This is a genomic window from Roseovarius nitratireducens (assembly GCF_002925845.1).
Lineage (GTDB): Bacteria > Pseudomonadota > Alphaproteobacteria > Rhodobacterales > Rhodobacteraceae > Roseovarius > Roseovarius nitratireducens.
Map to the genome: position 1 here is coordinate 1 of NZ_PDNI01000005.1, position 55,847 is coordinate 55,847.

General features: G+C 64.1%; 55 protein-coding genes and 2 tRNA genes (1 of these 57 running past the window's edge). 17 read left to right on the plus strand and 40 right to left on the minus strand.

Annotation, left to right across the window (positions count from 1 at the left end):
• A partial coding sequence (locus tag CRJ03_RS00110; RefSeq protein WP_206018256.1) for a cadherin-like domain-containing protein occupies positions 1–1,979 on the minus strand: 1,979 nt, incomplete at its 3' end.
• A 243-nt stretch (positions 1,980–2,222) separates the two neighbouring features.
• Here CRJ03_RS00110 and CRJ03_RS00115 point away from each other — a divergent pair.
• The gene (locus CRJ03_RS00115) at positions 2,223–4,499 is read left to right on the plus strand and encodes a CHASE2 domain-containing protein (RefSeq protein ID WP_104016895.1); all 2,277 of its coding nucleotides are present in this window, start codon (positions 2,223–2,225) and stop codon (positions 4,497–4,499) included.
• A gap of 27 nt (positions 4,500–4,526) precedes the next feature.
• Here the strand turns inward: CRJ03_RS00115 and CRJ03_RS00120 are convergent, their stop codons facing one another.
• The 8 genes from CRJ03_RS00120 to CRJ03_RS20020 all read right to left on the minus strand — a co-directional run bounded on the left by CRJ03_RS00120 (position 4,527) and on the right by CRJ03_RS20020 (position 11,058).
• Positions 4,527–5,852, minus strand: a complete 1,326-nt coding sequence (locus CRJ03_RS00120; protein ID WP_104016896.1) for an HlyD family type I secretion periplasmic adaptor subunit — start codon at positions 5,850–5,852, stop codon at positions 4,527–4,529.
• A 4-nt stretch (positions 5,853–5,856) separates the two neighbouring features.
• Positions 5,857–8,055 (minus strand): type I secretion system permease/ATPase, encoded by a 2,199-nt coding sequence (locus CRJ03_RS00125; RefSeq protein WP_104016897.1) that lies wholly within the window; start codon positions 8,053–8,055, stop codon positions 5,857–5,859.
• On the minus strand, positions 8,052–9,032 hold the full coding sequence (locus CRJ03_RS00130; RefSeq protein ID WP_104016898.1) for a TolC family protein: 981 nt from the start codon (positions 9,030–9,032) through the stop codon (positions 8,052–8,054). Before CRJ03_RS00130 ends, CRJ03_RS00125 begins: the two co-directional genes overlap by 4 nt.
• A gap of 33 nt (positions 9,033–9,065) precedes the next feature.
• A complete protein-coding gene (locus CRJ03_RS00135) occupies positions 9,066–9,473 on the minus strand; it encodes a TolC family protein (RefSeq protein WP_129590210.1) in 408 nt (135 codons plus the stop codon).
• A 108-nt stretch (positions 9,474–9,581) separates the two neighbouring features.
• Positions 9,582–9,962 (minus strand): DUF3307 domain-containing protein, encoded by a 381-nt coding sequence (locus tag CRJ03_RS00140; RefSeq protein WP_104016900.1) that lies wholly within the window; start codon positions 9,960–9,962, stop codon positions 9,582–9,584.
• Complete coding sequence (locus tag CRJ03_RS00145) at positions 9,959–10,222, minus strand: hypothetical protein (RefSeq protein ID WP_104016901.1); 264 nt, start codon at positions 10,220–10,222, stop codon at positions 9,959–9,961. Before CRJ03_RS00145 ends, CRJ03_RS00140 begins: the two co-directional genes overlap by 4 nt.
• Positions 10,219–10,713 (minus strand): cyclic nucleotide-binding domain-containing protein, encoded by a 495-nt coding sequence (locus CRJ03_RS00150; protein ID WP_104016902.1) that lies wholly within the window; start codon positions 10,711–10,713, stop codon positions 10,219–10,221. The genes CRJ03_RS00145 and CRJ03_RS00150 overlap by 4 nt, the downstream gene beginning before the upstream one ends.
• Before the next feature lie 9 nt (positions 10,714–10,722).
• The gene (locus CRJ03_RS20020) at positions 10,723–11,058 is read right to left on the minus strand and encodes a CBU_0592 family membrane protein (protein ID WP_104016903.1); all 336 of its coding nucleotides are present in this window, start codon (positions 11,056–11,058) and stop codon (positions 10,723–10,725) included.
• Between CRJ03_RS20020 and CRJ03_RS00160 the strand changes: the two genes are divergently transcribed.
• Positions 11,057–11,416, plus strand: a complete 360-nt coding sequence (locus CRJ03_RS00160) for a hypothetical protein (protein ID WP_104016904.1) — start codon at positions 11,057–11,059, stop codon at positions 11,414–11,416. The genes CRJ03_RS20020 and CRJ03_RS00160 overlap by 2 nt on opposite strands.
• Before the next feature lie 80 nt (positions 11,417–11,496).
• On the opposite strand, the gene CRJ03_RS00165 is transcribed toward CRJ03_RS00160, so the two are convergent.
• From CRJ03_RS00165 to CRJ03_RS00180, 4 genes are read right to left on the minus strand one after another with little or no spacing between them, the layout of a single operon-like run.
• On the minus strand, positions 11,497–12,267 hold the full coding sequence (locus tag CRJ03_RS00165; RefSeq protein WP_104016905.1) for an ABC transporter permease: 771 nt from the start codon (positions 12,265–12,267) through the stop codon (positions 11,497–11,499).
• Positions 12,264–12,998, minus strand: a complete 735-nt coding sequence (locus tag CRJ03_RS00170; protein WP_439126610.1) for an ABC transporter permease — start codon at positions 12,996–12,998, stop codon at positions 12,264–12,266. The genes CRJ03_RS00165 and CRJ03_RS00170 overlap by 4 nt, the downstream gene beginning before the upstream one ends.
• A 27-nt stretch (positions 12,999–13,025) precedes the next feature.
• The gene (locus CRJ03_RS00175; RefSeq protein WP_104016907.1) at positions 13,026–13,790 is read right to left on the minus strand and encodes a transporter substrate-binding domain-containing protein; all 765 of its coding nucleotides are present in this window, start codon (positions 13,788–13,790) and stop codon (positions 13,026–13,028) included.
• Between the two features lie 34 nt (positions 13,791–13,824).
• Positions 13,825–14,622, minus strand: a complete 798-nt coding sequence (locus tag CRJ03_RS00180) for an ABC transporter ATP-binding protein (protein ID WP_104016908.1) — start codon at positions 14,620–14,622, stop codon at positions 13,825–13,827.
• Positions 14,623–14,719: 97 nt separating this feature from the next.
• On the opposite strand from CRJ03_RS00180, the gene CRJ03_RS00185 reads away from it, so the two are divergent.
• The 5 genes from CRJ03_RS00185 to CRJ03_RS20030 all read left to right on the plus strand — a co-directional run bounded on the left by CRJ03_RS00185 (position 14,720) and on the right by CRJ03_RS20030 (position 18,970).
• Positions 14,720–15,361 carry a TetR/AcrR family transcriptional regulator gene (locus tag CRJ03_RS00185; protein WP_104016909.1) on the plus strand — a complete coding sequence of 214 codons (642 nt, stop codon included), beginning with the start codon at positions 14,720–14,722 and terminating at the stop codon, positions 15,359–15,361.
• A complete protein-coding gene (locus CRJ03_RS00190) occupies positions 15,358–16,542 on the plus strand; it encodes a pyridoxal phosphate-dependent aminotransferase (protein WP_104016910.1) in 1,185 nt (394 codons plus the stop codon). The genes CRJ03_RS00185 and CRJ03_RS00190 overlap by 4 nt, the downstream gene beginning before the upstream one ends.
• A complete protein-coding gene (locus CRJ03_RS00195; RefSeq protein ID WP_104016911.1) occupies positions 16,539–18,176 on the plus strand; it encodes a 5-guanidino-2-oxopentanoate decarboxylase in 1,638 nt (545 codons plus the stop codon). The genes CRJ03_RS00190 and CRJ03_RS00195 overlap by 4 nt, the downstream gene beginning before the upstream one ends.
• Positions 18,177–18,335: 159 nt before the next feature.
• Positions 18,336–18,494, plus strand: a complete 159-nt coding sequence (locus tag CRJ03_RS20025; protein WP_206018258.1) for a hypothetical protein — start codon at positions 18,336–18,338, stop codon at positions 18,492–18,494.
• Complete coding sequence (locus CRJ03_RS20030) at positions 18,491–18,970, plus strand: hypothetical protein (protein WP_206018260.1); 480 nt, start codon at positions 18,491–18,493, stop codon at positions 18,968–18,970. Before CRJ03_RS20025 ends, CRJ03_RS20030 begins: the two co-directional genes overlap by 4 nt.
• A 53-nt stretch (positions 18,971–19,023) precedes the next feature.
• Here the strand turns inward: CRJ03_RS20030 and CRJ03_RS00205 are convergent.
• From CRJ03_RS00205 to CRJ03_RS00270, 14 genes are all read right to left on the minus strand, one after another.
• Positions 19,024–19,100, minus strand: a tRNA-Arg gene (locus tag CRJ03_RS00205).
• A gap of 48 nt (positions 19,101–19,148) precedes the next feature.
• On the minus strand, positions 19,149–20,369 hold the full coding sequence (locus CRJ03_RS00210; RefSeq protein ID WP_104016912.1) for a cysteine desulfurase: 1,221 nt from the start codon (positions 20,367–20,369) through the stop codon (positions 19,149–19,151).
• 1 nt (position 20,370) lies between these two features.
• Positions 20,371–20,967 (minus strand): YIP1 family protein, encoded by a 597-nt coding sequence (locus tag CRJ03_RS00215; protein WP_206018262.1) that lies wholly within the window; start codon positions 20,965–20,967, stop codon positions 20,371–20,373.
• The gene (locus tag CRJ03_RS00220) at positions 20,967–21,449 is read right to left on the minus strand and encodes a YIP1 family protein (RefSeq protein WP_104016914.1); all 483 of its coding nucleotides are present in this window, start codon (positions 21,447–21,449) and stop codon (positions 20,967–20,969) included. Before CRJ03_RS00220 ends, CRJ03_RS00215 begins: the two co-directional genes overlap by 1 nt.
• Positions 21,449–22,735 carry a Fe-S cluster assembly protein SufD gene (gene sufD, locus CRJ03_RS00225; protein WP_104016962.1) on the minus strand — a complete coding sequence of 429 codons (1,287 nt, stop codon included), beginning with the start codon at positions 22,733–22,735 and terminating at the stop codon, positions 21,449–21,451. The genes CRJ03_RS00220 and sufD overlap by 1 nt, the downstream gene beginning before the upstream one ends.
• 2 nt (positions 22,736–22,737) lie before the next feature.
• The gene (sufC, locus tag CRJ03_RS00230) at positions 22,738–23,493 is read right to left on the minus strand and encodes a Fe-S cluster assembly ATPase SufC (RefSeq protein WP_104016915.1); all 756 of its coding nucleotides are present in this window, start codon (positions 23,491–23,493) and stop codon (positions 22,738–22,740) included.
• A 29-nt stretch (positions 23,494–23,522) separates the two neighbouring features.
• Entirely contained in the window at positions 23,523–24,125 is a 603-nt protein-coding gene (locus CRJ03_RS00235; RefSeq protein ID WP_104016916.1) for a hypothetical protein, read from the minus strand.
• Positions 24,126–24,140: 15 nt separating this feature from the next.
• Positions 24,141–25,664, minus strand: coding sequence for a Fe-S cluster assembly protein SufB (sufB, locus tag CRJ03_RS00240; protein WP_104016917.1), 1,524 nt, complete (start codon positions 25,662–25,664; stop codon positions 24,141–24,143).
• Between the two features lie 19 nt (positions 25,665–25,683).
• On the minus strand, positions 25,684–26,727 hold the full coding sequence (locus CRJ03_RS00245; RefSeq protein ID WP_104016918.1) for a cysteine desulfurase family protein: 1,044 nt from the start codon (positions 26,725–26,727) through the stop codon (positions 25,684–25,686).
• 59 nt (positions 26,728–26,786) lie between these two features.
• On the minus strand, positions 26,787–28,181 hold the full coding sequence (gene lpdA / locus CRJ03_RS00250; RefSeq protein WP_104016919.1) for a dihydrolipoyl dehydrogenase: 1,395 nt from the start codon (positions 28,179–28,181) through the stop codon (positions 26,787–26,789).
• A gap of 114 nt (positions 28,182–28,295) precedes the next feature.
• Complete coding sequence (locus CRJ03_RS00255; protein ID WP_104016920.1) at positions 28,296–28,874, minus strand: DUF924 family protein; 579 nt, start codon at positions 28,872–28,874, stop codon at positions 28,296–28,298.
• 93 nt (positions 28,875–28,967) lie between these two features.
• Complete coding sequence (locus CRJ03_RS00260; RefSeq protein WP_104016921.1) at positions 28,968–30,233, minus strand: MFS transporter; 1,266 nt, start codon at positions 30,231–30,233, stop codon at positions 28,968–28,970.
• Positions 30,234–30,300: 67 nt separating this feature from the next.
• Entirely contained in the window at positions 30,301–31,380 is a 1,080-nt protein-coding gene (gene queA / locus CRJ03_RS00265; protein WP_104016922.1) for a tRNA preQ1(34) S-adenosylmethionine ribosyltransferase-isomerase QueA, read from the minus strand.
• Positions 31,377–34,775 carry a YhdP family protein gene (locus CRJ03_RS00270; protein ID WP_240611503.1) on the minus strand — a complete coding sequence of 1,133 codons (3,399 nt, stop codon included), beginning with the start codon at positions 34,773–34,775 and terminating at the stop codon, positions 31,377–31,379. The genes queA and CRJ03_RS00270 overlap by 4 nt, the downstream gene beginning before the upstream one ends.
• Before the next feature lie 111 nt (positions 34,776–34,886).
• On the opposite strand from CRJ03_RS00270, the gene CRJ03_RS00275 reads away from it, so the two are divergent.
• From CRJ03_RS00275 to CRJ03_RS00290, 4 genes are all read left to right on the plus strand, one after another.
• Positions 34,887–35,348 carry a peroxiredoxin gene (locus tag CRJ03_RS00275; protein ID WP_104016923.1) on the plus strand — a complete coding sequence of 154 codons (462 nt, stop codon included), beginning with the start codon at positions 34,887–34,889 and terminating at the stop codon, positions 35,346–35,348.
• A gap of 20 nt (positions 35,349–35,368) precedes the next feature.
• The gene (locus CRJ03_RS00280) at positions 35,369–36,172 is read left to right on the plus strand and encodes a ferritin-like domain-containing protein (protein WP_104016924.1); all 804 of its coding nucleotides are present in this window, start codon (positions 35,369–35,371) and stop codon (positions 36,170–36,172) included.
• A 144-nt stretch (positions 36,173–36,316) separates the two neighbouring features.
• Complete coding sequence (locus tag CRJ03_RS00285; protein WP_206018264.1) at positions 36,317–37,636, plus strand: M23 family metallopeptidase; 1,320 nt, start codon at positions 36,317–36,319, stop codon at positions 37,634–37,636.
• Positions 37,626–38,213 carry a bactofilin family protein gene (locus tag CRJ03_RS00290; protein ID WP_104016925.1) on the plus strand — a complete coding sequence of 196 codons (588 nt, stop codon included), beginning with the start codon at positions 37,626–37,628 and terminating at the stop codon, positions 38,211–38,213. The genes CRJ03_RS00285 and CRJ03_RS00290 overlap by 11 nt, the downstream gene beginning before the upstream one ends.
• Before the next feature lie 76 nt (positions 38,214–38,289).
• On the opposite strand, the gene CRJ03_RS00295 is transcribed toward CRJ03_RS00290, so the two are convergent.
• The 3 genes from CRJ03_RS00295 to CRJ03_RS00305 all read right to left on the minus strand — a co-directional run bounded on the left by CRJ03_RS00295 (position 38,290) and on the right by CRJ03_RS00305 (position 42,426).
• A complete protein-coding gene (locus CRJ03_RS00295; protein ID WP_104016926.1) occupies positions 38,290–38,874 on the minus strand; it encodes an HNH endonuclease in 585 nt (194 codons plus the stop codon).
• Positions 38,875–39,032: 158 nt separating this feature from the next.
• The gene (locus CRJ03_RS00300; protein WP_104016927.1) at positions 39,033–40,853 is read right to left on the minus strand and encodes an ABCB family ABC transporter ATP-binding protein/permease; all 1,821 of its coding nucleotides are present in this window, start codon (positions 40,851–40,853) and stop codon (positions 39,033–39,035) included.
• Between the two features lie 70 nt (positions 40,854–40,923).
• Positions 40,924–42,426: a LysM peptidoglycan-binding domain-containing protein gene (locus CRJ03_RS00305; protein ID WP_165375194.1), complete on the minus strand. Its 1,503-nt coding sequence runs from the start codon at positions 42,424–42,426 to the stop codon at positions 40,924–40,926.
• Between the two features lie 101 nt (positions 42,427–42,527).
• On the opposite strand from CRJ03_RS00305, the gene CRJ03_RS00310 reads away from it, so the two are divergent.
• Complete coding sequence (locus CRJ03_RS00310) at positions 42,528–43,079, plus strand: LOG family protein (protein WP_104016929.1); 552 nt, start codon at positions 42,528–42,530, stop codon at positions 43,077–43,079.
• On the opposite strand, the gene rarD is transcribed toward CRJ03_RS00310, so the two are convergent.
• The 7 genes from rarD to CRJ03_RS00345 form a co-directional block, all read right to left on the minus strand.
• A complete protein-coding gene (gene rarD / locus CRJ03_RS00315) occupies positions 43,040–43,936 on the minus strand; it encodes an EamA family transporter RarD (RefSeq protein ID WP_104016930.1) in 897 nt (298 codons plus the stop codon). The two genes, CRJ03_RS00310 and rarD, sit on opposite strands and share 40 nt — an antisense overlap.
• 99 nt (positions 43,937–44,035) lie before the next feature.
• A complete protein-coding gene (locus CRJ03_RS00320) occupies positions 44,036–44,491 on the minus strand; it encodes a host attachment family protein (protein WP_104016931.1) in 456 nt (151 codons plus the stop codon).
• 145 nt (positions 44,492–44,636) lie between these two features.
• Positions 44,637–45,236: a superoxide dismutase gene (locus CRJ03_RS00325; RefSeq protein WP_104016932.1), complete on the minus strand. Its 600-nt coding sequence runs from the start codon at positions 45,234–45,236 to the stop codon at positions 44,637–44,639.
• Between the two features lie 110 nt (positions 45,237–45,346).
• Complete coding sequence (locus CRJ03_RS00330; protein WP_104016933.1) at positions 45,347–45,916, minus strand: sarcosine oxidase subunit gamma; 570 nt, start codon at positions 45,914–45,916, stop codon at positions 45,347–45,349.
• Positions 45,909–48,917 (minus strand): sarcosine oxidase subunit alpha family protein, encoded by a 3,009-nt coding sequence (locus CRJ03_RS00335; RefSeq protein ID WP_104016934.1) that lies wholly within the window; start codon positions 48,915–48,917, stop codon positions 45,909–45,911. The genes CRJ03_RS00330 and CRJ03_RS00335 overlap by 8 nt, the downstream gene beginning before the upstream one ends.
• A gap of 61 nt (positions 48,918–48,978) precedes the next feature.
• Positions 48,979–49,308: a sarcosine oxidase subunit delta gene (locus tag CRJ03_RS00340; RefSeq protein WP_104016935.1), complete on the minus strand. Its 330-nt coding sequence runs from the start codon at positions 49,306–49,308 to the stop codon at positions 48,979–48,981.
• Positions 49,309–49,321: 13 nt separating this feature from the next.
• Positions 49,322–50,566: a sarcosine oxidase subunit beta family protein gene (locus CRJ03_RS00345; protein WP_104016936.1), complete on the minus strand. Its 1,245-nt coding sequence runs from the start codon at positions 50,564–50,566 to the stop codon at positions 49,322–49,324.
• Positions 50,567–50,778: 212 nt separating this feature from the next.
• Here CRJ03_RS00345 and ccmI point away from each other — a divergent pair, with 212 nt between their 5' ends.
• From ccmI to CRJ03_RS00360, 3 genes are read left to right on the plus strand one after another with little or no spacing between them, the layout of a single operon-like run.
• Positions 50,779–52,011, plus strand: coding sequence for a c-type cytochrome biogenesis protein CcmI (ccmI, locus tag CRJ03_RS00350; protein ID WP_104016937.1), 1,233 nt, complete (start codon positions 50,779–50,781; stop codon positions 52,009–52,011).
• Positions 52,008–52,493, plus strand: coding sequence for a Holliday junction resolvase RuvX (gene ruvX, locus CRJ03_RS00355; RefSeq protein ID WP_104016938.1), 486 nt, complete (start codon positions 52,008–52,010; stop codon positions 52,491–52,493). Before ccmI ends, ruvX begins: the two co-directional genes overlap by 4 nt.
• Positions 52,483–52,719, plus strand: a complete 237-nt coding sequence (locus tag CRJ03_RS00360; protein WP_206018265.1) for a DUF1289 domain-containing protein — start codon at positions 52,483–52,485, stop codon at positions 52,717–52,719. Before ruvX ends, CRJ03_RS00360 begins: the two co-directional genes overlap by 11 nt.
• Before the next feature lie 18 nt (positions 52,720–52,737).
• On the opposite strand, the gene CRJ03_RS00365 is transcribed toward CRJ03_RS00360, so the two are convergent.
• Positions 52,738–52,805, minus strand: a tRNA-Arg gene (locus CRJ03_RS00365).
• Between the two features lie 413 nt (positions 52,806–53,218).
• Here CRJ03_RS00365 and CRJ03_RS20035 point away from each other — a divergent pair.
• Both CRJ03_RS20035 and CRJ03_RS20040 read left to right on the plus strand, forming a co-directional pair.
• Entirely contained in the window at positions 53,219–53,680 is a 462-nt protein-coding gene (locus tag CRJ03_RS20035; protein WP_206018266.1) for a phage integrase central domain-containing protein, read from the plus strand.
• Entirely contained in the window at positions 53,614–54,276 is a 663-nt protein-coding gene (locus CRJ03_RS20040; RefSeq protein WP_206018267.1) for a site-specific integrase, read from the plus strand. Before CRJ03_RS20035 ends, CRJ03_RS20040 begins: the two co-directional genes overlap by 67 nt.
• 292 nt (positions 54,277–54,568) lie before the next feature.
• On the opposite strand, the gene CRJ03_RS00375 is transcribed toward CRJ03_RS20040, so the two are convergent.
• Together CRJ03_RS00375 and CRJ03_RS00380 are read right to left on the minus strand one after the other, a co-directional pair.
• Complete coding sequence (locus tag CRJ03_RS00375; RefSeq protein WP_104016966.1) at positions 54,569–55,297, minus strand: amino acid ABC transporter ATP-binding protein; 729 nt, start codon at positions 55,295–55,297, stop codon at positions 54,569–54,571.
• A gap of 79 nt (positions 55,298–55,376) precedes the next feature.
• Positions 55,377–55,847 carry the 3' portion of an amino acid ABC transporter permease gene (locus tag CRJ03_RS00380; protein ID WP_104016939.1) on the minus strand. It continues 210 nt past the right edge of the window, so 471 of the gene's 681 nt are visible here — the last part of the coding sequence; the start codon falls outside the window, past its right edge; its stop codon occupies positions 55,377–55,379.

Genomic DNA, 55,847 nt, shown 5'->3' on the forward strand with positions numbered 1-55,847 from the left:
GCGCCATGCGCGTCCGTTGCCGTGACCCGGATCGTCACGTCGCGCGTCGCGCCCGCCGCAAGGTCCTGGAAATCGGCACCGGGATCGAAGCTGAGCGTGCTGCCCGCAATCGTGGCGCTGCCCTCGGCGGGTACCCCGGTGACAGCGTAGCTGAGCGTCGTGCCGTCGTCGTCGCTGTCAACGTCCGCCCCGAGCGCCGCAAGGTCGAGCGTGACCACAGGCCCGTCCTCGACCGCCGCCGTACCCGCCGCCGCAAGCACCGGCGCGTCGTTGGTGCCCGTCACGGTAATCGAGAGAGTGCCAGTATCGCTTAGCTCGCCGGACGTGGCGACGTAGTCGAGGGTGACGACGCGCTGCTCTCCCGAGGCAATATCCTGGTAGGCTTGATCGGCGGCGTCCAGGCTGTAACCGCCAGCCGAGGTAAGGGTCAGCCCGGCGGGCAGCGGGCTCGCGGCATCCGCAGGTGCGTAAGTGATGTCGCCGACGGGGTTGTCGATATCCGTGGCGGCAAGGACACCGGAAATGGTGGTTCCCTCGTCCCCGGCATTCGTTGCGTCGGGGGCCACGGGCGCGTCATCGACCGGCGTCACGTCGATCGTCACGGTCGCGGTTGTCGTGCCGCCTCGTCCGTCCGACACGATATATGTGAAACTGTCCGTGCCGTTGAAGTTCTCGTTTGGAGTGTAGGTGAACTCACCCGTTTCAAGCAGAACCACAAGGCCGTTTTCGGTGCCTGTCTGGAGCGAGAAGGTGACCGGATCACCATCCGGATCAATAGCGGCGAGGGTGCCGTCTAGCCGCGTGTCCTCGGGCACGTCGAAACCAGCATCCTCGGGCACGGGCGCATCGTTGCCGTCAAGCTTTGTTGGATCCGGGCCAATATCCGGACTGGGCGTGGCACCTTCCGGATCCTGGCCTCCGGTATCGTCGCCACCGCCGCCACTTTCATCCCCGTCATCCCCGAGATCTGCCTCGGTGCCCGTTTCGGAATCGTTGTCGCCGGCACCCGAACGGTTGCTGCTGCTGTCGAGTTCAACAAGGCTCTGCCCCGCTTCCAGCCGCGCAAGAGCAGTGGCATAGGCGGTCGCAGCATCGGCAAGGATTATGGAATCCTCCGCCAAATCGTCGGCCGTACGCTCGACCTCGTACGCCTCATCACCCACGGGCACGACCCACTTGGTATCTGTCGTGGTGATCGTGGTGATCTCGTTCCCGTCGAGATCGGTGATGACGATCTCGCCCAGTCCGCCATCGGGATCGGTGTTGAGCGACACCGCGACGGTGGTGACGCCCTGCACGGTCTGGATGTCCACGAGTACGGTGGTCCCGCGGATGCCCATGGTGGCCGATGGAGTTGTCACCTCCATGTCGCCAGTCTTGGCGACCTGCCCCGCGATGAAGACAAAACTGCCTTCGACAAGGCTGAACGCCGCAGAGTTTTGCTCGGAATCCGCAGCGTAGACAAGCTCGTCCAGCACCATCCGCGAGCCCGAGGCGAGAGTGAATATCGTGCCATCCACAAAGGTGATCGATACCTTGCCGCCGGTCTCAGTGATCACGACGTCGTTCTGATATACCTTGGTGCCGATTTGCAGATCGACGAGTGTGCCATCCGCGCGTTGCGCACGGGCGGTGCCCTCGAGCGTTTCGACCTGCCCGATGGGATCGCCCCTCGGGGACGAGCCGACCTGTGCGTACTGACCAGAGGCTTCTGGCCCTGCCAAGCGTTCCACTACCGGGCCACGAAGGGTGGCGCCGTCGGGAGTTTTCAGGTCGGCGGGGGCAGTGTGCGCGAAATAGTCGATAATCCGGATAGTCGGCGCGCCCGGATTTTCCAACAACAGGTCCGGCCCGTCGCGAGCGAAGTCCGCGGAAAACAAAAGGGCGGCATCATCCACCACGACAGTCTCGCCGCCGACACTCCGAAGGAGAACGGATGGCCCCTCCTGAGGCCCGTCAATCGAGCCCGCGACTTTCATTAATCACCTGTTTTAAAGGTTAAACTAATTTAAGTTATAGATGAGTTTCGGATTCGCACAAGTGCGCAGGCACCCAAAGACCTACCAAAGCACGTAAATGGCCGAATTGACCATCGGCAACATCGTGGCCGGCGCCTGCACCGAACATACGGGTAACTTTGCTGAGTACTTGTGCAATTCGCGTCATGTGGATTTCAGCGGAGATTTGCAGGTTGACGCGAACAGCACGGCTGTCTTTGGTACATGGCGAAGCAGCGCCCACCCGGCGCGGCACAGGGGATGGGAAGGGGAGAGGCGATGCTGGGCGCCATGCTGCGCCGGATCGGACCGGGGCGCCTCGCCGGGGCGGCTCTTCTGGCGGTGATCCTGGTGTTGCGGGTCGCGGATCCGCCGACAGTATCGGGGTTGCGCAATGCGGCGTTCGATTTCTATCAGCAGGTCAAGCCGCGCGATCCCAGTCCGGTGCCAGTGACGATCCTCGACATCGACGATCCCAGTATCGAGGAATTCGGGCAATGGCCGTGGCCCCGCAACCGGGTAGCCGAGATGGTGAGCAAGACCGCGGCCGCTGGCGCGGTGGCGATTGCCTTCGATATCGTCTTTGCCGAACCGGACCGTTTGTCGCCTGACGAGGTGGCGCGCGATAATCCGGCACTGCCAGAAGAGGTGCGCGCACGGCTTCGGACCTTGCCGGACAATGACGCGCTGCTGGCCCACGCGATGCGGCAGACGCGGGTGGTTCTTGGCCAGACCAGCGTGCGCAGCGCCCGGTCGAACCGCACGGACAAGGTCGAGATGCGCGCGGTACCGCACGCGATCATGGGTGCCGATCCGACACCCTTCCTGCCAAGGTTTCCGGACGTGGTGCGTAATCTCGACATCCTTGAAGAAGCGGCGGCGGGGCGTGGGGTGTTCAGCGTGCGGCCCGACCCCGATGGCATCTATCGGCGTGTGCCCATGGTGATGCTGGTGCAGGACACTCTCCGACTGGGCCTGTCGCCGGAACTGTTGCGGGTGGCAACGGGGGATAACGCGTTCGCCCTGCGCAGCAACGAGGCGGGGATCGACGGCGTAGTGCTGGGCGGCAAGATGATCCGGACCGGACCGGATGGCAGCGTATGGACCTATCTCACGCCGAGCCTGCCAGGGCGCTACGTTTCGGCCGGTGACGTTCTGGCCGACCGGGTGGCGCCGGGGCGGCTGGCCGGTCAACTGGTGCTGGTGGGCACCTCGGCCATCGGATTGGAGGATTTCCGGCCCACGCCCCTGGGCGTGCCAATGGCGGGGGTGGAGATCCACGCGCAGCTTCTTGAGAATATCCTGACGGACACTTTGCTGAACCGGCCCAACTATGCCGTGGCGGTGGAGCTGATGACGGTTCTGGTCCTGTCGGCATTGGTGATCGTGCTGGTGCCGGTGATCGGTGCACGCCTGATCATCGCGCTGGCAGTGGTGCTTCTGGGCGGGTATTCGGGGCTATCCTACTACCTGTTCCAGGAGATGCGGATCTTGCTGGACCCAACATGGCCAGTTCTGGGCACGGTGCTGACACTGATGCTGATGTCGAGCGCCAACTATCTCCGAGAAGAACGCCAGAAGCAGCAGATCCGCGGCGCCTTTGGGCAGTACGTCTCGCCCGATCTGGTCGCGAGGCTGCAGGAAAACCCCGAGGCGTTAACCCTTGGCGGCGAGCGGCGCGAACTTACGGTGCTGTTCTCAGATGTGCGTGGCTTCACCACGCTGGCCGAGGGATACCGGGATGATCCACCGGGGCTTACGGCGCTGATGAACAGCTTTCTCACCGTGCTGTCGCGGGCCATCTTGCGCGAGGGCGGAACGATCGACAAGTTCATGGGCGATGCCGTTATGGCGTTCTGGAACGCGCCGCTGGACGCGCCGGACCATGCCGCCGCCGCCTGCCGCGCTGCGCTGGCGATGCACGCGGACGTGGCAACACTCAATGCCGAGCGCGCGCGCGCGGCGGTCGAAGCGGACGACAAGGCGTTGCCCATCAACGTGGGCATTGGTCTCAATACCGGGGATTGCGTGGTCGGCAACATGGGCAGCGACACGCGGTTCGACTACACCGCACTGGGCGACGCGGTAAACCTTGCCTCGCGGCTCGAGGGACAATCCAAGACTTACGGGCTGGGCATCATCCTCGGGTCGGCGACGGCACGGGCGGTCGAGGGCCGGTTCGCGATGATCGAACTCAACCTGCTGCGGGTGAAGGGCAAGATGGAACCAGAGCGGATCTTCGGCCTCCTGGGGGACGAGGTGATGCGCGGGAGGTCCGAGTTTGCCGAGTTGGAGGCGACCAACGCCGAGATGCGCGCAGCCTATTCAGCGCAGAAATGGAACGTCGCAGAGGCCGCGCTGGACCGTCTGGAGGCGGCGGGTAAGCCGCTGGACCTGGAACTCTCGGGCTACGCCGCGCTGTATCGTCAGCGCCTCGAAACGCTGCGCGTGGCCCCACCGGGCGAGGGCTGGAACGGGGTGCATGTGGCCACCGACAAGTAAGCGCACCGAGGCGCAAGCGCCGGGCGATCAACGTTCGCGTAAAGCCTCGGACCGGGCGCGCATCAGCGGGCGCGCCAGGTAGTCCAGCACGGTCTTGCGACCGGTCAGGATATCGACCTGCGCCACCATGCCGGGGCTGATCGGCAGGGTCGTGCCATCTTCTGCCTCGAGCTCGCTCCGCCGGGTGCGGACCATGACGCGAAAGAACTCGGTTCCCTCGCCGTCCTCGACGGTGTCGGCACCGATGCGCTGCACCGTGCCGTCGAGCGCGCCGTAGACTAGATAATCATAGGCAGTGATCTTGACCGAGGCGGAATCGCCGGGACGGATGAAGGCCACGTCGCGGGGGCGAATACGAGCCTCGATCAGCAATTGGTCATCGCGGGGGACGATTTCTATCAGGGGGCCGCCGGGCTGCACGACCGCGCCAATGGTGGTGACGTGGACGGTGTTGACCGTGCCGTTGACCGGTGCCCGCAGGCTGGTGCGCGATACCTTTTCGGTCGCGGCGCGCAGCGCCTCGCGCAGTACCGCAAGGTCGCCGTTGATCCTGGCCAGCCGTTCGCGCGCCGTCAGCACGTAGCCGGTGCGCGCCAAACGGATCTGGCTTTCGGCCTCGTTGATGGCGGCGCGAATGCCGGGCAGGCGCGCGCGGGACACGGCAAGCTCGCCTTCCAGTTCGGCCATGCGGCTTCGCAGGCGCAAGAGCTCGATCCGGGGGACTGCGCCGCTGTCCACGAGGCCGCTGGTCAGGTCAATCTCCTCGGTCAACGGCGCGATCTGCGCCTCCAGCTTGACTACGGCTGCCTCCAATTCGCGCAAGCCCGACCGGCGCTGCGCGAGCTTGTCGCGAAGCACCGACAGCTCGCTCTCCAGCTGCGCACGGCGGGACAGGAACACCTCGCGTTCGGCCGAGACGGCGCCTGGCGCGCGCTCGGCCAGGCCGTCGGGAAAGGCAAGGGTTTCGCCGCCCTGCGCCTCGGCGCCTGCGCGCGCGGCCTCGGCCAGAAGCGCCGCCTCGCGTTCGCGCAGTTCACCGCGTTCGGCACCAGCGGATGTGTCGTCGATGCGCATCAGCACGTCCCCCTCCTGAACAAGGTCGCCTTCGCGAACCTCGATCGCCGAGACGATGCCCCCCTCGAGGCTCTGGACGACCTGAAGCTGGCGGGTCGGCACCACGCGCCCGGTGCCGCGCGTTACCTCTTCGATCTCGTAGAACGCAGCCCACACGAGAAAGGCGGCGATGCCGCCGGCGATCAGCAAGAGCAAAAGCCACGGCCCCCGTCCGCGACCGCGCGGGCGGTCGGCGGTGGCGTCGTTCACGAAATCCTCTTCCGTCCTTGGCCCGAACATCTGGTCACTCCGCCGCGCGGCGGGCCGCGGCCTGCTTCAGTTGCGCGACCACCGTATCACGTGTCCCGTCGAGGATCTTGCGACCGCGGTCGATCACGAGCCAGCGGCTTGCCAGATCCGCAAGCGCCGGGCGGTGGGTGCACAGCACCAGAGTCGTGCCCCCGGTGTTCAGTTCGCGCAGGCGCGCCACCACTTCGGCCTCCATGTCGCGGTCCATCGCGTTCGTGGGCTCGTCTAGGAACAGAAGTTTCGGCCGCCGCAGCAGCAGCCGCGCCAGGGCAAGCCCCTGCCGCTGCCCGCCGGAAAGCTGCGCGCCCCTTTCACCGATGAAGCGGTCAAGCCCCTCGGGATCATCCTTGACGAAGCGATCCATCGCGGCCAGGTGCAGCGCCGCCTCTATCTCGTCCTCGGTGGCGTGGGGTCTGCCGATCACCAGGTTCTCCCGCAGGGTGCCGGTGAAAAGCTCGGGTTCCTGCGGCATGTAACCGACCCCGGCGCGCAGTTCGGCCGGGTCGTACTGCCCTGCCCCGCGCCCATCGATCAGGAGCGTGCCGCTGTCGGGGGTCAGCAATCCGCAGAGCAGCTTACCCAGCGTGCTCTTGCCCGACCCGACGCGGCCCAGAAGCGCGACGCACTCCCCCGGCGCGATGTCCAGCGTGACGGATTGCGGCGCATCCATGCCGGCGCCGGGATAACGGTAGGTGACCTCCGTGAGGGTGGCGGCGCCTTTGGTCACTCGGGCGCTGCTGCTGACGGCAGGACTGCGTTCGGGCGTGACCTTCATGAATTGTGACAGGGCGCTCATCGCCCTGAGCGCGTAGTGCGCGCGGAATATCGTCTGGGCGATGGTCCCCAGCGGGGCAAGCGCGCGGCCTGCGAGGATGTTAGCCGCAATGAGCGCGCCGATGGTTATCCGGCCCTCGGCCACGAGATAAACACCCCAAACGATGATCGCCACGCTGACCCCCTGCTGGATCATCTGGGTGCCAGATGCGGCGAAGCTCGACCAGAAGCGGCTGCGCCCGCTGATCCGCGCCGTGGCGGCGCTAGCGCGATCCCATTCGCGCTGCATGACCGGTTCGGCGTTGAGGGTTTTGATGGTTTCCAGCCCCATGAGCGATTCCACCAACACCGCCTGTCGACGACCGGCCAATGCCTGTGCGGCACCCGCCGCGCGCCCCATCGGAAGCTGCGCGACGATGGCGAGAACCAGCACGATCGGCACCGCCACCAGAGGCACAATCGCCAACGGCCCCACAAGGACGTAGAGAACGAAGATGAAGAGCCCGATGAACAGCAGGTCGATCAGCGACACGAAGCTGGCGGAGCCAAAGAATTCGCGCACCGCCTCGAAGTCGCGGATATGGCTCGCCAGCCCGGCCGCACCGCCGGGCCGGTCGGCCACCCGCAGGCTGAGCGCGTGCGAAAAGAGCGTGGCGGCGATGCCGGTATCCAGCCGTCGACCGACGGTTTCCAGCACCCCGGTTCTTAGGCTGCGCAGGGCCAGATCCAGCCCGATGGCCAGCGCCACCCCGATCGCCAGCGTCCAAAGGGTTACGTAGGCGAGGTTTGGGATCACCTTGTCGTAGACGTTCATCACGAATATCGGCAGCGCGAGCCCCAGCATGTTTATCAACATCGCCGCGATGACAACCTGAAACCAGCCGGAGCGGTTCTCGCGCATAGGCCCCCAAAACCAGTGCCGGGGCCGGTCCTGCGCCTTGGCTTCGAGCTGCCGGTCAACCAGGTCGTCGCGCACCGAGGCGAGCATGATCTCACGCTGAACACGCCGGGCAAGCTGTCGCAGTGGGACTTCGCGGTCAGTGGCGTCGCGACCCGGTTCAAGAACGCGCGCGTTGCGCCGATCGAGCGAAAAACCCAGAAGGATGAGAGGACCGCCAGCGCGGTCGAACAGAACACAGGGCAACACCGCCGGGTCGATCTGGCGGAGCTTGCGCAGCACGAGGCGCGATTTCAGGCCGACCGCGGCCAAGGCCCGGGCAAGGGTTTCGGGATCACGCCCGTCGAACCCGGCGGGCATGCGGGCACGCACCGCCTCCGGACTCCAGGGTCGGCCATGATGGCGGGCCAGCCATGCGGCGGTTTCCAATCCCGGCATCGTGTCACTGTCGGAGTCCGCTCCATCCTCCCCCGTGTGCCGCTCGGGTGCCCCGGCGGAGGCCGACCCGACAGCTGGTGTCATTTCAGGGACCTGATCTCTGTCTTAAAGATCGCCGTGGCCCGCGGGGCATTTTGCGCGCGGGCAGTAAAGTCAGGTTCAAGCGGGACATCTGCCGGTTCGACACCGAAATGCATGGCCAGGCGGCTTTGCGACGCGAGCATCCGGTACTGGTTGAAGGTGAAACCCGCCTCCGCGCTCACATTCTCGAACGCCACATTGAAGAATGTCCGTTCCGCATCCAGCACGTCGAGCAGGCTGCGGGTACCGGCGCGGAATTGATCCCGGTATTGTTCCGAAGTGTTGCGCGCAGCCGAAACACGCCTGTCCAGAAGCACGGTACGTTCGATGCTCGTATGGTAGGCGTTCCAGCTTCGCTCGGCCATCTCGCGAACCTCGCGCACCACCTTCTGGCGCTCGGCTTCGGCCTGCAACGTGCGCTGCTGCAGGGCACGGCGGCGCGCGTCCCGCCCCCCGGCGAAGAGCTCCCAATCCAGCCGCACGCCTACGAAGGCATCCGATTCAGAACCGGATGTACCCGCGATGTTTCGCCCCGTGCGCACACCCGCCTGAAGCGTGACCTGTGGCTTCTCGTCGGCGGTGGTGATACCGTTCTGGAAGCGGGCCTGCGCTATATTCTGGCCGGACTCCATCAATCGAAAACTGTTACGCAGGCTGCGCAATACCATCTCGCTCTTGGTCATCGGCAAATTCGCGACGGCCGGCACGGGCTGTGTGCCGCGAGGATCGTGACCGATCACCGCGCGGTAACGCGCACGCGCATCGGCCACCGCGCGTTCCACATCGAGCCGTGACAGCTGGGCCGCCAGCAGACGTTCCTGAACTTCGAACCGGGCACTGACCGGTAGCTTGTCACCGTCGACCAGATCATCGACCTGCCGCGCAATTTCCTGGTGGCGCGCGATGTTGCGGGTTGCCACATCCAGAAGCCGGGCGTGCCTGACCACGTCGATATAGGCCTCCACAGCGTTGAGCGCCATCGTCTCGGACGCATCGAGCAGGCCGAAAATCGCCTAGTCTAGCCGCGAGGCGTTGCGGTAGACAAGGTTGGCGCGGCGGTAGCCGTCGAACAGTTTCAGCTCAGCCGTGAGGCCGATTTCGCGATTGAATTTGGTGTCACGGTTATCGACGGGGCCAAGCCGGTCGAGATCGTCGTATTGTTCTGCACCAGCCTCGCCGCGAAGCAACAGCCGCGGCTGATACTCGCCGTGCAATTGCAGCAGTTCCAGGGCCGACGCCTTCACATCGGCATTCGCGGCGCGTCCGGTGGGGTTGGTCGTGACCGCGGCGCGGACCGCCTCACGCAGGCTCTCCGCAGTCGCGGGGAGCGCCAGGCCGATAAGCAGCCCAAACGACGTGGCGATCGCTGATGTCAAACCTGTCGTCGGTCGGAACCGGCAAGCCAATTTTGTCAGCGCCATTAATAATTCCCCAAGAAAAGTTAATACAAACAGATTCAGAAAGTGTAGTTCAAAGTCAACCAAAACACAGGTTGGCTACCCGGAAGAAATGGAAACCGGGTGCAATTATCACACAATACCCAACGCCAGCCAAACGATTGCCACGTAAGTCACCTGGTGGGCGAACTGATCGAGTCCAGTGAGGCCCCAGTAGCCCTTTTCCTGCGGGCTCCAGCCCGACCACCTCAATAGTCGGTCCTTGGTCCAGTCTATGTGATAGTGGAGAACAAACTCGACCGCCGCGAGACCAACCACCGTAAGGACAGTCATCGGCGTCCAGATCAGCACCGGCACCGTCAGCAGGCTGTGCAGCCCGGCATGGGCAATACCGCCCAGATGCCCGTAAGTGCCCTTGTTGCGCACCATCCAGCCCGTCTGCCAGACAAAATCCGCAAGCAGGTGCTTGACCTGGAAAAGCAGCATCAGGATCAGGAGCGTGGCAGGTGTCATGTCTGGTCTTCCAGAAGCTTGTTGGCGCGATCGAGCCTCTCGGCCAGTGTCTCAGCGACGATCCGATGCAGTGTCACGGCGAGGTCGGGCACCTTGTCCTCGATTTCGCGCATCCGGGTTTCGCTTGCGCGATACACGACCGCTTCGGTTTCCGCAATCACGTCGATGGTAGGTGGAAGACCTGCATAGCTTGCGATCACGGCCACGGGCGCCTCGGTGCGCAGGACGCGCGGGGAGAGCCAGCCAAATCCGACGTTCATTCCGCAGCGGGTTTTCGCTTCATCTTCGTGTTGGCCTCGATCAACTTGCTCTTGATCGCGGCATTGAGATGTTGATCGAGTGAGGCGCGGAATTCCTCGTCCGAGCGGATCATGCGGCGCAGGATCTCTCCGGAGACGGAGAAGACGCGCGAAGGAGCCTCGATCCTGACGGTTGCCGAGGCGGGGCCTGGTTCCATCACGTTCATCTCGCCGATAAATCCCTCGCGAATCTCGGCGATCTTGCCCTCATTGAAATACACGCCGGCCAAGCCGTCACTCAGAAAGTGAAGATGCGAGACCGCTTCGCCCTCGGTCGTCAAGTCCACTCCGGGCTGCGCATCGCGCCACACGCCGGCATTGAGCAGCCGCCGCGACATCGGTTTCGGCATCCGCGCCAACCCCCGTTTGACGAGCTGTGCCTCCTCGTCGTTGAACCGCAGACGATGGTGTATCAGAAAAACCCGTGTTATGCCCACGACGCTGATCACCACCCAGCAACCCTAAATGATCGCAGAGGCTAGGTTGAACTCGGCCGACAGGCTGATCAGCACGAAAATCGCCGCAATCATGTTGAGCAACGCGTAGCGATATCCGCTGCCACGTATCAGGCCGAGCTGCAGACAAATATACGCGCCGAGATATACGGAGACGCCAGCATATCCGGCCCAGTCATACACGCTTGTAGTGAAAAACATCGTCACCCGCGTTCTCCCCAAGACGATGCTTTCGCGCAACCGGCGAACGAGGTTGCGAACTCTGAATGCCACAGGGCCGCTATTGTGACAAGTTGGTTGAGAGATGTGACGAGTACCGGTCTGGAGCGCGCCGGTCAGCATGCTGGAGCGAAGAGTTTGCGGAGTCCATTGGGCGGGCTGGGCCGACTATCTCAAACAACGCGGATTCGAGCGCCGCAAAGGCCCGGGGCAGACCTTCGAATTTTATGTGCAAGCCCCGCAGGCGGCACTCGATGGCCGGGGTCTGATCCTCGGTTGGTGTTCGCTCATGTCGGCGCTGGTTGGCGATGATAAACTGGCCGCTTGGCCGAACGGAAAGATCGACTTCAAGACATCATATTTTGTCACGCTGGCGCGCATCCATTCAAGCGCATCCGCGTTTTTTGCCGAATGGTTGCTAAACTCGGGATCATTCCTGAACGGCCGGACCGATGAGGGCACGCGACCACTGCGCCGATAGCCGCAGCTTCGGGTCGTCGATTGGACCGGCCAGGTCGTTCAAGGCGAAGATCCCGGCCTTCAACGGCAAAACCTCCGATTTTACGTCGGTATCTTCCTCTCCAGGCGCCGAAATGCCAAGGCAATCAGCCCGGCAATGATCATATACACAACGGCAAGCAAAAGAAGCGGTTCGTAGACAATGAACGTGTCCGCGCGCACCCGGGAGGACACAGAATAGATTTCCACCACGGTGATGGTCGCAACCAACGGGGTCGCCTTGAGCTGCAGGATCGTTTCGCCGCCGAGTGTGGGCAAGACGTTGCGCACAGCCTGCGGCAACCAGACCCGGCGAAAAATGGTAAAACGAGGCATGCCGAAGGATTTCGCCGTCTCCAACTGGCCTTTGGACACGCCGGAAAAGGCGCCGCGCATCACTTCGCCTTCATAGCCCGCATAGGAAAACGTAAGTGCAAGTATCGCGTAGGGCCAAGCCTGACGCAGATATGGCCAAAGTTCAGACGAGCGAATCCAGGGATATTCAGGAAACAAAGAGCCAAGCCCATAATACAGCAACCAGATTTGCAACAGCAGGGGCGTGCCGCGAATTACCGTGCAGAAAACCCGTGCGGGGATGCCCAAGTACCATGGGCCGACCGCTTGCGCCAAACCCAGTGGCACTGCCAGCAGGAAGCCAAGCACCGTAGAGACGACCAGAATCCAGATCGTAGCCCACAGACCTTGCAGCGCCAGGGGGGCATATTTCGGAATCCAGTCCCAACGCAGCGACAGCGCGCACCACACGATCAGCGCCGCAAAGACCAGCATCAACACGATGCGATGCGGCTGGAACAGTGCCCTGAGGCCGGTCATCGTGTGCCCCCTCGTAGCGAAGGCTGGCCGCGGCGCGCCCATTTTTCGATCCGGCCAAAGACCACGCCCGAGAACAGCGTGACCATCAGATAAAGCGCCCCGGCCGCCAGGAAGAACGTGAAATAGGCTCGCGTGCTGCTGGCGGCCTGTCTGGTTTCCAGGGTGAGTTCGCTGAACCCAACAACGGCCAGCAGCGCCGTATCCTTGGTTGCGATCAGCCAGAGATTGGCAAGACCCGGTACTGCAAAACTCATCATCGCCGGAATGGTAACCCTGCGCATGGTCATCCAGGCAGGCATTCCATAAGACTTGGCGGCCTCGATCTGGCCCGCTGGAACCGCCTGAATGGCGCCACGCAAAACCTCGGTCGCATAGGCGCCCTGGACGACACCAAGCACCCAGATGCCGGCAACAACACCACTGATTTCGACCCGGCCACCGCCGATGGCGGAGGAGATCTTGTTCGCGATGTCTGTGCCGACGTAGTAGAGGATAAGGATCAGCACAAGTTCGGGAACAGCGCGTATCACGGTGGTATAGATGGCGAGAAGATCGCGCGTGACCTTCCCGCCATAGAGTTTGCCCGAAGCCCCGAACAACCCGATCACCACGCCAAGCCCAAATGCGCCAAGCGCGATCTGAAGCGAATTGGCCAGCCCGCGCAGGAGATTGTAACCCCATCCGGGCGGCCTGAGCGACAGCAATTCTGCGCTTGTGCTCAAGCCGAGCATTTCGAGTAGTTCGGCCACGGAACCGCCTTAATAGATGCTGGTGGTGAAGTATTTGGCGGTAATCTCTTCGTGGGTGCCGTCCGCCAGGATCGCAGCGATACCAGCGTTCAGGGCTTCAAGCAGCTCTGTATCACCCTTGCGCACGCCGGCGCCAATCCCAAGCCCCAGAATGGCCGGATCATCCATGACCGCGCCTTTGATCTCGCAGCAGCTGCCCGCATCGGAATCGACGAAATCGGCCATTGCAATGCTGTCAGCCTGAATGGCGTCGATGCGGCCCGCAATCATATCCTGATTTGCTTCGTCCTGCGTCTGATAAACGCGCAATTCCGAATCCGAGAAATATGCCTGCGCATAGCTCTGGTGGATGGTCGAAGCCTGGACGCCGACGATCTTGCCTGCCAGCGCCTCCGGGTCTGCACCAAGCTCCATGGATTTGTCGGCAACGATCACCCCGGGGGTTTTGTAATAGGGATCGCTGAAATCAATGGTATTCATGCGCTCTTCGGTGATCGACATCGAAGCCATGATCGCATCAATCTGCTTGCCGGTCAGTGACGGGATGATGCCATCCCAGGCCACCGGGGTGATGACACAATCAAGCTCTGCGGCGGCACAGACAGCATTGATCACTTCGATCTCCCAGCCAACCCAATTGCCCGAACTGTCTGGCGAGGCAAAGGGCGGATAGGGCTCGGCGGCCACACCAATTTTCACGTCTTCGGCTGCGACCGCACCGGTGAGAAACGCCGACGCCACCAAACCGATGGCAAAGAAATTCGTCAGATTCATGATAGACTCCCTGTTGGATGTATTGGATTCTTGGTCAGGCGACCGAACTCAGAAATTGTTTCAGTCGGTCGGACTGGGGGTTGCCAAAGACCTCGGCAGGCGGGCCCTGCTCTTCGATACGGCCTTGGTAGAGATACACGACGTGGTTGGCGACCTCGCGTGCAAACTTCATCTCATGGGTGACCAGCAGCATGGTGCGGCCTTCGGCTGCCAGGTCGCGGATCACGGTCAGCACCTCGCCGACCAACTCGGGATCGAGCGCTGAGGTTGGCTCGTCAAACAGCATTGCCGAAGGATCGACGGCGAGCGCGCGGGCGATGGCGGCGCGCTGCTGCTGGCCGCCGGAAAGATGTGCGGGAAAGGTGTCGGCCTTGTCGTCGAGGCCGACGCGTTCCAAAAGTGCGTGGGCGCGGTCGATTGCGTCGGCCTTGGGCACCTTGAGCACATGCACCGGAACTTCGATCACGTTTTCCAACAAGGTGCGGTGTGTCCAGAGATTGAACTGTTGAAACACCATGGAAAGCCGGGTGCGGATGCGTTCGATCTGACGGCGGTCGGCAGCACTGCCGTCCGGCCGCGTTGCCACCTCTTCGCCACCGATCACAATCTTGCCGGAGCTCGGCGTTTCAAGGAAGTTGATGCATCGCAGCATGGTGGATTTGCCGGATCCGGACCCGCCGATCACCGCCACGACATCGCCTTTGTTTGCCAAAAGCGACACGCCCTTCAGGACTTCGAGAGAATCGAAGTACTTGTGCAGATCCTCGACACGGATCGCCTCTTCAAGAGCTGCTACGTCCGGCACAAATGATAACGCATTGTTTGAGTACATTCTCTTTGTGGAACCCCGATTTTTGGCTTGTAGTAAGCCGCGCCTCAAGTAATTATGCAAGTGTATAATTTCTGTCGGGCAAAAAAAGGGAGCCGGCATGGACAGAGAGCGCCGAAAGTTCGAACGCAAACCTGCCGAGGCGCGAAAAGAGGCGCTTATACTCGCGACGCTCGATTTAGTGGCGGAAAATGGCGTGCGCGGCGCGACGGTTCGCGGAATCGCCAAACAGGCGGACGTGACGCAAGGGTTGGTCCGGCACTATTTCAGCACCAAAGAAGAGCTGATCTCGGCCGCGTACGAGTATCATATGAACGCCCTGACAGATCAGACCGCAGCCTCGGCCAAGGATGGAAAGGCCCGGTCGCGACTGGCGCGCTTCATCTCTGCAACGCTGACGCCGCCGGTTGTCGATGCGCGGTCGGTCGCACTTTGGGCGGCGTTTCTGAACAAGGTTCGGCACGACGCTGGTATGAGAGCGATCCACGAGCGCACCTATGTGTATTTCAGGGATCACCTGGAAGAGTTGATCAAAGCCGCGCTGGATGAGGCCGGCCAGTCCAGCAAGTCGGAAAAGCTGCGCTATCTGGCGATTGCCGGCAACGCGGTCATCGACGGCCTGTGGTTGGAGGGTGGCGCATTGCCAGACGCCTTTTCCTCTGGCGAACTTGCACAAATCGGCCTGCGATCAGTCGGTGCCATCATAGAAATCCCATTGGAAGCAGAGGCGGAACAGCCATGAGAGTGACGACGATAACGGAGCGCTTGGCGGGGCTGGGCGGGGCGAAGTGGGAAGTGCATATGAAGGCCCGTGATCTGGTGCGGGCGGGGGCAGATATTGTCGAAATGACGATCGGAGAACCCGACGTCCCGGCACCGGAAGCGCTGATTAAAACGACGATATCCTCTCTCAGAGCAGGGCGCACCGGCTATTCCAATGGCCGCGGCGAGGCCGGTTTGCTGGAGGCATTGGCGCAGCGCTACTCAGGGACGCGCGGGCGCAGCTTCACGCCCGAGAACTTTCTGTGTTTCCCAGGCACCCAGACTGCGCTGTTTGCGGTTCTGGCCGGCGTGGCCGAGACGGGCGATGAAGTCCTGGTCGGAGATCCTATGTATGCGACCTATGAGGGCGTAATACGCGCATCGGGCGCCAATATGGTCCCGGTGCCCCTGCGCCCGGAGCATGGATTCCGAATGCAGGCCAGCGATGTTGCGGCGCGCATAACACCCCGCACCCGCGCCCTGTTGTTGACCACGCCGCATAACCCAACCGGCGCGATCCTGACGGCGCAAGACATTGCGGCAATCGGCGTTTTGGCGGTTGAGCATGGCTTTTGGATCATCTCGGACGAGGTCTATGAGCAACTGATCTATGCCGGGGCGAAATTCGTCTCGCCGCTGGCCGATCCCGCGTTGGCGGATCGGGTGATCGCGGTTTCCTCGGTGTCGAAATCTCATGCCGCGCCGGGCTTCCGCAGCGGCTGGTGCGCCGGGCCGGCGGCATTCTGCGAGGCGCTGTTGCCATATTCAGAGACAATGCTTTTCGGCAATCAGCCCTTCATAGCGGACATGACCGAAAAGGCGGTGCGCGATGGATCGGAGGTCGCGGCGGGCATGGCCGCGCGGTTTGCAGCACGGGCGGCTCTGTTGGCAAAGCGCCTGCATTCCGAAACGGATTTGAAGGTGCACCTGCCCAAGGCCGGGATGTTCGCCATGATCGACGTCTCCTCGACTGGTATGGACGGCGAATCCTATGCCTGGAATCTTCTGGACAATGGTGTGGCGGTAATGCCCGGCTCGGCCTTTGGCGGGAGTCTGAAGCATTGGGTGCGGGTTGCACTGACCATCCCGGACCAAGCGTTTACCACCGCGGTGGAGCGGATCATCGCCAATGCAAACCGCAAGGCGAGTGTCGTCGCATGAGCGGCCAGACCGTTGGCGAGGCACTGGTTGCCGGGTTGAAAGCCCGGGGGGTGACCTGCGCTTTTGGCATCCCCGGCGTGCACACGGTCGAGCTTTATCGCGGATTGGCAGCGTCGGGTATCCGGCATGTAACGCCCCGGCATGAGCAGGGTGCCGGTTTCATGGCGGATGGCTATGCGCGAGTGTCCGGCGAACCAGGAGTGGCGTTCGTCATTACCGGACCCGGGCTGACCAACACGCTGACGCCTATGGCGCAGGCCCGGGCGGATTCTATCCCGATTTTGGTGGTTTCTGGCGTAAATACCGTTGCGTCCCTCGGCAAAGGACTGGGCTTTTTGCACGAGCTGCCAGATCAGCATGCGCTCGCCAAGACCGTCGCGCTGGTGTCCGAACATGTGGCGTCGCCGGGCGAATTGGACGCTGCTTTGAGCCGCGCATTCGAACTGTTTCATATTGGCCGTCCGGGGCCAATGCATATTCAAGTGCCACTGGATGTGGCCGGCCTGCCGTATCGTCACGAGCAGATCGCAAAGCCGCCCCATAGCGTCCCCATTGATCCTGCGCAGATCAAAGAAGCGGCAACGCGGCTCGCCGCCGCAAGGCGGGTGGTGATCCTTGCCGGCGGTGGCGCCAAAACCGCCGGTGCCCCTTTCAAGACACTGGCCGAGAGGCTCGACGCGCCGGTGGTGCAAACAGTGAACGGGCGCGGCGTATTGCACGCGCATCCGCTGTCGGTTCCGGCCAGCCCCAGCCTGCGGGCTGTGCGCGATCTGATCGAAGACGCGGATTGTGTGCTGGCGCTGGGAACCGAGTTGGGACCGACCGATTATGACATGTATGCCACCGGAAACCTGGCGCGAATGTCCGGTTTGATCAGAGTTGATCTCTGCGCAGACCAACTGGCCCGGCACCCGGCGACCTTGCCCATTCAGGGGCCTACCGGCGCGGCGATCAGCCAATTGCTGACATGTCTGCCCGAGGGTGAAAAGCAAAGCGGTGGATCTGCGCGCGCAAATCAGGCCCGCGAGGCGGCCTTCGAAGAAATCGGGCCCGATTACCGCGCGCAGGTGGCCATTCTGAACGCCATTCGCGACGCGGCGCCCGGCGCGCTGATCGTCGGGGATTCCACCCAGCCGATCTATGCCGGAAATCTGTTCTATGACCATGACCGCCCCGGTGGCTGGTTCAATGCCGCCACCGGATATGGCGCGCTTGGCTACGCGATCCCGGCGGCGATCGGCGCCTCCATCGCCGATGCATCGGCGCAAGTAATCTGTATTGTCGGGGATGGCGGCGCACAGTTTTCGCTGCCCGAAGTGATGGCCGCGGTCGACGAAAACCTTCCCATCACCTTTGTCATCTGGAACAACCGAGGCTATCACGAGATTGCCACCTCGATGCAGGATGTGGGCGTCACCGTTCTGGGATGCGACCCCACACCACCGGATTTTGTGGCCACCGCACAGTCTTTCGGCATCCCCCATACCCGTGTGCCGATGGAGTCAAAAGCCGTGGCTGCGGCAGTGAAACTTGTCGGGGGACAGGCCGGCCCGTCGATGATCGAAATCTCGGCACCACGGTTTGTGCCGGTAAAGGACTTAGCGATGAAAGAGGGCGTGCCGCAAACTTTCTGACGGCTTGGCGACGACCCTTCTCTGAGCGCGATCATGCAGCCCCCCGCGAACTGCTGGAATGCGAAAAGCTCGCCGTCGCACCATCAACCCCGACCAACCCCACGAACCTGGGCTCCACCAAATTCCCTACGCCGACAAACACGCCTTGCGCGCGGCCTGATGGCGCATTTCGAGCTGCGCGTGAAGATCGGCAATGCTGGCGGCGTCCTCGTCAGCCCGTCCATCGAGTTCGGCGAAGATTCCGACCGCAGCTCGAGGAAAACTTGCTGGCTTCGGTCTCACAGCACCAGCGCCAGAAGAACGGTGAGCAAACCGTGAACCGTATGCGGGCACGGGTTCAGAACGGCTATTGGGTTTTTCAGGCACCTGTGGGCTACCGCTATGAGCGCGTAAGCGGTCAAGGCAAGGTACTGGTGCGCGATGCGTGGGATATTCGCCTTGCTCAGGCGTATGAGGCCTCCAAAGGCCTGAAGGCGAACGTCAAGCAACTGGAAATGCAGATCGATCAGCTCCTTGATCGCATCGTGGATGCGAGCAACGGCTCTGTGGTGTCGGCCTACGAGAAGCGTATCGCCAAGCTGGAGCGGGAAAAAGTTCTGGCTGAAGAACAGCTCGCCCAAAGCGGAAAGCCTCGACATACCTTCGAGGAGTCGTTCGAACACGCAATGCGATTCCTATCAAGCCTTTGGAAAAGGCTGGATAAATTCCAACTTAGACCTGAAGAAAACAGTCCTGAGACTGGCCTTTGTAGAGTCTTTGCCCTATTGCCGGAATTAGGGACTTCGAACACCTAATTTAGCCTTACCATTCAAGGCTTTAGGTGATTTTTGCAGCAGCAAATGTGAGATGGCGCACCCAGTAGGATTCGAACCTACGACCTTCGCCTTCGGAGGGCGACACTCTATCCAGCTGAGCTATGGGTGCACGCGGGGCAACCTATAGCCGCCCGTGCCCGGTGCCGCAATCGCAAATTCAGCCGAAAAGCTCGTGGGCAAGCTCCAGCGCTTCAATCAGCACATCCACCTCGGCGCGGGTGTTGTACATGGCAAACGAGGCCCGGCAGGTGGCGGTCAGCCCGAGATGATCCATCAGCGGCCCGGCGCAATGGTGGCCCGCGCGCACAGCGACGCCCTTCTTGTCGAGGATGGTCGAGATGTCGTGCGCATGCGCCGCGCCGTTCATCGTGAAGGAAAAGATCGCCGCCTTGCAGTCCGCCGTCCCCTGAAGTCCGAGCCAGTTAAGCCCGGATAAACGCTCCATCGCGTAGGCGGCGATGTCAGCCTCGTGGGTGGCGATCGCATCCATGCCGACACTCATCATGTACTCGAGCGCCACGCCCAAACCGATGGTTTGTACGATACCGGGCGTGCCGGCCTCGAATTTCATCGGCGGATCGTTGTAGATCACTTCGTCCTTGCTGACCTCGCGGATCATGTCGCCGCCGCCCATGAAGGGGCGCATCTCGGCCAGCCGCTCGCGCTTCACGAAGATCGCGCCGGAGCCCGAGGGGCCATAGAGCTTGTGCCCGGTGATGGCGTAGAAATCGCAGCCCAAATCGTCGAGGTTCACCGGCATGTGCACCGCCGATTGCGAGCCGTCGATGAGCACCGGCACACCCTTGGCATGGGCCGCGTCGCAGATGGATTTCACATCAACAACGGTTCCCAAAACGTTGGAAAGATGGGTGATCGCTACAAGTTTGGTTTTCGGCCCGATGGCGTCGATCACCTTTTGCGGATCGAGCGCCCCGCGCGAATCCACATCCACCCACTTCAATGCGACGCCCTGCCGCTCGCGCAAGAAATGCCACGGCACGATATTGGCGTGATGCTCCATGACCGACAGGACGATCTCGTCGCCCGCCTCCATCCGCGGCATGGCCCAGCCGTAGGCGACCATGTTGATGCCCTCGGTGGTGCCCGAGTTGAGCACGATCTGCCGCTCGTCCGCAACGCCGAGGAAGCGCGCCACGATGCCGCGCACGGCTTCGTACTTCTCGGTGGCGAGGTTGCTGAGGTAATGCAGACCGCGGTGAACGTTGGCGTATTCTTGGGAATAGGCCCGGGTGACCGCGTCGATCACCGCCTGCGGCTTCTGCGCGCTGGCTCCGTTGTCGAGATAGACCAGCGGCTTGCCGTTCACCTCGCGCGAGAGGATCGGAAAATCCGCGCGGATTTTCTCAACGTCATACATCTCAAATCCCCCCCGCGACGCGCACGCCCGCCAGGCTGAAAAGAAGGCTCAGGCCGAAGACCAGCGCCACGAACCCGATGATGAGCACGCCGGCGGCGCGCCACAGGCTGTCGAATCCGTGCGCCTCAGCCACGAAGGCCAGCAGGATGTAAAGGCCCCAGACCGCCGCCACGATCACCACGACCCCCGCGAGTGTGGGCATCACCATCGCCAGCACCACGAGCACCACCTGAAGCAGCAGGCGCAAGGCCTGCATCCAACTCAGCAGCACCAGCATCTCGCCCATCCTGCCTGTCCCTCCCAGCGCGCGCCCGGCCTGGGTAAACGCGAGCGCGGTCAGCGCCAGCGCCGCAAAGAGCGTCACGGCAAAGATGAGTGGCGCCCCGAAGGCCGGACCCATCATGTCCATCATCGCCGGGTCGCTCGGCGGGCTCAGGCGGATCGACAACGAATAGACCAGCGTGTTGAGCACCGCCATCAACCCGAGCACTAGCCAGCCCTCGCGTGCGGGCAGCCCCAGAGACAGGATGCGCCCTGCCGCTTCGCGCGGCTCGAACAATGTCTGCCGCACCAGCGACCAGAACGCCTCGCCTGTCATCATCCGCTCCATTCCGCCTCTCGCAGCCCGGATATCCAGAACCAAAGGAAAACACCACACCAGATAAGTCCGACGCCCTGCAACCCCGGCCCAGGCCCGACAAACCCGGCGACCAACCCGTGCAACAGGATGAGCGGGCTCGCAGCAAGAAACGCCCAGAAGAGCGCCAATCGTGCACCATAGGCCGTGCCGCGCCCGCCAATGAGCCGCGCTGCCCCATGACTGAGCAGCGCCAGCGCATATAGCAGCAGCGGCGCGATGAACACCCAGGCCAGCAGAGCCCCGCCCAAGAGCGGGTTTAGCTCTTGCTCGGTCAGATGCGCTTCGCGCGCCAGCCGCGGCCATTGCGCAACGAACACCAACACGCAGGCCGCGATCAGCATGACCAGTGCGCGATCCTCGCGGGGCCCCATTTCGAGCAGGCGCCGCACCACCCGGCGCGGCCCCCGGTACGTGGCGATGATGTCGCGCGTGACCGGCATCAGCCGCGCCGCCGCTCCAGCCAGCCCGAGAGCCGGGTTGTGACCTCGTCGCGCAGGCTCTCCTCGGCGATCTCCTCCACCGCCTCGGCAAGGAACGAGAGCACCAGAAGGTCGGTGGCAATCGGCCTGGGGATACCGCGCGAGCGCAGGTAATACAGCGCGTCCTCGTCGATCGCGCCAGAGGTCGAGCCGTGCGAGCACGCCACGTCATCGGCGTAAATCTCCAGTTCCGGCTTGGCCAGGAACTGGCTGTCACCGTCGAGCAGGAGTGACTGGCTAATCTGGTAACCGTCGGTCTTCTGCGCGCCGGGCTTAACGAGGATCTTGCCCTGAAACACACCGGTGGCGCCGTTGCGTAGCACCTTCTTGAATACCTGCCGGCTTTCGCAGCGCTCGGCGTCGTGGGTGACGAAAACCGTGTCGTCCTGGTGGAAATCGCCGTCCCCCATCGCCGCGCCCGCGACATGGGCGCTGGCGTCGTCGCCGGTGAGATTGATCACACATTCGTTGCGCGTCATCACGCCGTTGGCGGTCATGGTAAAGGACTTGAACGCACTCTCGCGGCCCAGCCGGGCAAAGACATGGGTAGCCGCACGGCGCTCGTGGTCGCGCCCTTGCACGCGCACGTGGTGAAAGCGCGCCTCATCGGCCACGTCCACCTCCATCACATTGTTGAAGCGCGCCGCCGCTGGGCCGTTCTCCAGCACGGTCAGCTCGGCACCCGCGTCGAGCTTGACCACGTGGTGGAGGAGCGCGTCGGAGGTCTCTGACCTGTGGTGATAGACGAGGTTGATCGGCTTGGACGCCTTGCCGGTGACATGGATCAGCACCCCGTCCTCGGCCAGCGCGGTGTTGAGCGCCGCCAGCGGGCGCGGCACAGGGGTTTGCCCACCCGCCTCGAGCGTGCCGTAGAGATCGCGCGCCCAGTGCAGGTCCTGCCCCGCCACATCGGCCAGTCGCTCGATGCGAACCCCCGCGAGTTCAGGATCGTCGCTCGCCTCCGGATCAAACACCCCGTCCACGAAGACAAGGCGCAGCCGGTCCATATCACCAAACATCTCGGGCTCGTCGCCGTCCTCGAACAGCGCCGCGCGCGGTGCCTCGGCCAGCGTCAGGCTGTCGGGGCGGGTGAATTTCCAGTATTCGTCCCGGCGCTGCGGCAGCCCGGTCGCGCGCAGGCGCGCCAGCGCCTCCTCGCGGGCCGCCGTGATCCATGCGCCCCCCTCGGGCAGGCGCATCGCGTCGATCTGCATCGTCGTGTCTGTCTTTGCCTGCGGTGCTGCCACCATCACGCCACCTCCGCCTTGAGATCGGCATAGCCGTTCTTCTCGACCTCGAGCGCGAGTTCCGGTCCACCGGATTTGATGATGCGTCCCTCCGACATGATGTGAACAACGTCGGGCACGATATGATCGAGCAGGCGCTGGTAGTGGGTGATGACGAGGAAGCCGCGGCCCGCATCGCGCAGCGAATTCACCCCGTTCGCCACCAGCTTCATCGCATCCACGTCGAGGCCCGAATCGGTCTCGTCGAGAATACACATGCGCGGCTCCAGTACGGCCATCTGAAGGATTTCATTGCGCTTCTTCTCTCCGCCGGAGAAGCCCACGTTGACCGGGCGCTTGAGCATGTCGGCATCGATCTCGAGCGCCTTGGCCTTCTCGCGCACCAGCTTGAGGAAATCTGAGGCGCTGATCTCGTCCTGCCCGCGCGCCTTGCGCTGCGCGTTCACGGCGGTGCGCAGGAAGGTCATATTGCCCACACCGGGAATTTCCACCGGATATTGGAAGGCGAGAAACAGGCCGGCCGCGGCGCGCTCTTCGGTCTCCATGTCCAGCAGGTCCTGCCCGTCGAGCGTGGCCGACCCTTCGGTCACGGTGTAGCCGTCGCGCCCCGAGAGCACGTAGCTCAAGGTAGATTTTCCCGACCCGTTCGGCCCCATGATCGCGTGGACCTTACCGGCCTCAACGGTCAGGTCGACGCCCTTGAGGATGGTCTTATCTTCTTCTTCAAGATCGACGTGCAAGTTCTTGATTTCCAGCATGATTTTTCCTTTCAACATCGCTCGCGGCGTTACGGCCGCAGCATCATCCCGATCGCGTCGCTCAGACGCTCCAGCGGCAGCGTCATCGGCACCACCTCAAATTCGGCCATCCGCCCGATCACCTGGTGCGGAGAGCCGATATAGGCCTCGATCCGGTGGTAATGGCGGCGCGGCGCGTAGTCATCGAACAGAAGCCGCAGCGGCTTCTTCGTGTGGAGTGCAGTTGCCAGCGCGCAGCCGGTGCGGAACCGCCCGTCCACCAGCACCACGTCGGGGGCGACGTCACCGCGCTCCCACGGTCCCAGCGAATAGCCCGGATAGCGCAGGTAACCACCCTTGCCCTGCGGGTGTCCCCAATCGCGGGTCGGACCGATGTCGGCCCAGATCACCTCGACTTCGGTGCCCTGCACGGGCGGGTTGGCGGCAAGCCAGTCCCGCATCATCCCGGCCCACGCCGCATCGCTCTCGACCGACCAGACGCGTTTACCCGGCATCTCGGAGGCCATCACCGTCGAGCCGCCCGAGCCGTATTCGAGGATGGCTCCAGCCTGCTCATAAGCCGCGCGCAGGTGCGCCGCTTCGGCCTCGGGCAGGGTCAGGTCCGGCCGCGATATGGTTTCGGTGTCCGTCATCGCTGCACGCAGGCGCTAGCCCACCGACCCCTCGAGCGAAATCGCCACAAGCTGCTGCGCCTCCATGGCGAATTCCATCGGCAGCGCCTGAAGCACCTCGCGACAGAATCCGTTGACGACGAGCGCCACCGCCTCTTCCTCGTCCATGCCGCGTTGCCGGCAGTAGAAGAGCTGGTCGTCATCCACCTTGGATGTCGTGGCCTCGTGTTCGACGCGGCTCGAGTTGTTCTTGACCTCGATATACGGCACCGTGTGCGCCCCGCAGGTATCGCCGATGAGCAGGCTGTCGCACTGCGTGTAATTGCGGCTGTTCTTTGCCTTGGGGTGCATCGACACCAGCCCGCGATAGGTGTTCTGCGCGTGGCCCGCGCTGATCCCCTTGGAGACGATTCGCGAACGCGTGTTCTTGCCCAGGTGGATCATCTTGGTGCCGGTATCGGCCTGTTGCCAGTTGTTGGCAATGGCGATGGAGTAGAACTCGCCCTGGCTGTCGTTGCCACGCAGGATGCAGGAGGGATATTTCCACGTCACCGCCGAGCCGGTCTCGACCTGCGTCCACATCACCTTGGACCGGTCGCCACGGCAATCGGCACGCTTGGTGACAAAGTTGTAGATGCCGCCCTTGCCGTTCTCGTCGCCCGGATACCAGTTCTGCACCGTGGAATATTTTACCTCGGCATCTTCCTCGGCGATGATCTCGACCACCGCGGCGTGAAGCTGGCTCTCGTCGCGCTGCGGCGCCGTGCAGCCTTCGAGATAGCTCACGAAAGAGCCCTTGTCGGCGATGATGAGCGTGCGCTCGAATTGGCCGGTATTCTCGGCATTGATGCGGAAATAGGTGCTCAATTCCATCGGGCAGCGCACACCCGGCGGTACGTAGACGAACGACCCATCGGAGAACACCGCGCTGTTCAGCGTGGCGTAGAAGTTGTCCGAGACCGGCACGACCGAGCCGAGGTATTTCTTCACCAGTTCGGGATGCTCCTTGATCGCCTCGGAAATCGAGCAGAAGATCACACCAGCCCTTTTCAATTCCGCTTGGAATGTCGTGCCGACGCTCACACTGTCAAAGACCGCATCCACGGCCACCTTGCGCGCCTCTGCGGGGGCCTCATCGGCACCCTCGACACCGGCGAGGATCATCTGTTCCTTGAGCGGGATACCCAGCTTTTCGTAGGTCGCCAGCAGCTTGGGGTCGACGTCGTCCAGCGATTTGGGCTTGACCGCCATAGATTTCGGTCGCGCGTAGTAATACTGCTTCTGAAAATCGATCTTGGGATAATCGACCATCGCCCAGGTGGGCTCTTTCTTCTCCAGCCAGCGGCGATAGGCGGCGAGCCGCCATTCGGTCATCCATTCCGGCTCTTCATTCTTGGACGAGATCAGGCGCACGATGTCCTCATTGAGACCCATCGGGGCATAGTCCATCTCGATATCGGTGTTCCAGCCATACTTGTAGGCCCCGCCGACCTGCCGCACGGTATCGACCGTCTCCCGATCGACGCCGTCCTTGACCTGTCTGTCGTCCAAAGCCGCCATTGCCGTTCTCTCCTGTCGCTCAGGCCAAGCGGGCCCGATGTCTGTTCCACAGCCTTGCCCAGACCTCGGCAAGACGCATGATATCGTCCGTCGTCGTCTCCGGCCCGAGAGACACGCGCAGCGCCGAGTTTGCCGCCGCTGCATCAACGCCCATCGCCTGCAAGGCGCCACTTGCCCGGACCTTGCCGCTCGAACAGGCACTGCCCGACGATACGGCGAACCCCGCGAGATCAAGCGCCATCACCTGCGTTTCACCCTTCCAGCCCGGCGTGACCAGGCAGCTTGTGTTGGGCAGGCGAGGTCCGTCTTTCCCCACGAAAATAGTCTCCTTTGAAATCTCTGCAATAGTTGATTCTAGAATGTTTCTAAGTTTTTCGACCTCGGACCAGCCCCCGTCGGCCAGATCACGCGCAGCGGCCTCTGCCGCTGCCCCGAATCCGGCGATGCCAGGGACGTTCTCGGTGCCCGCACGGCGGCCCATCTCCTGCCCGCCGCCGCGAAGTTGCGCGGCCACCTCGCAGCCCGACCGAACCACCAGCGCGCCCACGCCCTTGGGTCCGCCCAGCTTGTGCGCGGAAACGAGCGCCATGTCCACGCCCGTCCAGTTAAACGCCACCGGCAGCTTGCCGAATGCCTGGGTCATGTCGCTCACGGCCAGCCCCTTGGGCAGCGTCTGGATCACGCCAGTCTCGGAATTGGCGAGTTGCAGAACCGAGCGCGCTGGGTCGCTCACCGTCACGCGGCCACCCGCATCCACCGGCAGATCTGCGGTGATCCAGGCGCGCACCGCGTCGTGCTCCACCGCCGCGCCCGACAGGTGCCGGCCCGCGCACGCAAGCGCCGCCGCCTCGGTCGCACCGGAGGTGAATATCACCTCTGCCCCATCGGCCCCGAGCGCGGCGGCGATCTGCGCACGCGCCTGCTCGACCAGCGCCTTGGCGGCGCGCCCCTCCGCATGGACCGAGGACGGGTTACCCACCACGTCCATTGCAGCGATCATCGCCTCGCGCGCCTCGGCACGCAGTGGCGCGGTCGCGTTGTAATCGAGATAGACGCGCGTCATTCTTCCCCCGTCCGGCGGCCACGACCGACGGGCCTGTCGGCACCCTCCGCGACCGTGGCTCAGATATGGATCACCCGCCCGTAGGCGTCCAGCACCGATTCGTGCATCATTTCCGAAAGCGTGGGATGCGGGAAGACGGTGTTCATCAGCTCTTCCTCGGTGGTCTCGAGCGTGCGGCCCACGATATAGCCCTGGATGAGTTCCGTCACCTCCGCGCCCACCATGTGCGCGCCCAGAAGCTCGCCGGTGCTCGCGTCGAACACGGTCTTTACCATGCCTTCGGCCTCGCCCAGCGCAATGGCCTTGCCGTTGCCGATGAAGGGAAAGCGGCCCACCTTGATCTTGTAGCCCTTCTCCTTGGCCTGCGCCTCGGTGAGGCCCACGCTGGCAATCTGCGGGTGGCAATAGGTGCAGCCGGCGATGCTGTCAGGATCGACCGCGTGCGGCTTGCCGCCCGCGATCAGCTCGGCCACCATCACGCCCTCGTGGCTGGCCTTGTGTGCGAGCCACGGCGCGCCCGCGATATCGCCGATTGCATAAACCCCGTCGACGCCGGTGCGGCAATGCGGGTCGGTCACCACGTGCGTTTTCTCGACCTTCACGCCCAGGTCTTCAAGTCCCAGCCCTTCTGTATTGCCGACAATTCCCACGGCAGAGATCACCGTGTCGAACTCGTGCTTTTCTACCTTGCCGCCGGTCTCAATATGGGCGGTGACCTTGCCCTTGCCACGGTCGAGCTGCTTGACTGCAGCCTTTTCCATGATCTTCATCTTTTGCTTGGTGAACGCCTTCTTGGCGAAGGCGGAAATCTCTGCATCCTCAACGGGCAGGATGCGGTCCATCACCTCGACCACGGTCGTCTCGGCCCCAAGCGTGTTGTAAAAACTCGCGAATTCGATCCCGATCGCGCCCGATCCAATGACCAGCAGCTTTTTCGGCATGCGCGGCGGCACCAGTGCGTGCTTGTAGGTCCACACCAGATCGCCATCGGCCTCCAGCCCCGGCAGCTCGCGCGCCCGCGCACCGGTGGCGATCACGATGTTCTTCGCCTTCAGCTCCTCGGTGCCCTTGTCGGTCTTGACGCTGACACGGCCCTTGGCGGGCAGGCTCGCCTCGCCCATGTAGGCGGTCACCTTGTTCTTCTTGAGCAGGTGGCCAACCCCGGAATTCAGCTGCTTGGCGACCGCGCGAGACCGCTTCACCACCGCGTCGAGATCATAGCCGATACCCTCGGCGCTCAGCCCGAATTCCTTGGCGCGGTGCATGAGGTGAAACACCTCCGACGAACGAAGCATCGCCTTGGTGGGGATGCAGCCCCAGTTGAGGCAGATGCCACCCATGTGCTCGCGCTCGACAATGGCCACCTTCAAGCCAAGCTGCGCGCCCCGGATGGCGGCCACGTAGCCCCCAGGCCCCGCGCCAATCACGATCATGTCAAAGCTGTCAGACGCCATGTGGCCCTCCCTCGCCGGAAACTAGTTTGGTGTTAAACTATTTCCCACGAGACCTCAACGCAGGGAAAGGCACACCCCGCGAAAAGCAGGGCTGCCCACCGCGCAGGGCCGAAATCACGCCGCCTCTGTCACCTCTCGGACCAGCACACCATACCCGCCCTCGGCCTCGAAGGTGCGTTCCGGAGCGGTCGATGCCCGGCCTAGCGCCGCGTTGCGATAGGGGAATCGGCCAAAGCGGCGGATCACCTCGCGATGCGCGCGGGCATGAAGCAGGTTGTCGGGGCCATACACCGGCATGCGCTCGCAGATCAGGCGCACGCAGCGCTCCTGGTCGCAGAGATTCTCGGAATGCATCAACGGCAGATAGAAAAACTGCCGCGCCGGCTCGTCTATCCGGACATCCCAGCCGCGGTTGATCGCCACCTTGGCCGCCGTCAGCCCCGCACGGTCGGTAGCAAAGGCCCGCCTCTCGCCGCGGAACATGTTGCGCGGGAACTGGTCGGTGAGGATCACGTAGGCAAGCGTGCCGCTTGGATAGGTGAGCCACAGGCCGTACGCCCCCGCACGGGCATTCTCCCACGCGCTTGAAAAACGCTCGCACACCTGCGCGTCCAGCGCCTCCGAATTCTGATACCAGCCTTTCGGACCCACCTCGTCCAGCCAGAACCGCAACACCTCGTCGGGCGACACCATTGGGACTCTCCTCGATTTCCCGTCATGTAACTGTCACGTTAACCCCTGATTTCGGTAATATTACAGTAACATATTGCTTCAAAAAGGACATATTCAATCCGGTTTTCCGGGCTCCTCGCCCTCCTGCGCGGTTTCGATGGCGACTTCCTGCGCAAATTCCACCGCCATCGGCGAGGCCGATGGCGCAACCGCCATATAGCTGTCGGTCTGCGCGGGTGCCGGGGCGGCGCGCTGCGTCATCCGGTAGGCCGCGTAGGCGGCAATCGACAGCGCCAGCACCGCGATCACCACAAAGAATCCGCGCGGCCCGATCACCCCCATCAGCCAGCCGGTGACCAGCGGGCCGGTCACTGCGCCCAGCCCATTGATGAACACCATCCCACCGGCGGCCGCAGCCATGTCGTCATGCTCGAGAAAATCGTTGGTATAGGCGATGAGCAGCGAATAGAGCGGGTTCGACATGCCCCCGATGACGAAAGCCGTCACCAGAAGCGGCACAAAGACCGCGCCTAGCACGATACCGATCACCGCCCCGACCCCCATCAGCACGGCCGCCCCGCAGATTAGCACGCGGCGGTCCATTCGGTCCGACAGCCAGCCGATAGGATATTGCAGCACCAAGGAGCCCACGAAAAAGGTCGAGACGAAGATCGAGATCTGCACCACGCTCAGTCCCGCCTCGGCACCGTAGACCGGCGCCATGCCGAACTGCGCCGAGAACACGCCGCCGAGCAGAAACATGCCGACACAGCCGAGCGGCGAAATCGTCATGATCCGGCGCAGCGACAGCGGCTTTGTGGTATCAAATGCGGGGGTGGGGCTAACCGATAAAAGGATCGGCGCAAAGGCCAGCGACACCAGCACCGACGGGACGACAAAAAGCACATAGCCCGACGGATCGCCCAGCACCAGAAGGCCCTGCGCAGCGACGATGCCTACCATCTGCACGATCATGTAAAGCGACAGCGCCTTGCCTCGGGTCTGATTGGTGGCCGAGTTGTTGAGCCAGCTTTCCGCGGTCACGTAGACGCCGGAGAAGCAAAAGCCGATCACGACGCGCCCGACCGACCACGCCCAGGGGTCGGCGAAGGTGGGGTAGAGGATCAGCACCGCGGAAATCATCGACCCGAGCGCGGCGAAGACCCGCACATGTCCCACCCGGCGGATCATCTCGGGGGCCATGCGCGAGCCGAACAGGAAGCCCGCGAAATAGGCCGACATGACCACCGACATCTGCGTGGTGGAAAACCCCTCGAGCGCACCGCGCACGCCGAGCAGCGTGCCCTGCATGCCATTGCCCACCTGCAAGAGCATCATACCCAGAAGCAGTGCCCATGCGCTCGAAAACACTTGCAGCATGTCGTTTCTCCATGATCCGGGGCGACCGTCGCAGGACGGGTCGGCACGCGTCTAGGCCGTTTGCGACTCAGCGGGTCGCTGCCTCCTGTCCGTTGTCAGGCCCGGGCGGTGGGATCAACAGGGATGCATCGCCGTAGGAAAAGAATCGGTACCGCGCGGCGACGGCATGGGCATAGATTGCGGCGATCCGCTCGCGGCCCATCAGCGCGCTGACCAGCATCATCAGCGTCGATTTCGGCAGGTGGAAATTGGTCATCAGCGCATCGGTCGCACGGAACGCGAAGCCGGGATAGATGAAGATGTCGGTCTCTCCCTGCCACGGTGCCACCTCGCCGGTGTCGCGCGCCGCCGTCTCGATCAGGCGAAGCGCGGTGGTGCCCACCGGGATGATCCGTCCTCCCGCCGCACGGGTGGCGGCAATCTCGGCGGCGACCTGCTCGCTCACCTCGCCCCATTCGGCGTGCATGCGATGGGTGGTGATGTCATCGACCTTTACCGGCAGGAAGGTGCCCGCCCCCACATGCAGCGTCACATGGGAAAACGTCACTCCCCGCGCGGCCAGGTCGACCAGCACCACCTCGTCGAAATGCAGGCTCGCTGTCGGGGCCGCCACGGCACCGGGGCGGCGCGCCCAGACGGTCTGGTAATCTTCGCGGTCGCGGTCGTCGGCGGGCCGCCGCGCGGCGATGTAGGGCGGCAGCGGCATAGCACCTGCGGCATCAAGCGCAGCGTCGAAATCCTCGCCCGCGAGGTTGAAGCGCAGCCGCGCCTGCCCCTCGCCGCGCCCCTCGAGCACAGCCGAGAGCCCGGAGGCAAAGGTGATCTCCTCGCCCTCGCGCAGCTTTCTCAGCGGCTTGACCAGCGCGCTCCACGTGCCGTCGGCTTGCGGCTCCAGCAACGTGACCTCGATCCGCGCGCCCGCGCCGCCCGCGCGATGACGCCGTCCCGCGAGCCGAGCGGGAATTACCCGCGTATCATTGAGTACCAGCCGGTCGCCCGCGCGCAGCCACGTTCCGAGATCGGTGACCCGGGAATCGTGGATCGCGTCGCCCTCGGCCACCAGAAGCCGCGCCGCGCGTCGCGGGCGCGCTGGCCGCGTGGCGATAAGATCCTCGGGCAGGGCAAAATCGAATTCATCGAGCTTCATGGGTCCTGTCTCTGGTAGGCCGGCGGCTTCTCGTTGGATGGGTCCCCGTCCGATGGCGTCGGCGGTTCTCCGTCCATCCGCGGGGTCGGCCTGCGGAACATCTCACGCAAAAATCCTGGCGTCAGCGCCGAGAGCGGGTTGACAGAAACCGCCGGGTCTTCGGAGGCACCGCGAAGCGTGAAGTTGAACCCGATAAGCCCTTCTCCAGGCCGGGTAAAGGCCCCACCGATGGCGTTGAGCAGATAGACCGGCGACAGCACGCCCTGCATGTCCATTCGCTTGGTGGCGAGGTTGTAATAGCCGTCCATCGATATCCCCACCGACGCACCGACCGCGCTACCCTGCGTAACGATCAGTCGATCTGGCGTCAGGCGAAACCGCGCGTTAACGGACGTGAAGTGCAGCCCTTGTCCGTAGAACTGCTCGATCAACCCGACAATGCTGATGGTGTTAAGCAGCGCCGCCAGCGCCGGGGCCCGCTTGACGCGCAACTGCTCGATGGCGAGCACGCCGTCATAGCTGCCGGGGCCGCCTGCGGGTGTTAGCCTGAGGTCGAGCACGCCGTTGCGGGCATCCTCGAGAATGCCCGCCGCCGCGAGCAGCCCTCCCGCGTCGCCCGAGCGAATGCGAAAGGCGCTGCGCCCAGCGCTCGTCGGGATCACGTCGCCCTCGACCGGCGTGCGCCCATTCACCCGCGCGGTAAAGCTGCCGCGCGCACCGCCGTGCGTCTCCAGCGTGGCCGAAAACCCGGTGAGCGCAATACCGTCGGAGATACGCAATTCGTCCAGTTGCAGATTGACCGGCCCGCCGTCACCGCCATCACCCGCGCCGAGCGCGCCATGTCGCAGATCGACGGTGCCTGCGGTCACCTCCACCCGCGGTGACTGTCCCACCCCGCGCCCGACGAGCGTGGCCGCCACGTCGAGCCAATCGTCTACTTCCACGCGAGTGAACCGCGCCCGCGCGAGGCTGCCATTCGGAGACAGCCGCACCTCGCCGCGCGCCCGGAGCCCGCCCGCCTCGAGCGCCAGCGTGTCGATCTGCGGCGGCGTGCCCAGCGTGCCCGCAACATCGAGCTGTCCTGTGGCCTGGCGGCTCAGCGCCCAGTCGAGCGGCGCGATCCGCAGGCCGACCCCCATCAGATCGGAGGTGAGTGCGAACTCCGCCGGCGCGTCGCGCGCCAGAGCGATATCGACAGTTGCTCGCCCCTCGCCCGTCAGGCTGCCCTCGGGCAGCGTGATCCCGAACTCGTCGAGGAACCGCTGCGATAGTTCGATCTCGCCGCGCACGCGGCTCGCCCCGCCGGTGTCGGGCCCCAAAGGCAAGGTCCAGGTCCCCGCGACCGGCACGCTCCCGATTCGCGCCTCCCCCGCGATGGCGAGCGCCTCATTATCGGCCTCGACCGAGAGACCGCTCGCCGCCAAGACGCGCCCCTTGACCAATGTCTCGCTGCGCATGTCGGTAATCTCGCCGGTCACCGCAAAGGCCACCTCCTCGGGGGTGAGTTTCTGCTTGAGGATAAAATCGAGCCGCCCCGTGAGGTCCGCGCGGCCATCGGCCAGCGTTACCGGGCGCCCGGCTTTTTGAAGGAATCGGAAGGGCGGCGAATCAAGCAGCGACAGTGCCGCCGTGATCGTGCCGCGCGCCCGCAGATGCGCCTCGGCGGGACCCTTCTTGATGCGAACATCGGGGATGATGAAACTGGTGCCGGAAATATCCACCCGTCCGCCCTGCGCCGCTGTCACGTGGCCCGACTCGGCATGGATGGTGAAACGATTGTCCCGAATCGAGGCGTGGCCTGAGGTCGCCTCGATCGGTGGCACCTCACGGACATAGACGGTCGAGAGGTCGGAGAACCCGAACCCGAGAAACAGATCCGGCGCGCGCCCCGGCTCCGCGCGCAGGCCAAACTGAACGTCGTGCAACACAATGCCGAGCACATTCTCGTCGATCCATGTGCGCGTCTTGGGCTTGATCGTGACGGGCCACAACTCCAGCAGGCGTTCGGGCGCGATGGTCTCCATCCGCCCCGAGACATCGACCGACCAGCCATCCGCCTGCCCTCGCGCCACCCCCGACAGGCGCAGCACCTCGCCCCGGTCCCGCAGCCGGAAATCGCCGACGGTGAGTGCGAACGGTTCAAGCTCGAGCCGCAGATCCGCGCCTGCCCCCTCGAATACTACCGGATCGGGGTAGAGCCCCGCGGGGTTGGCCGCGATCTCTCCGATGCGCACCTGCGCCTCAAGCGCGGCGGGCCAACCGCTCTCCATGCCCAGAAGCCGCGCGCGCCCCTCGGCGCGGGCGGTGCCCCAATCGCTTTCCACCGATATCTCGGAAAAATCGATCTGCCGGCGCTTCGGATCGTAGGTGAAATAGCTGCGCGCAGACCGGAACGGAATCGGCACCGTGGCCGCGTTGGGGCGCAACGCGCCTGCCCCGATCTGAAGCGTGGCGCTGAGCGGGCCCAGCCGTCCCTCTTGGTCAATCGTTGCGCGCAGTGCCCCCGAGATCGGGGCCTGCACCGCCCCGAGCCATGCAAGCGCAGGCGACTGCCCGGCCAGTTCCCCGGCCGGGACATCCTCGAACCGGATGCCGAATTCCGCGACCGCGGACTCCAGGTTGCCGGTATAGTTCACCTCCAGACTGCTTGCGTATTCACGCGCGCCAAGCACGGTGATGTTGCCACGCAAGGTGATCCGGTCACCCTGGCGTTTCAACGTCGCCTGCCCGCCATCGGCCGACCAGGCCCGACCGCTGCGCGCGTCTTCGTAGCGCACGCTGATGTTGTCGGCCTCTACCTGCCTCAGCCGCGCCAACGCGGGCCGCGCCAGCATCTTGTCGATCTGTTCGGAAAAGCGGCCCTCGCGCGCAGGGTGGCGACCGCGCCCGTCACTGGCCTCGAACGCCACCGACAGGGCACCATCCGCCCGCCGCCTCAGAATGAGTCGCCCGCCGTCGAGCCGCACGCGCGACAACGACACGTCGCCCGACAAGAGCGCCGTCCGCGACAGCGACACGTCGAGCGCCCCGAGATCGACGAGCCGCACGCCTTGGGCATCGAAGAGCGTGACCCCCTTCAGCACCACCTGCGGAACCATCCCGCCGTCAAGCCCCAGCGTGAGCGTCTCGAAACTCAACCGGTGCTCCGGCAACGCCGCGCCAATCCGCTGCTCGACCCGCTCGCGCATCCAGCCCGGCGCGGTGACACCCGCCGCCAGCACTGCGACCACCCCAACGCTGACGATCAGCACGACCGCCACGCATCCAAGGCACAATTGCCCGAAATGGTGCAGCAGGCCGCGCCGCGGCGGCACGCGCGCGCGCGCCCCATCCGGCACCTCCCCGGATACCCGCTGGTCGCTCTGTTGCGTCTCTGGCTCGCTCATGCGTGTCATGCCGCGCCACCTTTGGCGCCCGGCTCTGCCTCGTGGCTTTATTCTTGCCCGTCCCGATCTAATATGCGTTCGGCAAGGAGTCATCACAAGCCGCATCACGAAGGAGCGCCCATGCCCGACATCTCCGATATCGCCCCCGATTTTACCCTGCCGCGCGACGGCGGCGAAAGCGTCACGCTCTCGGCGCTGCGCCCCGTCGCGGTTGTGCTGTTCTTTTATCCGCGCGACGACACCTCCGGCTGCACCAAGGAGGCGGTGGCGTTTTCCGGTCTGCTCTCCGAGTTCGAGGCTGCGGGCGCGACGGTGCTGGGCATTTCCAAAGACAGCGCTGCCAGTCACGAGAAATTCCGCGACAAGCACGCGCTCACGGTGCCGCTCCTGTCGGATGCCGAGGCGGAGGTGTGCGAAGCCTACGGCGTGTGGAAGGAAAAGAACATGTACGGCAAGAAGTTCATGGGGATCGAGCGGTCTACCTTTCTGATCGACGGGGCGGGCCACATCGCGCGCGAATGGCGCAAGGTCAAGGTGCCCGGTCATGCCGAGGAGGTGCTCGAGGCGGTGCGCGCGCTGTGACCGACCGACCACTCGTAGAGATGGCCGTCGAGGTGCTGACTACCGCCGACGGTCGAGCCAAGGCGGCGCTGTCGCGGCTGCACGCGGCGACGTGGCAGGCGGCCCGAACCGAGGGACGCATGCCTCCCGTGGGGCGCGCCACGCCGCCCGCGCGCCCCGCCCGCCCCGATCGGCCCGAGTTGCTCGATCCCCGCGACGTCCCGCGCCGCCGTCCCGGCAGCCAGCAAGGCCGGATCGCCATGTTGCACGCGGTGGCGCATATCGAACTGAACGCTGTCGACCTGCACTGGGATATCGTCGCACGCTTTGCCGATACGCCGATGCCAGCCGGCTTCTACGACGACTGGGTGAAATCAGCGGACGAGGAGTCCAAGCATTTCAACCTGATATGCGACTGCCTCGAGGAAATGGGCAGCCATTATGGTGCCCTGCCCGCCCATGCCGGGATGTGGCGCGCGGCCGAGGACACCGCCGATGATCTGATGGGGCGACTCGCCGTGGTGCCGATGGTTCTCGAGGCGCGCGGGCTCGACGTGACGCCGGGCATGATCGACATTTTTGCCCGCGCGGGCGAGACACGCGCCGTCGAGGCGATGGAGGTGATTTACGCCGAGGAGGTGCACCACGTCTCCTACGGCTCGAAATGGTTCCATTTCCTATGCGGGCGTCACGACCTAGACCCGAAGGACGTGTTTCACGACCTTGTGCGCCGCTATTTCCACGGTGCCCTCAAGCCGCCCTTCAACGAGGAGAAGCGCGCCGAGGCCGGGCTGCCGCCGGATTTCTACTGGCCACTCGCCGAGCGGCCAACAACTCAGGATTGAGCGAACCGGGGTGTAATCGGCAAGTTTCCGCCCAATGAGCGGGAAACCTCCGCCGAATCCGGGGCTTGTGGTCAAATTTCTTGCCCACCTCGCCGCCTCTGTCTAAGCACACGTGCAGACAGGGACAGAAGAAAGACCGCAACATTGATACCAACGCTGGCGATCCGACTGCACGAGCTTCTCGAACGTCATTTTCCCGAACGCCGGGTGTTTCTGCGATCCGACACCGACACGCGCTTCATCCGGCTACGCCCCGGCACGCAGATCATCGCCGCTGTCGGCACCTGTGCGATCGTGGCCTGGACGATCATCGCGACCGCTGTTCTGGTGATGGACTCGATTGGCGCGGGCAATTTCCGCGAGCAGGCGAAGCGCGAATTGCAGACCTACGAGGCGCGGCTCAACGCGCTGGCCGAAGAGCGCGACCGCCGGGCACAGGAGGCACTGGCAGCGCAGGAGCGGTTCAGTTCGGCGCTGGCGCAGATATCGGCGATGCAGTCGGAACTTCTCGCCTCCGAGACGCGCCGACGCGAGCTCGAAACCGGGCTCGAGATGGTCCAGGGCACCCTGCGCCGCGCCATGTCCGCGCGCGAAAATGCGCAGCACAAGGTTGCGCGCCTCACCTCGCAAATCCAGGCCGGGAAGGCCGAGAACCCCGACGCCGCAACCAGCCCAGCGGACGATCCCACGGTTGAGGTGCTGACCACCGCGCTCGCCGATGCGGCGCGTGAGCGCGACAAGACCCTCGCCGAGGCCGAGGACGCTCAGCGCGACGCCGAGGAGATGGCCTTCGAGTTGCGCCTCGTGAACGAGCGCAATTCCGAGATATTCAGCCGCCTCGAGGACGCGATGACCATCTCGGTCGAGCCGCTGGAAACGATGTTTCGCAAGGCCGGTCTCGATCCGGATACGTTGATCGACACGGTAAGACGGGGCTATTCCGGGCAGGGTGGCCCGCTCACCCCGATCTCGCTCTCTACGCGCGGCACCGCCCCCTCACCGGAGGCCACGCGCGCCAACCGCATCCTGACACGGCTCGATGAGCTGAACCTCTATCGCCTCGCCGCCGGCAAGGTTCCGCTGGCGATTCCGGTCAAGGGCGCGTTCCGCTACACCTCAGGATTCGGCATGCGGTGGGGGCGGTTGCACGCGGGCACTGATTTCGCCGGAGCGCATGGCACGCCCATCAACGCCACCGCCGACGGCGTTGTGACCCATGCAGGATGGCTGTCGGGCTACGGGCAGCTCGTCAAGATCAAGCACGCTTTCGGCATCGAAACGCGTTATGCGCACATGTCCAGAATCCGGGTACGCGAGGGCCAAAGGGTCTCGCGCGGGGATCGGATCGGTGATATGGGCAACACTGGACGTTCCACCGGCACCCACCTACACTACGAGGTTCGGGTGGATGGCAAGGCGATCAACCCCATGACCTATATCAAGGCTGCGAGAGATGTTTTCTAAGAGCAAGATCAACGAACCCGCACAAAAGCCCGCCGAGACCAAGCCGGCCACGACGGACACGCGGACCGAAAGTCCCCGCGTCGATACCGGCGGCGAACAGCGAAGCACGTCGCCCAAGGCCAAGCCGCCGGCGTCGGTGCTGTCGTCGGACCTGCACGTGGTCGGCAACCTGCGCACAACCGGCGACATCCAGGTCGAGGGCACCATCGAGGGCGATATCCGCGCGCACCTGCTGACCGTCGGCGAAGGTGCCACCGTCAAGGGCGAGGTGATCGCCGATGACGTGGTGGTAAACGGGCGTATCGTGGGCCGCGTGCGCGGCCTCAAGGTGCGGCTCACCTCATCCGCGCGGGTCGAGGGCGACATCATTCACAAGACCATCGCCATCGAATCGGGTGCGCATTTCGAGGGATCGGTGCAGCGACAGGACGATCCGCTCTCGGGCAACAAGCCCGGCGCCAAGGGCGGCGCACAGGCGGCCCCAGCCCAGCACCAGCAGGGTGGGACGCAACAGGCGGCTGCACAGCAAGGCGGCGCGCAACCTGCTGCCAAGCCCGCGGACGCCAAGCAGAGCTGATCCCGCAACCGACGCAACGCAGAAAAAGGCGCCCTGCCCCGGCAGCGGCGCCTTTGTTGTGTGCGATGGTCGTGCCTCACGCCTCCAGCTCGGCATCCCAGTACAGGAAGTCGATCCAGCTCTCGTGCAAATGGTTGGGCGGGAACTTGCGGCCCATGTTGCGCAACTCCTCCGCCCCGGGGGGACGCGGCGGGCGGCGCAGGCTCATCCCAACCTGCCGCAGGCTGCGCGCGCCCTTGCGCAGGTTGCACGGAGAACAGGCGGCCACGACATTCTCCCAGCTTGTGCGCCCGCCGCGGGCGCGCGGCACCACGTGGTCGAAGGTCAGGTTGTCCTTTGTGCCACAATACTGACAGCGGAATTCGTCCCTCAGAAAAAGATTGAAGCGCGTGAAGGCCACGCGCTTCTGAGGTTTCACATAGTCTCGCAACACGATTACCGAAGGTATGCGTATCTCGGTACTCGGACTGCGCACCCAGTGATCGTATTGCGCGACAATATCCACCCGGTCGGACCAGACCGCCTTGATCGCCTCCTGCCAGGTCCAGAGCGACAGAGGATAGTAGGAGAGTGGTCGGTAATCGGCATTGAGCACCAGCGCCGGAAACTGCCGCAGTCCAGCCGGCTCTCTCACGAACTCGCTTCTGAAATCACCGTCCATCGCGTTCACAGCCCCTGTGGCGCCCTCTCTTGCGGCGGGCGGGACATGCACCCACCCTCTAAACTACTATATATCGCGGCGACCACCTGACAAGCCTTAGATATTGGGCCACATCTAGCGATTCCATAGCCGCGGAAGGTAACCGCCATGTGACACGCTCAGGCCGCAACACCTGGATCCTGCTCTGACTGCCGCCGCCACAGCGCTGCATAGCGACCACCGCGCGCCAGCAGGTCGGCATGGCTGCCCTGCTCGGCCACGCGACCGTCCTCCAGCACCACGATCCGATCGGCGCCCGCTACCGTCGAGAGACGGTGCGCGATCATGATGACAGTGCGCCCCTCCGCAGCGCGGGCAAGCGCGTCCTGGATGTCGCGTTCTGTCCCGGTGTCGAGCGCACTGGTCGCCTCGTCGAGCAGCAGAATCGGCGGGTTCTTCAAGAGCGTGCGCGCGATTCCCACGCGCTGTTTCTCGCCACCCGAAAGCTTTAGCCCCCGCTCGCCGACCTGCGTGGCATAGCCCTCGGGAAGCCCGGCGATAAACTCGTGGATCTGGGCCGCCCGCGCCACTTCCTCGATCTCGGCCTGGGTCACGTCGTCGCGACCATATCCGATGTTGTAGCCGATCGTGTCGTTGAACAGCACCGTGTCCTGCGGCACCACGCCGATGGCCGTGTGCAGGCTTTCGAGGGTGACATCGCGGATGTCCTGCCCGTCGATCGTGATGCGCCCGTCCTGAACATCGTAGAATCGGAACAACAGCCGCCCGATAGTCGACTTGCCCGATCCCGACGGTCCCACCACCGCGACCATCTGGCCAGCGGGCACATCCAGCGTCACGCCCTTGAGGATGGGGTTGCCCGGATCGTAGCCAAAGCGCACATCCTCTAGCCGCACATTCGCGCCCGCTACGGCGAGCGGTCGCGCGCCCGCTCGCTCGCGCACGTCGGGCGGTTGATCAAGCAGGTCAAACATCTCGCCCATGTCCACCAGCGCCTGCCGGATCTCTCGATAGACCGTGCCGAGGAAATTGAGCGGCATGGTGATCTGGATCATGTAGGCGTTGACCATGACAAAATCGCCCACGGTCATCGTGCCCGCCTGTACGCCCGTGGCCGCCATCACCATAACCGCCACCAGACCGCCGGTGATGAGGAATGACTGCCCAAAATTGAGGAACGAGAGCGAATAGGCGGTCATGAGCGCCGCGCGCTCGTAGCCCGCCATCGCCCGGTCGTAACGCGCCGCCTCCAGCCCCTCGGCCCCGAAATACTTGACCGTTTCGTAATTGAGCAGGCTGTCGATGGCCTTCTGGTTGGCGTCGGTGTCCTGGTCGTTCATCTCGCGGCGCAGCTTCACGCGCCACTCGGTCACCTTGAAGGTAAAGGCGACATAGGCCGCGATCACCCCGGCCACCACCACCAGGTACCAGATGTCGAAGGCCAGCCACAGGATCACCCCCACCATCAGCAGTTCGAGGATCAGCGGCGCGATGGAGAACAGCAGGAAGCGCAGCAGGAAATCGACGCCCTTCACCCCGCGCTCTATGATCCGGCTCAGCCCACCGGTGCGCCGCGTCAGGTGATAGCTGAGCGAAAGCGCGTGGATATGGCGGAAGGTCTCGAGCGCAAGCTTGCGCAGCGCCCGCTGACCCACCTTGGCAAAGGCCGCGTCGCGCGCCTGCTGGAACCCCACGTTCATCAGCCGCGCCATGCCATAGGCCACGGTCAGCCCAATGGCCCCCGCCCCCAGCGCCCAAGCCGGACCTGGCCCCTCGCCCGCCAGCGCATCCACCGCCACCTTGTAGAACACCGGCGTCGTCACCGCGACCAGCTTGGCCACCAGCAAGAGCAGCAGCGCCAACACCACCCGGCGGCGCACCCACGGCTCTTCCGCGCTCCACAGGTAGGGGGCGACCCGGCGGATGATCCGCCAGCCACCACTCTCGGGCGCGTGGCGTTCGGGGGAGGAGTCGGTCATCGGTGGCTCGTGTCCTTGCTGCCGGACCCCACAGATAGCGGCGACACCCACCGATGACCAGAGCGCGGCGCTACTGCGGCAGCTCGAACACCTGCCCGGGATAGATCAGGTCGGGATCGCGGATGCGGTCGCGGTTGGCCTCGAACACGCGCACGTAGAGGATACCCTCGCCATAGGCCTCGCGAGAGATCGCCCAGAGGGTCGAGCCGGGCTGCACCGTGACCACCGACATGCGCGGCGGCTCGGGCGTGCCGTCCCCGTCCTTGTCGTCGTCCTGCGCCGCGAGCGTGGCCACGTCCTCGCGCTTGAACGGCGTCTCGATCCTCGAGGTCACCTTGCCCCCGGCATCGACCTCGTCAACGCGCAGCGTGTAGATACCGGCATCCACCTCTGGCAGCGAGCTGCGCCAGGCACCGCTCTCGTCCACCGGCGCGCTGGTGACGGCGCGGTTGTCAACGTAGATGCGTACCCGCGCGTCGAGCGCGCTGGCCCTTCCGGAAAGCTTCACCTCGCCCGTGTCGGAATAGCTGATCGAATCGAGGGCCACCGAAGACATCACCTCCGGCCCCTGCTCGGAGGGGGCCTGCAACACGCGCACACCCTCGGTATCCGACAGCACCACCGTGGGTGGCGCGGGCGTCTCGGCGGGCGGTTCGGCCTGCGCGACCGTACCATCGCCCGCGCCCGGCTGCAAAGCGTCTGCGGTGGGCGGAGCCACGGGCGCGGCGGGCTCTTCCTTGCCCACTTCTGGGGCCGGATCGCGCGTTTCGGTCGCAGTCTGGGTTACCTCGGTGGCGGACACGGTCGTTTCCGCCCCTGCGATCTCCGCCGTTTCCGCATTCGCAATCGCTTCCGTCTCCGGTTGCGCCTCCACCGTCTCGGGTACCTGATCTTCGCCAATTTCGGGCGCGCCCCTGGTCGTCACCCCCTCCTGCGCTGCGGGTGAGGGCGGCGTCGCGGTGTCGGCCTGTGCCACCGCCTCCGGTCGCGGTGCCGGGGGCGGCGACGGCGCGATCAGGATCTCGTCAGGCGCGCGGATCACGCGCCCGTCGTCGAGCAGCAATTCCAACCCCAGCACCCGCACGGTATCGCTCAGCGGCAGGTCGAGAAACGCCACGAACTTGCCCGACCGGTCTGACAGGGCCGTGCCGAGGCGGACATTATCCACTGTGATCGCCACCTTGCCGCCCGGAATCGCGCGCCCCGCGATGAGCATCTGCCCATCCGGGTCAAGGCGAAAGGTGTCAAGCGCGGGCGGTTGCGGGGTCTCCGTCTCCGGCTCGGCCTCAGGGTTCGCGCCTCCGTCCGCCTTGGCGGCTGGTGCCACGGGATCCTGTTGCGCTGTCTCGCTGGCTTCGACCGACTCGCCCGCGTCCTGCGCGTCTGTCGTGGGTTTTGCGACGGGTTCGGGCGACAGCTCGGTGGCAGGTTCTGCCGCCTGCTCCGGCTCGGGCGTGGATAGCGACAGGCCACCATCCGCAAAGAAATAGGTGCCGACGGACACCGCCGCGACAACCGCAGCCGCCCCGAGCCCAATCACGGGACCCGCACCCAATCCGGCGATTTTGCTCATCTTTCCCGACATCCCCAACCAGGGCACCATGCCCGGTTGTCGGAGCATATCAACAAGGCTATCAGGGGTCAAAGCAACCCTTTGAGCGACAGGAGAAATTCATGACACACGCGGCTGTCTGTGTCTTTTGCGGCGCACGCGAGGGTCATGACCCGTCCTACCTGGCGGCCGCGGAGGAGACCGGGCGGATGCTGGCCGGGAACGGTTGGGAGCTGGTCTACGGCGCGGGCGACGTGGGGTTGATGGGAGCAGTGGCGCGCGCGGCACAGGCGGCAGGCGGGCGCACGCTCGGCGTGATCCCCGCGCATCTGGTGGGACGCGAAGGTGGCAAGCGCGATCTCACCCGTTACGTCGTCACCGAGACCATGCATGAACGCAAGAAAGTGATGTTCATGAATTCCCACGCGATCGTGGTGCTTCCGGGGGGCGCAGGCTCGCTCGACGAACTGTTCGAGGTGCTGACATGGCGCCAGCTAGGCCTACATGAAAAACCGATTTTTCTCCTGAATACTGAAAGTTACTGGATGCCTTTTATCCAGCTTGTCGAGCATGTCATCGCCCGCGGCTTCGCCGATGCGAGTCTGCGGCACATGATCCGCGAGGTGGATGACCCTCAGGCTCTCGGCACCGCCCTGCGCGCTGCCCTGCCCTGACGCAGGCTCGCGGTGGTGTAGATCGCGAGCGCGGTCCAGATCATGGCAAAGGCCACTGCGTGCCAAAAGCTGAACGGCTCGAGGAAGATCAGTGTCGCCACTAGGAATTGCAGGGTGGGGTTCAGGTACTGCACCAGCCCCACCGTGGCCAGCGTGACGCGCTTGGTGGCATAGCTGAACATGATCAGAGGCGTACCGGTGAGGATGCCGGAAAAGGCCAGCAGCAGGCTGTCACGCCAGTTCGCGCCGAACGCACCCTGACCGCCCGAGTGAAAATACCACAGCACCGTCAGCGCGATCGGCGACAAGAGCAGAACCTCGGCGGTGACAGACACCACCGGCCCGACGGAAAGCCCTTTCTTGACAAGACCGTAGAGGCCAAAACTCGATGCCAGCACCAGCGCGATCCACGGCGGCACGCCGAGGCCCAGCGTGAGCGTCACCACCGCGCAGAGCGCCAGCCCCACAGCGAAAAGCTGTGCCCGGCCCAGCCGTTCGCGAAACGCGATCGCCCCGAGCAGCACCGCCACCAACGGGAAGATGTAATAGCCCAGCGACGCCTCCATCGCCTTCCCGATCTGTATCGAGGTGATAAACACGAACCAGTTGGTCGAGATCATCAATGCGGCGAGCGCGATTGACAGCACCGAGCGCCGCCCGGCCAGCGCCCGGCCCAGCATAGAAATCCGCCCCTGCGCCAGTAACACGAGGGCGAAGAAGGCACACGACCAAAGCGTGCGATGCGCCAGGATCTCGATTGGCGGGACATGGGCAAGCAGCTTGTAATAGATGCCCGACAGCCCCCAGACCGTGCAGGTGGCGACCATCGCCACAATCCCCTTGGTCGCCTCGCGCATATGCGGCCCGCTCCTCCTGCCTCGCCCCTCTTGCTGCCCTGCCCGAGCGGCAATGGCAAGAGCGACCAGGCAATGAGGTCCGCCACAGGCCGGCGGGGATCAGCGCGCCGCCAATTCCGCCAGGAGCACTTTTTCCAGCCTATCGCCGGGATGGTTGGTCAGGTCCTTGCCGATCTCGGCCACGACGCATTGCGCGACCTCCTTGTGCAGGTGATCGCGCAGGCCGCCGAGCGTTTTCGGCGGGGCTACGAGGATCAGCCGCTTAAAGGTGCCGCGATGCGCCATCCGGTAGAGGACATCCGCCATGTCCGAGGCGAACCGCGCCTCGTCCAGCTCGTGCCAATCCGCGCCGGATAGGCCCGAGCGCTGCCCCGGCCCGGGATCGGCCATGCGTCCGGGTCGGTCGCTCTGTTGCTCGCGATTCGGGGGCAGGTCCTGTTCCTCGACGCGGCGGATCACGAGATTGGGGGCCTGTGCGTCGGTCACGTTTTCGAGAAACAGCGCCTTTTTCCCGTCTGCCACCAGAACCCAAGTGCCGTGCGAAAGTTCGCTCATCTGCGTCGCTCCTTTTTCTGCGTCTTTGCCGTTCGCCAGTATCGCCCGTTCCGGGCACAGGCGGCGTTGATACGGATCAACCGGATGCGAGAAACCCCGCACCATTGGCGCGGGGTTCCGTGTCCAGGTGCATGGCCGACCGCAATCACATCCGCGAGGCGACGTTTTCCCAGTTCACCAGGTTGTCGAGGAAGTTCTGGAGGTAAGCCGGGCGCTTGTTGCGGAAGTCGATGTAGTAGGAATGCTCCCACACATCACAGCCCAGAAGCGCCGTCTGACCGAAGCAGAGCGGGTTCACACCGTTCTCGGTCTTGGTGACCTTGAGGCTGCCATCAGTATCCTTGACCAGCCAAGCCCAGCCCGAGCCGAATTGACCGGCGCCCGCGGCGGCGAATTGCGATTTGAACTCGTCGAGCGAGCCAAAGCTCTCGTTGATCGCCTTTTCCAGCTCGCCGGGCATGCCGGTGCCGCCGGGGGCCATCATCTCCCAGAACTGGTTGTGGTTCCAGTATTGCGAGGCGTTGTTGAAGATGCCCGATTGCGCCACCGCTTTCGGGTCATAGGTGCCGCGGATGATCTCCTCCACGGATTTGCCTTCCCACTCGGTCCCGGCGATCGCCTTGTTGCCGTTATCGACATAGGCCTTGTGGTGGATATCGTGGTGGTATTCGAGCGTTTCGCGGCTCATCCCGTGATCGGCGAGCGCGTCGTGGGAATAGGGCAGGTCGGGAAGTTCGAAGGCCATGTGGTCCCCCTGTTCGTTGGCGTTGAAATCCTGTGCCCGATACATGGTGACGGGCGCGCTAAAAGGTCAACCCCGCGCGCCGGAGTTTTTCCCTCGGGAATGGCGCCCGCTCAGCCGTAGACGCCCACCTCGCCACCAGGAAGAGCCGCCGTTTTCAAGAGGTTGAAAGCATAATCGCCCACCGAGCGGAAGCACACGAGATGGAAGGTGCCGCCCTCGTCCAGCCAGAAGGCGGCCGGCACCTGCGCCATGCGGGTGCGGCGGAACATGCCGGGGGCAAAGGCGTCAGGCGAGAGATCCACCGGGCAAAGCTTGGCCAGCACCTCGCGCGCGCCCGGCCCCGAAATACGCAAGAAGGTGCGCGCGTCCGAGACGTTGACGGCTAGGAAATGCTGCCCCTCGAGCGCCGCTTCCAGCGTGGCGATGGTCTCGGCCACCTTGTCATAAGGACACATCAAGAGCAGTTCGTCCGGCGACATCCACAACGCCGCGGTTCCCTTCCCGCCCAGCGCCGCGCGTTGCCCGGGGACGTCCAGACCCACGGCTTTCTTGACCGCGGCTTTGACCTCCTTGGAGGTCAGGTCGCCCCGCAGGGTGACCATGCCGGTAGGCCCGGCATCCTCGATGGTGGCGATCCCCTCGAACCGGGCGCCATTCAGGGCGGTCACGGGCTCAACCATTCTGCTTCTCCCCGTCCTTGTCGTAAAACACCTGATCGACGACCTTGGCCTTGATGATGCCGCCGTCGACCTTTGGGAATTCCAGCACTTCGCCCATGCGGTTCGGCCCGTGCAGGACCAGCCCCATGGCGATGCCACGGCCCAGCGTAGGCGAGTGATAGGTCGAGGTCACGCGCCCCTGCACGTTGCGCTGCCCGTTGGCGTTGTGGCCATCCGCCGTGGCATAGGCCCCATCAGGCAGAACCGAGCCGTCGAGCGTTTCCAGCCCCACCAGTTTCCAGCGGTTTGGGTCGGCCATGTGGCTGCGTTCCTGCGCGCGCTTGCCGATATAGTCCTCTTTCTTCTTGGAAATCGCCCAGTCCAGGTTGAGGTCCTGCGGGATGACCGTGCCATCCGTCTCGTCCCCGATCATGATAAAGCCCTTCTCGGCGCGCATGACGTGCATCGCCTCGGTGCCGTAGGGCATGACGCCATACTCGGCCCCCGCCTCCATCAGCGCATCCCACAGCGCGCGGCCATGGCTGGCTGGCACCGAAAGCTCGAAGCTCAACTCGCCAGCGAAGGAGATGCGGAACACGCGCGCGGGGATGCCCGCGACGGTGATCTCGGTCCAGCCCATGAAGGTGAGCGCGTCGGCGCTGATGTCATCATCGGTGAGCTTCTCGATCACCTTGCGCGAGTTGGGGCCGGCGACGCCGACCTGCGCGTATTGCTCGGTGACATTGGCGGTGTAGACCTTCCAGTCCCACCACTCGGTCTGGAGCCATTCCTCCATGTGACCATGGATCGATTCCGCCCCGCCGGTGGTGGTGTGGCAAAGGAAGGTCTGCTCGTCGAGCCGCGCCACCACGCCGTCATCCATCAGGAAACCGTTCTCGTTACACATCAGGCCGTAGCGGCAGCGACCCGGCTTCAGCGTGGACATCATGTTGGTATAGAGCATGTCCATGAAGCGGCCCGCATCCGCGCCCTTGACGATGATCTTGCCCAGCGTCGAGGCATCGAGCAACCCGAGGCTGTCGCGGGTCTGGGCAATCTCGCGGTTCACAGCCTCGTGGCGCCCCTCTTCGCCCTTGGGGAAGCAATAGGGGCGACGCCATTGGCCGACCGGCTCGAAATCCGCGCCGTTGGTTTCGTGCCAGCCCTGCATCGGTGTCTTGCGGATGGGCTGGAAATTGGCCTTGGTCGCCTCGCCCGCGATCGAAGACAGCGAAATCGGCGTGTAGGGCGGGCGGAACGTGGTGGTGCCCGTCTGTGGGATCGGCTGGCCCAGCGTGTCCGAGAGAATCGCCAGACCGTTGATATTGCTCAGCTTGCCTTGGTCTGTGGCCATGCCCAGGGTGGTGTAGCGCTTGGCGTGCTCGACGCTCTCATAGCCCTCGCGGGCGGCGAGCTGCACGTCCGACACCTTCACGTCGTTCTGATAATCGAGCCACGCCTTCATCCGCAGCTTGTAGCCCGCGCCCTGCGGCATGAGCCAGACGGGCTGCATCGGCGCTTCCGGCGACGCGCTGCCCTGGGGCGCCTTGCCCTTGGGCTTGGCCCCCGTGGCCTTGGCCGCGGCCTGTCCCGCGGCGTGGGCGTCGGCCACGACGCTGGCCAGATCGCCCGCACCGTTTGCGGACCCGGCGGGGATAACGAAGCCCTCTCCGCGCGCGCCGCGCGGCGGGTTCTCGGGATCGGGGCGGAAATGGGCCTGTGCGTCGTCCCAGACGAGCTTGCCCCCGCAATGCGACCACAGGTGCACCACCGGCGACCAGCCGCCCGACATGGCGACAACATCACAGGCGATTTCCTCCAGCGCCGCGCCCTCGCCCGCCTGCGCGCAGATCGCGACGCCGGTGACGTGCTTGCCGCCCTTGACCTTTGCGATGCCCTTTCCGTTCTCGATGCGAATGCCCAACGCGCGCGCCTCCTCGGCCAGCGCGCCGCCGCCCTGTTGGCGCGCGTCGAGGATCGCGGGAATCTCGAGACCCAGCTTCTTGAGCGTGATAGCCGTGCGGTAGGCGTCGTCATTGTTGGTCACGACCACGGTGCGGTCGCCGATGGAAACGCCGTAATCCACCGCGTAATCGCGCACCGCCGAGGCGAGCATGACGCCGGGAATGTCGTTGCCCGCGAAGCTCAGCGGGCGCTCGATGGCCCCCGTCGCGGTGACAATCTGGCCTGCACGGATGCGCCACAGCCGGTGGCGAGGGGCATCGCTGCCCGGCGCGTGATCGCTCACCCGCTCGTAGCCAAGCGCATAGCCGTGGTCGTAGACACCCGCACCCATGCACCGGGTGCGCAGGGTGACGTTGGGCATGTCTTGCAGTTTTGCAATCGTGGCGTCGATCCACGCCTCGACGGGCTGGCCGTCCACCTCGCCGCCATCGACGGGCGCGCGCCCGCCCCAATGGGCGGTCTGCTCGATCAGCATGACCTTCGCGCCCGCCTCTGCCGCGGCAAGCGCAGATTGCAACCCGGCCACACCGCCGCCAACCACGAGCACATCGCAGAAATAGTAGAAATGCTCGTAACGGTCGGGATCGCCGGGGTTCGGTGCCTTACCGAGCCCCGCCGACTGGCGGATGAAGGGCTCGTAGACATGCTTCCAGAACGGGCGCGGGTGGATGAACATTTTGTAGTAGAAACCCGCGGGCAGGAAGCGTGCAAAGTGGGTGTTGACCGCACCGATATCGGTCTCGAGGCTGGGCCAGTGGTTCTGGCTGACAGCCACAAGCCCGTCGAAAAGCTCGGTCGTGGTGGCGCGCTGGTTGGGTTCGAACCGCGTGCCTTCGCCCAAACCCACGAGCGCGTTGGGCTCTTCCGCCCCGCTCGCCACAACACCGCGCGGGCGGTGATACTTGAACGAGCGGCCCATCAGCATCTGGCCGTTGGCCAGCAGCGCCGAGGCGAGCGTGTCGCCCGGATGGCCCTGCATCCGCTTGCCGTTGAAGGTGAATTCCTGCGCGCGACCGCGATCGAGACGGCGGCCGCCGGTGGCCAGACGTGTGCTCATGTGCCAGACCTCTTGCCCGTTGCGGGCGTGATGAGTTGGGTATTTTTGCCAAGAAGAAGAGTCATGCGAACTCCCTCCATCTCCAGCCGGGGCGCTTGGCGGTGATCGCATCGCGGATGTCCTGCGGCGGCTCCAGCGTCTGAGCTGGATAGCTGCCGTAGACCTCCAGCGTCATGGTATCGCGCGCCGCGTGAAACCACTTGCCGCAGCCGTTATTGTGCCGCCAGCGCTCGAAATGCACACCCTTGGGGTTCTCCTTGGCAAAGAGATAGGTGTGAAAGTCATCGTCCGAGGAACCGGGGCCGAAGCGCTTTAGATGCGCCTCGCCGCCCTGGTGAAACTCGGTCTCCTCGGCGGTGACGCCGCAGCAGGGGCAGGTGAGGATCAGCATTTTCCATCCCTCCTTAGTGGGCGACGCCGGCGGCGACGGATTCATCGATGAACCGGCCCTGGTAGAACCGGTCGAGGCCGAACTCGTCGCAGAGCGGCGAGTGCCCCTTGGCCATCAATTCGGCAAAGCCCCAGCCGGAGCCCGGGATTGCCTTGAACCCGCCGGTGCCCCAGCCCGCGTTGATGAAGATACCCTCGACGGGCGTTTTTGACAGGATGGGCGAGCGGTCGCCGGTGACGTCCACGATGCCGCCCCACTGGCGTAGCATCTTGAGCCGGGCGACCATCGGGAAGGTCTCGACCAGCGCGCGCACGGTTTCCTCGATATGGTGGAACGAGCCGCGCTGCGTGTAGTTGTTGTAGCCGTCGGTGCCACCGCCGATCACCATCTCGCCCTTGTCCGACTGGCTCATGTAGCCGTGCACGGTGTTGGCCATGACGATACAATCCATGCAGGGCTTGATCGGTTCGGAAACGAGCGCCTGAAGCGCCACGCTCTCGATCGGCAGGCGGAAGCCCGCCATGTCGGCGAGGTGGCCCGAGTGACCGGCCACCACGATGCCCAGCTTGTCGCAGTCGATATCGCCGCGATTTGTGGTCACACCGGTGACCTTGTCGCCGTCGCGGCGGATGCCGGTCACCTCGCATTTCTGAATGATGTCCATGCCCATCGCCGAGCACGCCCGCGCATAGCCCCAGGCCACGGCATCGTGACGTGCGGTGCCCGCCCGCGCCTGCCACAGCCCGCCCAGGACCGGGTAGCGCGGCCCGTCGAGGTTGATGATCGGCACGATCTCCTTGACGCGCTGCGGGGTGATGAACTCGGTCGTCACGCCCTGCAACGCGTTGGCCTGCGCCGTGCGCTTGTAGCCGCGCACCTCGTGCTCGGTCTGCGCCAGCATGATGACGCCGCGGGGCGAATACATGATGTTGTAGTTGATATCCTGGCTCAGCGTCTCGTAGAGCGAGCGCGATTTCTCGTAAATCGCCGCCGACGGGTCCTGGAGATAGTTGGAGCGAATGATGGTGGTGTTGCGGCCCGTGTTGCCGCCGCCCAGCCAGCCCTTTTCCAGCACCGCCACGTTGGTGATGCCGAAGTTCTTGCCGAGGTAATAGGCGGTTGCAAGGCCATGCCCGCCCGCGCCGATTATGATGACGTCATAGCGCTTCTTTGGCTCGGGCGAGGCCCAGGCGCGTTCCCACCCCATGTGGTCGCGCAGGGCCTCTCGGGCGACGGCAAAGACGGAATAGCGTTTCATGCGCGGGGTGTCCTTTCCGGGGATTCGCGGGCCGGTAACGATGCGAAGGTAATGCGACGGGCGCGCGGGCGAAAGGTGACCGAGGGCGGCGCTTCGCCCGCAAATTGCGACATTGCGACATCGCAGCGCGGGGCTTGGGCCCGGATACGCGGCTTTGCCCCTTTTTTCCGCGCGCGCTGCGCTTTAGATGGGGGTGAGAGAGGATGACGATCATGAGCTTCTGGATCATCGCGGCGGCGCTCGCTATCGGCACCGGGCTGCTTCTGGCGCTGACAGCGCTGGGCGGGCGTGCGGGGGCCGAGCCGCCCGTTTCCTACGATCTGCGCGTCTATCGCGACCAGCTGCGCGAGATCGAGCGCGACGCAGGCCGTGGCGTGATTGCCGACGGAGAGGCCGAGCGGCTGCGCGCCGAGGTCTCGCGCCGCATCCTTGCCGCCGATGCGCAGCTGCGCGCGGGCGGGGCGACCGCCGGTCAGCCGCGCATCGCCGGACGAGCCGGGGCGCTCGTGGCGATGGTGCTGGTCGCTTGCGGCGGGCTGGCGCTCTATGCCGCGCTTGGCGCGCCAGGCTACGGCGACATGCCGCTTGCCGCACGGATCGCCGCCTCCGAAGAGGCGCGCGCCGAGCGGCTCAGACAAGAGGCTGCCGAGGCCCGCTTCGGCCCTGGAGAGATAGCCCCGCCGGAAGGAACGAGCCAAGAGCATCTCGAACTGGTGGAGCAGTTGCGCAAGGTGGTGGCGGCTCGGCCCGAGGATCAGCAGGGGCTGCGGTTCCTGGTGCGCAGCGAGGCCGCACTGGGGCGCATCGTGGCGGCGCGCAAGGCGCAGGAGAAGCTCGTCGCGCTACGCGGCGACGCCGCGAGCGCCACCGATCACGCAACGTTGGCCGAATTGATGATCGAAGCGGCGGGAGGTTATGTCTCGACCGACGCGGCGGGGGTGCTGCGCGCCGCGCTCGAGCGCGATCCGCGCGCGCCCACCGTGCGGTTCTATCTGGGCGTCTGGCATTTGCAGCTCGGTCGACCCGACCTCGCATTCCCCGTCTGGCGCGACCTGCTGGAGGACAGCACCCCTGACGCGCCTTGGGTGCCCGCGATCCGCGCCGAGATCGGCGAAATCGCACAGCGCGCGGGCGTGCGCTATACCCCGCCCGAAGAATCCGAAGGGCGCGGGCCGTCTGCCGCCGACATGGAGGCCGCCGGCGACATGGACCCCGAGGCGCGCGCCGCTATGATCCGCGGCATGGTTTCACGGCTGTCCGAGCGGCTCGCAACCGAAGGTGGCCCACCCGAGGACTGGGCACGGCTCATCAACGCCTATGGCGTGATGGGCGAAACGGCGCAAGCCCGGCGCATCTGGACCGAGGCGCGCGAGACCTTTGGCGGCGATGCCCGCGCGCTCGGCATTCTGCGCACGGCGGCAGAGGCCGCAGGCGTGACCGAATGATCTGCGAGGACATCGCCGACTTCGCCGTCGCGCTCGCGCCCGAACGCGGGGTGATGGGGCTCGATCTTGGCACCAAGACCATCGGCGTGGCCCTCTCCGACCGGCTCTTGTCGAGCGCGAGCGCAGTCGAGACCGTCAAGCGGCGCAAGTTCACCGTTGATGCGGCGCGTCTGCTGGAGATCGCGGCGGCGCGCGAGGCGGGCGGCGTCCTGCTGGGCCTGCCGCGCAATATGGACGGCTCGGAGGGCCCGCGTGCCCAATCCACCCGCGCCTTCGCTCGCAATCTCTCACAGCTCACCGATCTGCCCATCGGATTCTGGGACGAGCGCCTGTCGACCGTAGCCGCTGAACGCGCGCTCCTGGAGGCGGATACGACACGCAAACGTCGCGCAGAGGTCATCGATTCGGTCGCCGCCGCCTATATCCTGCAAGGGGCGCTGGACCGTATGCGCCATATGAGGACCGAGCAGCATGGTGGATGATGTCTGGAACCGCGACGAGGTAGAGAGCCCCTGCGTGCGCGTCTGCGTCGTCCACCCGGAGGCGCGCATCTGCACCGGCTGCCTGCGCTCCATCGACGAGATCACCCGTTGGTCAAAGATGAGCGCGGATGAACGCCGCGCCATCATGGCCACCCTGCCCGACCGCGCCGACCTCCTGAAGAAACGCCGCGGCGGTCGCGCCGCGCGCATGGCGCGAGGCGGATGATGGCGTCCAGCTGTCGGCTGGCGATCCCGCGAGGACTCGAACCCCGAACCTGCTGATTAGAAGTCAGCTGCAATATCATTCTGTACGCGTTGATTTAGTGACAAACTGCAAATTAGTAACCTATAAACCATTGATTTACCTTCTGTCGAACTGCATGTAAACTGACACCAGACGACATGCTGCGCCATTTGATACGGTTTCGGTCAATGACAAATCCGGTGACAAATCGCAGCACAAGTATCAAGGGAATATGACCGTAGGCAAACTGACAGATGGTAAGAGCGGCACGATTGCGAAGGCCGAGACGCCCACAAAGGGGTAGCGTTTCATCTGGGACGATCACCGGGACGCACCGCGCGGCTTTGCGTTGCTGATCACCGCGGCGGGCGGAAAAGCGTTCGTGCTGCAATACGTGGTGGAGGGAAAACAGCGACGCAAGGTGATCGGCGCATGGCCGACCTAGACGCTCGAAGCCGCGCGGGCCGAGGCGCGCGAGCTGATGCAAAGGATCGACCGGGGCGACGATCCGCTAGAGGCAAAGAGACGCCGAAAAGCAGGACCGACAATGAGTGACCTCGCCAGCGAATGGCTCGACAAACAGACCGGGCTAAAGAGCATCTGGACAATTCGCGGGCTGGTGAAGAACGATATCTTGCCGACGCTTGAGGACTTGAAGGTTACGGACGTGAGACGCCGCGACGTGATCGACATGGTAGAGGCCAAGGCGGAAAAGGCACCGCGCAGCGCGGCGCAGCTTTTGATCTACACACGTAGAATTTTGTCCTATGCCGCAGACCGCGAGATTATCTTGGCGAACCCGGTTGCCGATCTGAAACCGACCTCCATCACGGTCAAGGGCCGAAAAACCCGCTCAAGGCCAAGCCGCGCACCCGAGTGCTGGACCACGACGAAATCCGCGACTTTTGGACCAATTCCGAGACATGCGGGCTGCACCGCCTGACGGCGCTCTGCCTCAAGCTGGTGCTGGTGACGGGGCAGAGGCCCGGAGAAGTTGCCGGCATGCGCGAGGATGAAACTTCGGGCCGCTGGTGGACGATACCGGCAAGTCGCAGGGGCAAGACGGAGACGGATCAAGCGGTTTATCTAACCGACACCGCCATGCAGATCATTGCAGACGCCAAGACGGAACTGGAACGCCTGCACAAGCGCAGAGAAGAGCAGCGGAGCGGTTTTATCTTCGAAGGAAGGCCCGGTGCGCCGATCAAGAATACGGGCCTCGCACAGGCCGTTTTGCGGGTTCGAGAGGCTCTTGGCGACCGAGGCGTGACGGACGAGCGCGGACGTTGGCGTCCACACGATCTGAGGCGCACCATGCGTACGGAATTGAGCGCTTGCAAGGTGAGGCCGGATATAGCCGAGATCGTCACCGGTCATGTGATCCCGGGCATCCGAGGCGTTTATGATCGGCACGACTTCAAAGATGAACGGCAGGCTGCGCTAGAGGCATGGGACGCCCGACTATCGCGGATCGTGACCGGACAAGACCCGGACGCGGCGCGGGCCAACAACGTGTTGAGGCTTGAGGTCGCAAAGTGATATGCCGCAAGATGACGGCTATCCTTGGTAGTCGATTTGTCCTGTGAATCGGCCAGCAAAAAAAGCCCCCGATGAGCGAGAACCATCTTGGGGCACGCTGCCGGACAAGAAGGTTGTCGCTCATCTGGTGTGAAGCATACGACTTGATCTGACGAAAACTTACGAAGCACCGTCCTCGTTCGCTTGCGGGACATAGGTCACATAAAAACTCTTGACCATTCGATGTCTTGAAGTCGGTCACCGGGATGTCAGACCTCAAGCGTGAGTTCTGCAAGGCCCATCCGAACCAAAATCAATGTTGCAGGATTTGCTTCAAGAATTTTTTCGTTCTTTCGTTCTGTGGGTGGTTGAAAAATGAGACGGGATCACCCTCTTCGACGATCCGGCCCTGATCCATGAACACCACCCGGTCGGCGACCTTTCGGGCAAATCCCATCTCGTGGGTCACGCAGATCATGGTCATGCCTTCCCGTGCCAGTTCCGCCATCGTGTCGAGCACTTCGCCGATCATTTCCGGATCGAGCGCAGAGGTAGGCTCGTCGAACAGCATGATGCGGGGCTGCATGCACAGGGCGCGCGCGATCGCCACGCGCTGCTGCTGCCCTCCTGACAGCTGGCTGGGGTATTTGTCGGCCTGATCAGGGATCTGCACCTTTTCCAGATAACGCTGCGCCAGCCGCTTGGCCTCGGCGCGCGACGTTCTCCGGACCGACATCGGCGCGAGCAGGCAATTCTCCATCACGGTCAGATGCGGGAACAGGTTGAACTGCTGGAAACACATGCCGACCTCCGACCGGATCTGGTCGATGTTCTTGACATCTTCGGTCAGCGGGATGCCATCGACGATGATATCGCCCTCCTGGTGCTCTTCCAGCCGGTTAATGCACCGGATCAACGTGGATTTTCCCGACCCCGAAGGACCACATATGACGATCTTCTCGCCGGACCGAACGCTCAGGTTGATATCGGTCAAAACCTGAAAGGTGCCATACCATTTGTTCATTCCCCGGATATCGACCATGGTCTTATCCTCGGCGCGGGCGGGTTCGACGGCGATGTCCTGACCTGTTTCCATTGAGTTCGGCATCCTTTTCATGGGCCTAGCGTATGGCGATGGGGATTCTGATGTGCTCCACCTCGATCCGAGACTGCAAAATAGCGGTCAGTTTCAGAAAGACGATTGATATACCCCAGTAGATCAAGGCAATCGTCGTAAAGGTTTCGACAGGGGTAAATGTGCGCCCGTTGATCTCATGAGCGGCGTAGGTCAACTCGGCGACGGTGATCATCGACAATAACGAGGATTCCTTGATCATCGTCAGGGCAATATTGGTGGCAGGCGGAAATACATAGCTGTAAAGCTGCGGAAAAATGACCCGCCGCATGTAAAATCCGTATTTCAATCCCAGCGCCTTGGCCGCGTCGAACTGCCCTTGGGAAACAGCCTCCACCCCACCGCGAAAAACCTCGGCGAAATAGGCGCCGCCATAGATCGACAGGCATATGAATCCAGTGGTTAGACCCGACAACCTGACGCCGTAGAACGGAAGCGCGTAGAACACCATGAAGAT

Bases quoted from the DNA above. Each gene is read 5' to 3' on its own strand.
- CRJ03_RS00115 (WP_104016895.1), top strand. From the start codon at position 2,223: ATGGCGAAGCAGCGCCCACCCGGCGCGGCACAGGGGATGGGAAGGGGA.
- CRJ03_RS00120 (WP_104016896.1), bottom strand. From the start codon at position 5,852: ATGTTCGGGCCAAGGACGGAAGAGGATTTCGTGAACGACGCCACCGCC.
- CRJ03_RS00125 (WP_104016897.1), bottom strand. From the start codon at position 8,055: ATGACACCAGCTGTCGGGTCGGCCTCCGCCGGGGCACCCGAGCGGCAC.
- CRJ03_RS00130 (WP_104016898.1), bottom strand. From the start codon at position 9,032: ATGGCGCTCAACGCTGTGGAGGCCTATATCGACGTGGTCAGGCACGCC.
- CRJ03_RS00135 (WP_129590210.1), bottom strand. From the start codon at position 9,473: ATGGCGCTGACAAAATTGGCTTGCCGGTTCCGACCGACGACAGGTTTG.
- CRJ03_RS00140 (WP_104016900.1), bottom strand. From the start codon at position 9,962: ATGACACCTGCCACGCTCCTGATCCTGATGCTGCTTTTCCAGGTCAAG.
- CRJ03_RS00145 (WP_104016901.1), bottom strand. From the start codon at position 10,222: ATGAACGTCGGATTTGGCTGGCTCTCCCCGCGCGTCCTGCGCACCGAG.
- CRJ03_RS00160 (WP_104016904.1), top strand. From the start codon at position 11,057: ATGCTGGAGCGAAGAGTTTGCGGAGTCCATTGGGCGGGCTGGGCCGAC.
- CRJ03_RS20020 (WP_104016903.1), bottom strand. From the start codon at position 11,058: ATGCTGACCGGCGCGCTCCAGACCGGTACTCGTCACATCTCTCAACCA.
- CRJ03_RS00165 (WP_104016905.1), bottom strand. From the start codon at position 12,267: ATGACCGGCCTCAGGGCACTGTTCCAGCCGCATCGCATCGTGTTGATG.
- CRJ03_RS00170 (WP_439126610.1), bottom strand. From the start codon at position 12,998: ATGCTCGGCTTGAGCACAAGCGCAGAATTGCTGTCGCTCAGGCCGCCC.
- CRJ03_RS00175 (WP_104016907.1), bottom strand. From the start codon at position 13,790: ATGAATCTGACGAATTTCTTTGCCATCGGTTTGGTGGCGTCGGCGTTT.
- CRJ03_RS00180 (WP_104016908.1), bottom strand. From the start codon at position 14,622: ATGTACTCAAACAATGCGTTATCATTTGTGCCGGACGTAGCAGCTCTT.
- CRJ03_RS00185 (WP_104016909.1), top strand. From the start codon at position 14,720: ATGGACAGAGAGCGCCGAAAGTTCGAACGCAAACCTGCCGAGGCGCGA.
- CRJ03_RS00190 (WP_104016910.1), top strand. From the start codon at position 15,358: ATGAGAGTGACGACGATAACGGAGCGCTTGGCGGGGCTGGGCGGGGCG.
- CRJ03_RS00195 (WP_104016911.1), top strand. From the start codon at position 16,539: ATGAGCGGCCAGACCGTTGGCGAGGCACTGGTTGCCGGGTTGAAAGCC.
- CRJ03_RS20025 (WP_206018258.1), top strand. From the start codon at position 18,336: ATGGCGCATTTCGAGCTGCGCGTGAAGATCGGCAATGCTGGCGGCGTC.
- CRJ03_RS00210 (WP_104016912.1), bottom strand. From the start codon at position 20,369: ATGTATGACGTTGAGAAAATCCGCGCGGATTTTCCGATCCTCTCGCGC.
- CRJ03_RS00215 (WP_206018262.1), bottom strand. From the start codon at position 20,967: ATGACAGGCGAGGCGTTCTGGTCGCTGGTGCGGCAGACATTGTTCGAG.
- CRJ03_RS00220 (WP_104016914.1), bottom strand. From the start codon at position 21,449: ATGCCGGTCACGCGCGACATCATCGCCACGTACCGGGGGCCGCGCCGG.
- sufC (WP_104016915.1), bottom strand. From the start codon at position 23,493: ATGCTGGAAATCAAGAACTTGCACGTCGATCTTGAAGAAGAAGATAAG.
- CRJ03_RS00235 (WP_104016916.1), bottom strand. From the start codon at position 24,125: ATGACGGACACCGAAACCATATCGCGGCCGGACCTGACCCTGCCCGAG.
- sufB (WP_104016917.1), bottom strand. From the start codon at position 25,664: ATGGCGGCTTTGGACGACAGACAGGTCAAGGACGGCGTCGATCGGGAG.
- CRJ03_RS00245 (WP_104016918.1), bottom strand. From the start codon at position 26,727: ATGACGCGCGTCTATCTCGATTACAACGCGACCGCGCCACTGCGTGCC.
- lpdA (WP_104016919.1), bottom strand. From the start codon at position 28,181: ATGGCGTCTGACAGCTTTGACATGATCGTGATTGGCGCGGGGCCTGGG.
- CRJ03_RS00255 (WP_104016920.1), bottom strand. From the start codon at position 28,874: ATGGTGTCGCCCGACGAGGTGTTGCGGTTCTGGCTGGACGAGGTGGGT.
- CRJ03_RS00260 (WP_104016921.1), bottom strand. From the start codon at position 30,233: ATGCTGCAAGTGTTTTCGAGCGCATGGGCACTGCTTCTGGGTATGATG.
- queA (WP_104016922.1), bottom strand. From the start codon at position 31,380: ATGAAGCTCGATGAATTCGATTTTGCCCTGCCCGAGGATCTTATCGCC.
- CRJ03_RS00270 (WP_240611503.1), bottom strand. From the start codon at position 34,775: ATGACACGCATGAGCGAGCCAGAGACGCAACAGAGCGACCAGCGGGTA.
- CRJ03_RS00275 (WP_104016923.1), top strand. From the start codon at position 34,887: ATGCCCGACATCTCCGATATCGCCCCCGATTTTACCCTGCCGCGCGAC.
- CRJ03_RS00280 (WP_104016924.1), top strand. From the start codon at position 35,369: ATGGCCGTCGAGGTGCTGACTACCGCCGACGGTCGAGCCAAGGCGGCG.
- CRJ03_RS00290 (WP_104016925.1), top strand. From the start codon at position 37,626: ATGTTTTCTAAGAGCAAGATCAACGAACCCGCACAAAAGCCCGCCGAG.
- CRJ03_RS00295 (WP_104016926.1), bottom strand. From the start codon at position 38,874: ATGGACGGTGATTTCAGAAGCGAGTTCGTGAGAGAGCCGGCTGGACTG.
- CRJ03_RS00300 (WP_104016927.1), bottom strand. From the start codon at position 40,853: ATGACCGACTCCTCCCCCGAACGCCACGCGCCCGAGAGTGGTGGCTGG.
- CRJ03_RS00305 (WP_165375194.1), bottom strand. From the start codon at position 42,426: ATGAGCAAAATCGCCGGATTGGGTGCGGGTCCCGTGATTGGGCTCGGG.
- CRJ03_RS00310 (WP_104016929.1), top strand. From the start codon at position 42,528: ATGACACACGCGGCTGTCTGTGTCTTTTGCGGCGCACGCGAGGGTCAT.
- rarD (WP_104016930.1), bottom strand. From the start codon at position 43,936: ATGCGCGAGGCGACCAAGGGGATTGTGGCGATGGTCGCCACCTGCACG.
- CRJ03_RS00320 (WP_104016931.1), bottom strand. From the start codon at position 44,491: ATGAGCGAACTTTCGCACGGCACTTGGGTTCTGGTGGCAGACGGGAAA.
- CRJ03_RS00325 (WP_104016932.1), bottom strand. From the start codon at position 45,236: ATGGCCTTCGAACTTCCCGACCTGCCCTATTCCCACGACGCGCTCGCC.
- CRJ03_RS00330 (WP_104016933.1), bottom strand. From the start codon at position 45,916: ATGGTTGAGCCCGTGACCGCCCTGAATGGCGCCCGGTTCGAGGGGATC.
- CRJ03_RS00335 (WP_104016934.1), bottom strand. From the start codon at position 48,917: ATGAGCACACGTCTGGCCACCGGCGGCCGCCGTCTCGATCGCGGTCGC.
- CRJ03_RS00340 (WP_104016935.1), bottom strand. From the start codon at position 49,308: ATGCTGATCCTCACCTGCCCCTGCTGCGGCGTCACCGCCGAGGAGACC.
- CRJ03_RS00345 (WP_104016936.1), bottom strand. From the start codon at position 50,566: ATGAAACGCTATTCCGTCTTTGCCGTCGCCCGAGAGGCCCTGCGCGAC.
- ccmI (WP_104016937.1), top strand. From the start codon at position 50,779: ATGAGCTTCTGGATCATCGCGGCGGCGCTCGCTATCGGCACCGGGCTG.
- ruvX (WP_104016938.1), top strand. From the start codon at position 52,008: ATGATCTGCGAGGACATCGCCGACTTCGCCGTCGCGCTCGCGCCCGAA.
- CRJ03_RS00360 (WP_206018265.1), top strand. From the start codon at position 52,483: ATGGTGGATGATGTCTGGAACCGCGACGAGGTAGAGAGCCCCTGCGTG.
- CRJ03_RS20035 (WP_206018266.1), top strand. From the start codon at position 53,219: ATGCAAAGGATCGACCGGGGCGACGATCCGCTAGAGGCAAAGAGACGC.
- CRJ03_RS00375 (WP_104016966.1), bottom strand. From the start codon at position 55,297: ATGGTCGATATCCGGGGAATGAACAAATGGTATGGCACCTTTCAGGTT.